The sequence below is a fragment of the Paenibacillus sp. 2TAB19 genome (assembly GCF_052115185.1).
GTDB lineage: Bacteria > Bacillota > Bacilli > Paenibacillales > Paenibacillaceae > Pristimantibacillus.
This window is the reverse complement of record NZ_JBFRGE010000027.1, coordinates 1-56,847: the sequence shown is the minus strand read 5'-3', so window position 1 is coordinate 56,847 and position 56,847 is coordinate 1. Positions and strand designations below refer to the sequence as shown.

At 51.1% G+C, this 56,847-nt stretch carries 61 protein-coding genes and 1 other RNA gene; 38 read left to right on the top strand and 24 right to left on the bottom strand.

What is annotated here, in order from left to right; translation table 11 throughout:
• Positions 1-103: 103 nt before the first annotated feature.
• Together AB4Z33_RS14480 and AB4Z33_RS14475 are read right to left on the bottom strand one after the other, a co-directional pair.
• On the bottom strand, positions 104-907 hold the full coding sequence (locus AB4Z33_RS14480) for a WYL domain-containing protein (protein WP_442050573.1): 804 nt from the start codon (positions 905-907) through the stop codon (positions 104-106).
• Positions 894-2,210 (bottom strand): helix-turn-helix transcriptional regulator, encoded by a 1,317-nt coding sequence (locus AB4Z33_RS14475; protein WP_442050572.1) that lies wholly within the window; start codon positions 2,208-2,210, stop codon positions 894-896. The genes AB4Z33_RS14480 and AB4Z33_RS14475 overlap by 14 nt, the downstream gene beginning before the upstream one ends.
• Before the next feature lie 198 nt (positions 2,211-2,408).
• Here AB4Z33_RS14475 and AB4Z33_RS14470 point away from each other — a divergent pair, with 198 nt between their 5' ends.
• From AB4Z33_RS14470 to AB4Z33_RS14455, 4 genes are all read left to right on the top strand, one after another.
• Positions 2,409-3,839 (top strand): RtcB family protein, encoded by a 1,431-nt coding sequence (locus tag AB4Z33_RS14470; protein WP_442050600.1) that lies wholly within the window; start codon positions 2,409-2,411, stop codon positions 3,837-3,839.
• 542 nt (positions 3,840-4,381) lie between these two features.
• Positions 4,382-5,494, top strand: a complete 1,113-nt coding sequence (locus AB4Z33_RS14465; RefSeq protein ID WP_442050571.1) for a slipin family protein — start codon at positions 4,382-4,384, stop codon at positions 5,492-5,494.
• A gap of 131 nt (positions 5,495-5,625) precedes the next feature.
• Positions 5,626-6,267, top strand: coding sequence for a DUF1273 domain-containing protein (locus AB4Z33_RS14460; protein ID WP_442050570.1), 642 nt, complete (start codon positions 5,626-5,628; stop codon positions 6,265-6,267).
• A 28-nt stretch (positions 6,268-6,295) separates the two neighbouring features.
• Positions 6,296-6,931, top strand: a complete 636-nt coding sequence (locus tag AB4Z33_RS14455) for a DNA alkylation repair protein (protein ID WP_442050599.1) — start codon at positions 6,296-6,298, stop codon at positions 6,929-6,931.
• 61 nt (positions 6,932-6,992) lie between these two features.
• On the opposite strand, the gene AB4Z33_RS14450 is transcribed toward AB4Z33_RS14455, so the two are convergent.
• Positions 6,993-9,731, bottom strand: coding sequence for an Ig-like domain-containing protein (locus AB4Z33_RS14450; RefSeq protein ID WP_442050569.1), 2,739 nt, complete (start codon positions 9,729-9,731; stop codon positions 6,993-6,995).
• A gap of 309 nt (positions 9,732-10,040) precedes the next feature.
• Here AB4Z33_RS14450 and AB4Z33_RS14445 point away from each other — a divergent pair, with 309 nt between their 5' ends.
• Positions 10,041-10,286 carry a hypothetical protein gene (locus tag AB4Z33_RS14445; RefSeq protein WP_442050568.1) on the top strand — a complete coding sequence of 82 codons (246 nt, stop codon included), beginning with the start codon at positions 10,041-10,043 and terminating at the stop codon, positions 10,284-10,286.
• 317 nt (positions 10,287-10,603) lie between these two features.
• Here AB4Z33_RS14445 and AB4Z33_RS14440 read toward each other — a convergent pair whose 3' ends face one another.
• The 5 genes from AB4Z33_RS14440 to AB4Z33_RS14420 all read right to left on the bottom strand — a co-directional run bounded on the left by AB4Z33_RS14440 (position 10,604) and on the right by AB4Z33_RS14420 (position 14,253).
• Positions 10,604-11,008: a DUF350 domain-containing protein gene (locus AB4Z33_RS14440; RefSeq protein WP_442050567.1), complete on the bottom strand. Its 405-nt coding sequence runs from the start codon at positions 11,006-11,008 to the stop codon at positions 10,604-10,606.
• Between the two features lie 106 nt (positions 11,009-11,114).
• On the bottom strand, positions 11,115-12,434 hold the full coding sequence (locus AB4Z33_RS14435; RefSeq protein ID WP_442050566.1) for a glutathionylspermidine synthase family protein: 1,320 nt from the start codon (positions 12,432-12,434) through the stop codon (positions 11,115-11,117).
• Positions 12,435-12,438: 4 nt separating this feature from the next.
• The gene (locus tag AB4Z33_RS14430; RefSeq protein ID WP_442050565.1) at positions 12,439-12,744 is read right to left on the bottom strand and encodes a hypothetical protein; all 306 of its coding nucleotides are present in this window, start codon (positions 12,742-12,744) and stop codon (positions 12,439-12,441) included.
• On the bottom strand, positions 12,745-13,227 hold the full coding sequence (locus tag AB4Z33_RS14425; RefSeq protein WP_442050564.1) for a hypothetical protein: 483 nt from the start codon (positions 13,225-13,227) through the stop codon (positions 12,745-12,747).
• 3 nt (positions 13,228-13,230) lie between these two features.
• Positions 13,231-14,253, bottom strand: a complete 1,023-nt coding sequence (locus tag AB4Z33_RS14420) for a potassium channel family protein (RefSeq protein WP_442050563.1) — start codon at positions 14,251-14,253, stop codon at positions 13,231-13,233.
• A gap of 154 nt (positions 14,254-14,407) precedes the next feature.
• On the opposite strand from AB4Z33_RS14420, the gene AB4Z33_RS14415 reads away from it, so the two are divergent.
• The 3 genes from AB4Z33_RS14415 to AB4Z33_RS14405 all read left to right on the top strand — a co-directional run bounded on the left by AB4Z33_RS14415 (position 14,408) and on the right by AB4Z33_RS14405 (position 15,956).
• Positions 14,408-14,800 (top strand): phage holin family protein, encoded by a 393-nt coding sequence (locus tag AB4Z33_RS14415; protein WP_442050562.1) that lies wholly within the window; start codon positions 14,408-14,410, stop codon positions 14,798-14,800.
• A gap of 229 nt (positions 14,801-15,029) precedes the next feature.
• A complete protein-coding gene (locus AB4Z33_RS14410; RefSeq protein WP_337103728.1) occupies positions 15,030-15,431 on the top strand; it encodes a hypothetical protein in 402 nt (133 codons plus the stop codon).
• A gap of 135 nt (positions 15,432-15,566) precedes the next feature.
• Positions 15,567-15,956, top strand: a complete 390-nt coding sequence (locus tag AB4Z33_RS14405) for a cytochrome C oxidase subunit II (RefSeq protein ID WP_442050561.1) — start codon at positions 15,567-15,569, stop codon at positions 15,954-15,956.
• Between the two features lie 59 nt (positions 15,957-16,015).
• Here AB4Z33_RS14405 and AB4Z33_RS14400 read toward each other — a convergent pair whose 3' ends face one another.
• Positions 16,016-16,279, bottom strand: a complete 264-nt coding sequence (locus tag AB4Z33_RS14400) for a hypothetical protein (protein WP_442050560.1) — start codon at positions 16,277-16,279, stop codon at positions 16,016-16,018.
• A gap of 152 nt (positions 16,280-16,431) precedes the next feature.
• Here AB4Z33_RS14400 and AB4Z33_RS14395 point away from each other — a divergent pair, with 152 nt between their 5' ends.
• The 6 genes from AB4Z33_RS14395 (at position 16,432) to AB4Z33_RS14370 (ending at position 19,174) form a co-directional block, all read left to right on the top strand.
• Positions 16,432-16,719, top strand: a complete 288-nt coding sequence (locus tag AB4Z33_RS14395; protein WP_337103725.1) for a Dabb family protein — start codon at positions 16,432-16,434, stop codon at positions 16,717-16,719.
• 19 nt (positions 16,720-16,738) lie between these two features.
• Positions 16,739-16,864, top strand: a complete 126-nt coding sequence (locus AB4Z33_RS14390; RefSeq protein ID WP_442050559.1) for a hypothetical protein — start codon at positions 16,739-16,741, stop codon at positions 16,862-16,864.
• A 16-nt stretch (positions 16,865-16,880) separates the two neighbouring features.
• The gene (locus AB4Z33_RS14385) at positions 16,881-17,300 is read left to right on the top strand and encodes a DUF86 domain-containing protein (RefSeq protein ID WP_442050558.1); all 420 of its coding nucleotides are present in this window, start codon (positions 16,881-16,883) and stop codon (positions 17,298-17,300) included.
• 94 nt (positions 17,301-17,394) lie between these two features.
• Complete coding sequence (locus AB4Z33_RS14380; protein ID WP_442050557.1) at positions 17,395-18,060, top strand: helix-turn-helix transcriptional regulator; 666 nt, start codon at positions 17,395-17,397, stop codon at positions 18,058-18,060.
• A gap of 167 nt (positions 18,061-18,227) precedes the next feature.
• Entirely contained in the window at positions 18,228-18,767 is a 540-nt protein-coding gene (locus AB4Z33_RS14375) for a DUF948 domain-containing protein (protein ID WP_442050556.1), read from the top strand.
• The gene (locus AB4Z33_RS14370) at positions 18,764-19,174 is read left to right on the top strand and encodes a YtxH domain-containing protein (RefSeq protein ID WP_442050555.1); all 411 of its coding nucleotides are present in this window, start codon (positions 18,764-18,766) and stop codon (positions 19,172-19,174) included. The genes AB4Z33_RS14375 and AB4Z33_RS14370 overlap by 4 nt, the downstream gene beginning before the upstream one ends.
• 72 nt (positions 19,175-19,246) lie before the next feature.
• Here AB4Z33_RS14370 and AB4Z33_RS14365 read toward each other — a convergent pair whose 3' ends face one another.
• Positions 19,247-20,893 (bottom strand): MDR family MFS transporter, encoded by a 1,647-nt coding sequence (locus AB4Z33_RS14365; RefSeq protein ID WP_442050554.1) that lies wholly within the window; start codon positions 20,891-20,893, stop codon positions 19,247-19,249.
• Positions 20,894-21,120: 227 nt separating this feature from the next.
• On the opposite strand from AB4Z33_RS14365, the gene racE reads away from it, so the two are divergent.
• The 6 genes from racE (at position 21,121) to AB4Z33_RS14335 (ending at position 25,551) form a co-directional block, all read left to right on the top strand.
• Positions 21,121-21,954, top strand: coding sequence for a glutamate racemase (racE, locus tag AB4Z33_RS14360; protein WP_442050598.1), 834 nt, complete (start codon positions 21,121-21,123; stop codon positions 21,952-21,954).
• A gap of 182 nt (positions 21,955-22,136) precedes the next feature.
• Positions 22,137-23,039: a M14 family metallopeptidase gene (locus AB4Z33_RS14355; RefSeq protein ID WP_442050553.1), complete on the top strand. Its 903-nt coding sequence runs from the start codon at positions 22,137-22,139 to the stop codon at positions 23,037-23,039.
• 62 nt (positions 23,040-23,101) lie between these two features.
• On the top strand, positions 23,102-23,335 hold the full coding sequence (locus tag AB4Z33_RS14350) for a hypothetical protein (RefSeq protein WP_442050552.1): 234 nt from the start codon (positions 23,102-23,104) through the stop codon (positions 23,333-23,335).
• Between the two features lie 44 nt (positions 23,336-23,379).
• Entirely contained in the window at positions 23,380-23,682 is a 303-nt protein-coding gene (locus tag AB4Z33_RS14345) for an iron-sulfur cluster assembly accessory protein (protein ID WP_442050551.1), read from the top strand.
• A 38-nt stretch (positions 23,683-23,720) separates the two neighbouring features.
• The gene (locus AB4Z33_RS14340) at positions 23,721-23,948 is read left to right on the top strand and encodes a DUF1450 domain-containing protein (protein ID WP_337103715.1); all 228 of its coding nucleotides are present in this window, start codon (positions 23,721-23,723) and stop codon (positions 23,946-23,948) included.
• A gap of 157 nt (positions 23,949-24,105) precedes the next feature.
• Positions 24,106-25,551, top strand: a complete 1,446-nt coding sequence (locus AB4Z33_RS14335) for a PDZ domain-containing protein (protein WP_442050550.1) — start codon at positions 24,106-24,108, stop codon at positions 25,549-25,551.
• A 613-nt stretch (positions 25,552-26,164) separates the two neighbouring features.
• Here the strand turns inward: AB4Z33_RS14335 and AB4Z33_RS14330 are convergent.
• Positions 26,165-28,183, bottom strand: coding sequence for an LTA synthase family protein (locus AB4Z33_RS14330; RefSeq protein ID WP_442050549.1), 2,019 nt, complete (start codon positions 28,181-28,183; stop codon positions 26,165-26,167).
• 60 nt (positions 28,184-28,243) lie between these two features.
• Complete coding sequence (locus AB4Z33_RS14325) at positions 28,244-29,389, bottom strand: THUMP domain-containing class I SAM-dependent RNA methyltransferase (protein ID WP_442050548.1); 1,146 nt, start codon at positions 29,387-29,389, stop codon at positions 28,244-28,246.
• Between the two features lie 245 nt (positions 29,390-29,634).
• On the opposite strand from AB4Z33_RS14325, the gene AB4Z33_RS14320 reads away from it, so the two are divergent.
• Complete coding sequence (locus tag AB4Z33_RS14320; RefSeq protein ID WP_442050547.1) at positions 29,635-30,264, top strand: O-methyltransferase; 630 nt, start codon at positions 29,635-29,637, stop codon at positions 30,262-30,264.
• Between the two features lie 496 nt (positions 30,265-30,760).
• Here AB4Z33_RS14320 and AB4Z33_RS14315 read toward each other — a convergent pair whose 3' ends face one another.
• Positions 30,761-31,444, bottom strand: coding sequence for a DNA-binding response regulator (locus tag AB4Z33_RS14315; RefSeq protein WP_442050546.1), 684 nt, complete (start codon positions 31,442-31,444; stop codon positions 30,761-30,763).
• 135 nt (positions 31,445-31,579) lie between these two features.
• Positions 31,580-32,785 (bottom strand): MFS transporter, encoded by a 1,206-nt coding sequence (locus tag AB4Z33_RS14310; RefSeq protein ID WP_442050545.1) that lies wholly within the window; start codon positions 32,783-32,785, stop codon positions 31,580-31,582.
• A 192-nt stretch (positions 32,786-32,977) separates the two neighbouring features.
• Here AB4Z33_RS14310 and hemE point away from each other — a divergent pair, with 192 nt between their 5' ends.
• From hemE to AB4Z33_RS14280, 6 genes are all read left to right on the top strand, one after another.
• Positions 32,978-34,048 carry a uroporphyrinogen decarboxylase gene (gene hemE, locus AB4Z33_RS14305; protein WP_442050544.1) on the top strand — a complete coding sequence of 357 codons (1,071 nt, stop codon included), beginning with the start codon at positions 32,978-32,980 and terminating at the stop codon, positions 34,046-34,048.
• Positions 34,041-34,988, top strand: coding sequence for a ferrochelatase (gene hemH / locus AB4Z33_RS14300; protein WP_442050543.1), 948 nt, complete (start codon positions 34,041-34,043; stop codon positions 34,986-34,988). The genes hemE and hemH overlap by 8 nt, the downstream gene beginning before the upstream one ends.
• 5 nt (positions 34,989-34,993) lie before the next feature.
• Positions 34,994-36,457, top strand: coding sequence for a protoporphyrinogen oxidase (gene hemG / locus AB4Z33_RS14295; RefSeq protein WP_442050542.1), 1,464 nt, complete (start codon positions 34,994-34,996; stop codon positions 36,455-36,457).
• A 93-nt stretch (positions 36,458-36,550) separates the two neighbouring features.
• Positions 36,551-37,819, top strand: coding sequence for a CapA family protein (locus AB4Z33_RS14290; RefSeq protein ID WP_442050541.1), 1,269 nt, complete (start codon positions 36,551-36,553; stop codon positions 37,817-37,819).
• Positions 37,820-37,848: 29 nt separating this feature from the next.
• Complete coding sequence (locus tag AB4Z33_RS14285; protein ID WP_442050540.1) at positions 37,849-38,616, top strand: glycerophosphodiester phosphodiesterase; 768 nt, start codon at positions 37,849-37,851, stop codon at positions 38,614-38,616.
• Positions 38,610-39,473, top strand: coding sequence for a DUF92 domain-containing protein (locus AB4Z33_RS14280; RefSeq protein WP_442050539.1), 864 nt, complete (start codon positions 38,610-38,612; stop codon positions 39,471-39,473). Before AB4Z33_RS14285 ends, AB4Z33_RS14280 begins: the two co-directional genes overlap by 7 nt.
• Before the next feature lie 84 nt (positions 39,474-39,557).
• On the opposite strand, the gene pepF is transcribed toward AB4Z33_RS14280, so the two are convergent.
• The 3 genes from pepF to AB4Z33_RS14265 all read right to left on the bottom strand — a co-directional run bounded on the left by pepF (position 39,558) and on the right by AB4Z33_RS14265 (position 42,125).
• Complete coding sequence (gene pepF / locus AB4Z33_RS14275) at positions 39,558-41,348, bottom strand: oligoendopeptidase F (RefSeq protein WP_442050538.1); 1,791 nt, start codon at positions 41,346-41,348, stop codon at positions 39,558-39,560.
• A gap of 206 nt (positions 41,349-41,554) precedes the next feature.
• Positions 41,555-41,737 carry a hypothetical protein gene (locus AB4Z33_RS14270; RefSeq protein WP_442050537.1) on the bottom strand — a complete coding sequence of 61 codons (183 nt, stop codon included), beginning with the start codon at positions 41,735-41,737 and terminating at the stop codon, positions 41,555-41,557.
• 154 nt (positions 41,738-41,891) lie between these two features.
• Positions 41,892-42,125, bottom strand: a complete 234-nt coding sequence (locus AB4Z33_RS14265) for a hypothetical protein (RefSeq protein ID WP_442050536.1) — start codon at positions 42,123-42,125, stop codon at positions 41,892-41,894.
• Positions 42,126-42,295: 170 nt separating this feature from the next.
• Here AB4Z33_RS14265 and AB4Z33_RS14260 point away from each other — a divergent pair, with 170 nt between their 5' ends.
• Both AB4Z33_RS14260 and AB4Z33_RS14255 read left to right on the top strand, forming a co-directional pair.
• Positions 42,296-42,997 (top strand): methyltransferase domain-containing protein, encoded by a 702-nt coding sequence (locus AB4Z33_RS14260; protein WP_442050535.1) that lies wholly within the window; start codon positions 42,296-42,298, stop codon positions 42,995-42,997.
• Positions 42,998-43,075: 78 nt separating this feature from the next.
• On the top strand, positions 43,076-43,273 hold the full coding sequence (locus AB4Z33_RS14255; RefSeq protein ID WP_307202019.1) for a cold-shock protein: 198 nt from the start codon (positions 43,076-43,078) through the stop codon (positions 43,271-43,273).
• A 121-nt stretch (positions 43,274-43,394) separates the two neighbouring features.
• On the opposite strand, the gene AB4Z33_RS14250 is transcribed toward AB4Z33_RS14255, so the two are convergent.
• Positions 43,395-44,633, bottom strand: a complete 1,239-nt coding sequence (locus AB4Z33_RS14250; RefSeq protein ID WP_442050534.1) for an MFS transporter — start codon at positions 44,631-44,633, stop codon at positions 43,395-43,397.
• A 93-nt stretch (positions 44,634-44,726) separates the two neighbouring features.
• On the opposite strand from AB4Z33_RS14250, the gene AB4Z33_RS14245 reads away from it, so the two are divergent.
• From AB4Z33_RS14245 to pfkA, 3 genes are all read left to right on the top strand, one after another.
• Positions 44,727-45,044, top strand: a complete 318-nt coding sequence (locus AB4Z33_RS14245; protein ID WP_337101513.1) for a hypothetical protein — start codon at positions 44,727-44,729, stop codon at positions 45,042-45,044.
• A gap of 79 nt (positions 45,045-45,123) precedes the next feature.
• Positions 45,124-46,152: a tetraprenyl-beta-curcumene synthase family protein gene (locus tag AB4Z33_RS14240; RefSeq protein ID WP_442050597.1), complete on the top strand. Its 1,029-nt coding sequence runs from the start codon at positions 45,124-45,126 to the stop codon at positions 46,150-46,152.
• Positions 46,153-46,197: 45 nt separating this feature from the next.
• Complete coding sequence (gene pfkA / locus AB4Z33_RS14235; protein WP_337101514.1) at positions 46,198-47,166, top strand: 6-phosphofructokinase; 969 nt, start codon at positions 46,198-46,200, stop codon at positions 47,164-47,166.
• 74 nt (positions 47,167-47,240) lie between these two features.
• Here pfkA and AB4Z33_RS14230 read toward each other — a convergent pair whose 3' ends face one another.
• From AB4Z33_RS14230 to AB4Z33_RS14220, 3 genes are all read right to left on the bottom strand, one after another.
• Positions 47,241-48,437, bottom strand: coding sequence for a putative glycoside hydrolase (locus tag AB4Z33_RS14230; RefSeq protein WP_442050533.1), 1,197 nt, complete (start codon positions 48,435-48,437; stop codon positions 47,241-47,243).
• A 145-nt stretch (positions 48,438-48,582) separates the two neighbouring features.
• Positions 48,583-48,777, bottom strand: coding sequence for a hypothetical protein (locus AB4Z33_RS14225; RefSeq protein ID WP_337101516.1), 195 nt, complete (start codon positions 48,775-48,777; stop codon positions 48,583-48,585).
• A gap of 148 nt (positions 48,778-48,925) precedes the next feature.
• Positions 48,926-49,723, bottom strand: a complete 798-nt coding sequence (locus AB4Z33_RS14220) for a YitT family protein (RefSeq protein WP_442050596.1) — start codon at positions 49,721-49,723, stop codon at positions 48,926-48,928.
• A 196-nt stretch (positions 49,724-49,919) separates the two neighbouring features.
• Between AB4Z33_RS14220 and AB4Z33_RS14215 the strand changes: the two genes are divergently transcribed.
• From AB4Z33_RS14215 to AB4Z33_RS14200, 4 genes are all read left to right on the top strand, one after another.
• Positions 49,920-51,533, top strand: a complete 1,614-nt coding sequence (locus AB4Z33_RS14215; protein ID WP_337101517.1) for a DEAD/DEAH box helicase — start codon at positions 49,920-49,922, stop codon at positions 51,531-51,533.
• Positions 51,534-51,737: 204 nt separating this feature from the next.
• The gene (locus AB4Z33_RS14210; protein WP_442050532.1) at positions 51,738-52,532 is read left to right on the top strand and encodes a YesL family protein; all 795 of its coding nucleotides are present in this window, start codon (positions 51,738-51,740) and stop codon (positions 52,530-52,532) included.
• Positions 52,533-52,579: 47 nt separating this feature from the next.
• Positions 52,580-52,763, top strand: a non-coding RNA gene (gene ssrS, locus AB4Z33_RS14205) — 6S RNA.
• Positions 52,764-53,025: 262 nt separating this feature from the next.
• Positions 53,026-53,415, top strand: a complete 390-nt coding sequence (locus tag AB4Z33_RS14200; RefSeq protein ID WP_337101519.1) for a DUF1499 domain-containing protein — start codon at positions 53,026-53,028, stop codon at positions 53,413-53,415.
• Between the two features lie 111 nt (positions 53,416-53,526).
• Here the strand turns inward: AB4Z33_RS14200 and tpx are convergent, their stop codons facing one another.
• Entirely contained in the window at positions 53,527-54,045 is a 519-nt protein-coding gene (tpx, locus tag AB4Z33_RS14195) for a thiol peroxidase (RefSeq protein WP_442050531.1), read from the bottom strand.
• Between the two features lie 101 nt (positions 54,046-54,146).
• On the opposite strand from tpx, the gene AB4Z33_RS14190 reads away from it, so the two are divergent.
• Both AB4Z33_RS14190 and AB4Z33_RS14185 read left to right on the top strand, forming a co-directional pair.
• On the top strand, positions 54,147-54,788 hold the full coding sequence (locus tag AB4Z33_RS14190; protein ID WP_442050530.1) for a rhomboid family intramembrane serine protease: 642 nt from the start codon (positions 54,147-54,149) through the stop codon (positions 54,786-54,788).
• Positions 54,789-54,857: 69 nt separating this feature from the next.
• The gene (locus tag AB4Z33_RS14185; RefSeq protein WP_442050529.1) at positions 54,858-55,760 is read left to right on the top strand and encodes a LysR family transcriptional regulator; all 903 of its coding nucleotides are present in this window, start codon (positions 54,858-54,860) and stop codon (positions 55,758-55,760) included.
• A 52-nt stretch (positions 55,761-55,812) separates the two neighbouring features.
• Here AB4Z33_RS14185 and AB4Z33_RS14180 read toward each other — a convergent pair whose 3' ends face one another.
• Entirely contained in the window at positions 55,813-56,499 is a 687-nt protein-coding gene (locus AB4Z33_RS14180; protein WP_442050528.1) for a zinc metallopeptidase, read from the bottom strand.
• A 56-nt stretch (positions 56,500-56,555) separates the two neighbouring features.
• The coding region (locus AB4Z33_RS14175) for a MerR family transcriptional regulator (RefSeq protein ID WP_442050527.1) at positions 56,556-56,847 on the bottom strand (292 nt) is incomplete at its 5' end.

The window sequence follows — 56,847 nt, the reverse complement described above, 5'->3', positions numbered from 1 at the left end:
CTCCGTCCATTTGACTGCACAAAATCCACTCATGAAGCTCAAAACAAACGCACACCCCTTCAACCGGGGGCTGCAATAAGCCGCCTCTGAGAAGGGGTGTTTTTTAATCCAACTGTCCGTAACGTTCAAGCGCCATATTGGCTGTGTTCAGCATTCGGCTCTTTAAGTAATCGCCGTCTACGAGTCTAACCCGCTTGCCTAGAAAACGAAGCTTGGAGAGCACATATTCCTGCTCTTCGCCGGGGAAGGTCAGCTGAATCGTGTACACATGGGCAACGGCATCGTATTCGACTTTCTTATCGAAGCAGGAGAAAGCGTAAAGGATACGCGACAGCTCTTCGTTGTATTGCTGTACGACCTCGATCGCCACCGTCATATTGCGTCTGTCGATCAACCGGCGAATAGAACTTTGAAGCTGCTCATACTGCGAAGGCGGCAGATCCATTTCCTGTATATCGACAATCTTGTTCAGCCTTGTCGTAAGCAGCTTGCGGCGTCTAAGGTGAAACCATAGCAGGTACCATTCCCGCTTCACCATCGAATATTCGAGCTTATAGGGAACAGCGCTCTGGCGAGCGTTAAGGCTGCCGTCCTTCGTCAGGAAGCTGAGCGTGATCCCGCTTCGATTCATAATGGCTCGCCGCAGTTGACGCAGCAGCGGATGGTACACATGGACGACTTTGCTGCGTGCCTTCTCGCTGAGTCGGTCGTCCGTTCGCAGCACGGGATCAGCCTCCAGCATTGTCAGCAGCTTGTTCAGCGTCTCCGGAGTGAATGCGTGCTGCGAGGCAGCTTCGGACAGCATCGTCTTCAGCCAGCTCCTCTCGTGAGCGGTGGCTAGGAATGTGCCGGAGTCGTCGAGCTTCGAGATGACTTGATAATTGAAAATTTTCTCAAACGGATTCATAATACGACTTCAGCTCCTTCCATTCCTCGATCATTTCCCGCCGCAGCTGGGCTGGCTCAAGCACCTCGCAGCTTGAACCGAAGCTGCGTATCCATGGCTTAATCTCCAGCGTTCCGTTCACTTCAATCTCGTATAGAAAGGAAATTCCATCCTCCTGAACAATGACTCCCCATTGCCCTTGATGAAGCACGCGGTCCTTCACGAAATTACGCGAGCCGTCGCCGGGATTGAAGAACCGCAGCCGAACCGTAACCCGCTTTCCCGTATCGATGAGCCAGGAATAAGCGATTTTCTCCTCCAGCTCGGCAAGCCTCTGCCCGAACAGCTCGGCGGGAGCAGATACGCCGTCATCCGCAATTTGGGTGACGCCTTCCAACCGGTATTTGCGAATGTTATGCCGCGCATGGTAGGCGAGCAAGTACCAACGGCCGTATTGATGATCGTATACGACCTTCAGCGGCAACGCCCGCTCCAATACGCCCTCGGAATCTCGTTCGAATAGCGGGTTCGTGTTCTGCGAAGCATAGCTCTTCTTTTTTTTCGGCGAGAAGTAGAGAAACGTAACGTATTTGCGCTGCTCAATGGCGGCTAGCAGGCTGAACAGATGAGCCTCATCCAGCAGGCGGGAGTAGTAATGATATTTATATAAAAAAGCGCCTAGCGCCTGTTGCTCCACGTTGCTGCGCAGCAGCTGCTTCTTCAAGCTGTCGCGCAGCAGATAGCCTTGGAGCGAAGGGACTTGCGTATTCGCCATAACGTCTACAAAATCGTACAGATCAAGCCATTCATCCTCTGTCAGCTCTGTCAGCCAATCGTTATGAAGGCGGTAGCGGGATGGGCGCGGTCCGGGAGCTTTGCGAATGACGCCGACCTGCTCTAAGTATTTAAGGTCGGATCGAATCGTCTTCTCATCGGGCAGAGCCTGCTCCTCCGGTAGACTTGCGTAACAAATATCGAGCAGCTCCATCGCCGTCCGCGCTTGGTCGCTCATCGCCGCGAGCAGCAGAGATATGCGTTCGCTCTCCGACTCCTTGAGCGACTTGGCGCGGAATAGGAAGAGCAGCATCGGATCGGCCCTGTCGAAGTAATTGAACCGGATCGTTTCCGCCAGCTCCTTGCTCTGCTCCGCGGGAAGCTGCTGGTGAACCGTGCTTACGATTTCTTTAAGCCGCTTTAGCGTTTTATCGAAGGTATGTACCGAAATGCCGAGCCTGTCGGCGAACTGCTGACGGCTGTAAGCGCCGCTCGTTAGCGCCAGCATCCGCAAAAACTGAATTTCCTTATCGAAGCTTTCTCTTGCCATGTTCGTTTTGCTCCTCTCCAGAGGCGTCCTCATTTATCCATTGTATCATCGAATTTCTGATTTGATTATGCTTTGTAATACTTTCGCCATGTTCGCAGCTAACGAAATGAGTCATGATAGAACTCGTAAGACGCCTTAACCTACAACATTCGAATCAAACATTAACGATATACGGACATAGAGTCAGGAGGAGTTATGATGAAACTTCAATTGAACCATCCTTACAAAAACCACGGCGGCAATCACTACGAGCTAGAGCTTGCGAGCGGCAAGCTTCATCTGTTCGCCAACGAGGAAGTGCTCGCTTCTTTCGAACCGAAGGTGTTCGAGATGGCGAACAACAATCTGCAAATTCCGCGCAACGTCTATATGAGCTATACGCCGGACGCGCATGTCGGAGTAGGAACATGCATAGGCACGACGGCGGTATGGAGCATGAAGAACGGCTGCGTATCGCCATCGATCGTAGGCTCGGATATCGGCTGCGGCATGCGCGTTCATACAACGCCGCTGCATAAGCGCGATATACAAAATAAAGAGATTCGCCGAAGCCTCATTGCGGCAATCGAAAAATATGTCCCGACGAACGAGCGTACGAATACGAATTACAATGACATCGATATTATGAGCGTCGTAAGAAACGGCCTCAAGGGCTTGCCGGATAAATATATTCCGAATAAGCAATGGCTTACCCATGTGGAGCAATCCACTTTCCCATATGATCACGCTTATCTCGAGCAACTGCCTCCCAAGATTCGTAAGCATGCGCATGGCCAATTAGGGTCGCTGGGCAGCGGCAACCATTTTATCGAGATTCAGTACTTGGAAATTAACGAGGAGTACGAGGCGGTAGCGGCAAAATGGGGCTTATTCGACGGGCAAGTCGTCGTCATGATCCACTCCGGTTCCCGTTCTTGGGGAGCAATGGTAGGGCGCGAGCATAACAACGTCATTAAGGAAGCGATGAGTCAATGGGGCGTCAGCAATCCCGACCCGCAGCTGATCTACGCGCCAATCGCGAGCCGCGAAGGGCAGACGTACCTGAATCTGATGTACTCCGCGCTTAACTTTGCGGTAAGCAACCGCCATATGATTGCTTACGGCGTACGCGAAGCGTTCAAGGAAGTGTTCGGCGAGGGGATGGAGCTGCCGGTGCTGTATGACTTGATGCATAATTACGCGCTCAAGGAATTCCACCGCAATCAACCGATGCTCGTTCATCGCAAGGGCGCGACGCGCGCGTTGCCGCCAGGCCATTTCTTGAACACGGCGGCATACAAGGAGACGGGGCATCCGGCGTTGATCCCCGGTTCGATGGGAACGTCCTCCTACATTATGGTTGGCCGCGAGGAAGGAATGAAAAACTTTTATTCCATCTGCCATGGAGCGGGGCGGGCGAGATCGCGCAAAGCGACGAAGCTGCTCGTCACGGTCGACCAATTCGAGCAATCGATGAAGGTCGGCACGGACGATGAGGTGCTCGTGAATCACCGCTCGCTGCAGAGCATTCTGGATGAATGCCCGCAAGCCTACAAGGACGTCGATCAAATTATCGACAGCGTTGTCGGCGCGTCGTTAGCCGGCGTCGTCGCCAAATGCAAGCCGATGGCTGCGATCAAGGGCATCTAGTTTTTTTACGCTTACCAATGCGCTATTAAAGATAACATCAATAATAGATGAGGTTAGCGGCAGGGGTGGCATACCTTGGCTGGGATTTCATAGAGTCCCGCAGTGCTTGCGCATGTTATGCGCTTGTATGCTGTATCGCGCATCGCCTCGCTAATCTCCCACATGTAGTATGAAGCAGGGGTTCGATTCCCCACGTGCCTTTCACGCACGCTCATGGTAGAGCACTCGACTTTTAATCGAGAGAACCTAATCCTATTAACGACCAGCCTCGGCAATTTTCACGGAGGGCTTACATAGACTCCGACTGAAGATGGACTAAGCAGCCGTGCGGATACCGCTTAAGGAACGCATGCTCCATCGCTCACGCCTGACATACCGCGGTGCAAGCGGCAAGCGAGCTTGTCGCCGCTTATGGATGGCTGCGCGCATGAGGCACGCCGCCCTTCCTCTTAAGCCCGGTTCCGTCTCATCGACAGGAAAATTGCCGTCCAGGTCAGGTCACCCATCAACCGAAATGAAACGACATGTAAAGAGGTGTTGATATGTTTACTAAAGTAACGATCAAAGACGACGAGCGCGGCTTGCTGTTCAAGAAAGGCAGCTATGTGAAGCATTTGCCGCCAGGCGTCTATCGCTATACGATGTTTTCCGAGGAGTCGATCGTCGTGCTGAATGCAGCGAAACGATTCGATGTGCCGAATAAAGATTTGAATCTTTTTTTGAAGGATGCGGAGTTGCTTTCGGAACTGACCGTCATTGACGTGCAAGACTATGAATACGCGCTCCATTACCGGGACGGCAAGTTCGTCTCGCTGCTAACGGCCGGCACATACGCATACTGGAATGTTCTGCATAAGCATACGTTCGTGACCGTTGACTTCCGAAATCCGGAGATAAGCTCCGATGTTAGCCTGATCGCCTTGAACAAGCTGCAGGGCTATTATCAAATGTCGGAGGTCGCAAACCATGAGACGGGCTTGTTGTTCTATAACAATGTGCTTAAGCGGGAGCTCCGTCCGGGCAAATATTATTTTTGGAAAAGCCCAACGTCCGTGCTGGTGAAAACATTCGACCTGCGTCAGCAGCAGCTCGACATGACGGGCCAAGAGATAATGACGGAGGATAAGGTAACGCTTAGGCTTAACTTCGTCTGCCAATATAAGATTGTCGATCCGCTCAAGGCGTTCGCGATCAAGTCGTTCGAGGATCAAGTGTATATCCTGCTCCAGCTCATATTGCGAGAGTATGTCGGCACGATGAAGCTTGACGATCTGCTGCGCATGAAGCAGGAAATCGCGGCGTTCGTCCTATCGCGCCTGAACGAGAAGAGCGACAGCTATGGCGTGGAATTCGTATCGGCAGGTCTTAAGGATATTATCTTGCCAGGCGAGATTAAGGACATTCTTAACACGGTGCTGCTCGCGGAGAAGAAGGCGCAAGCCAACATCATTACCCGCCGCGAAGAAACGGCCTCGACTCGGAGCCTGCTGAACACGGCGAAGCTGATGGACGAGAACGTTACGCTGTACCGGCTCAAGGAGCTTGAGTTTCTGGAGAAAATATGCGAGAAGATCGGCACGATCTCGCTTACCGGCGGCGGCAACGTGTTGGAGCAGCTAGGCTCGCTGCTTAGCGTGAAGGGCGCGGACAAATGATGAAGCCCAGACGAAGAGGCTGTCTATCGGTGCTGTTGAACCGTTGTGACAGCCTCTTCGCATCGTTCCGCCTCATTATGATATAGTAGGGTAATAGAGAAACAGGCGACATACGAAGAAGGCGTGAATGTATGAAAAACTTGCTAGTAACGGGATACCGGGCGCATGAGCTGCAAATTTTCAACCAGAAGCATAAAGGGATCGGTTATATTCAGAAGGCGCTGACGAACAAGCTCATTCCTATTATCGAGGATGGACTGGAATGGGTCATTACGCCGGGTCAATACGGCGTTGATCTATGGGCGTGCGAAGCTGTCATTGCGCTCAAGGAGACGTATCCGCATCTGAAGCTGTCTATTATTGCGGCGTACAGCAATCCCGAGGAGAACTGGAAGGACGATAAGAAGGAGTACTTTCAGCAGTTGCTGAAGGGCGTCGACTACTATTCCTCCGTCAGCAATCAGCCTTATAGCGGCGTATGGCAACTGACGGCGAGAGATGATCTGCTATTCCGCAAAACCGACGGCATCCTGCTCKTCTATGACGACGATGCGGCCGAGGGAAGTCCGCGCTATATGAAGCAGAAGGCGCTCAAGAAACACGACGCTGACGGATACGGTTATTACACGTTAACCTCCGAGGAAATTCAGGATGCGGCGAATGAAGAGAGCTATTCGTTTATGGATGATGATCGAACCGCTACAATGGATGAAGATACCGGCGATCCGTATGGACCAAACGATAATGGACGAGGAGAGTTGCCGGAATGGTGAACAAATGCGCCGCGGCGTTTGAGGCTGGCTGAGAGAGCATGCCGATCCGGAGCAGGCTGCGCCGATGGAGGCGTATATGCGCAATCAGTTTCTGTTTCTAGGCATTCGCAATCCAGAGCGGCAGGCGCTCACGCGCGAGTTCTGGAAAGCGAATCCGTTGCCGAAAGGGGACGAGCTGCGCGAGACGGCCCTTCAGCTGTGGAGCTTGCCGGAGCGCGAGTTTCATTATACGGCGATGAGTCTGCTGGAGAAATACGGGAAGCATGCAAGCGAGCGGCATATCGATGTGCTGGAAACGCTTGTGACGCAGCATTCCTGGTGGGATACGGTTGATTTCATCGCGTCCCATCTCATCGGCAGGCAGCTGTCGGCGTATCCGCAGCTAGTGACGGACTATCCCGATCGCTGGATAAAGGGCGACAATATGTGGCTGCGACGGTCGGCGATATTGTACCAGCTGAAATATAAGCATAGCACCGACTTCGACCGTTTGACGGACTATATCGAGCGCTGCAAGGACGACAGCGAGTTCTTCATCCGCAAGGCGATCGGCTGGGCGCTTCGCGAATATGCGAAGACGGATGCGGGAGCGGTGAGCCGCTACGTTGCGACAGCCGGTTTATCGCCGCTGAGCGAGAAGGAAGCGATGAAGCATTTGCGGTAGAAAATAGCAGGCAGCCCCGAAGGTCGGTGAAGACCTTCGGGGCTGCCTGCTTTTTGTTAGATTAGCGCACGGTGTAGAAGATCGTCTCTACGACGGGCTGCTGGCCGTTCAGATCAAGCAGCGACTCTGCGCCTTGGGAGGAGAACTTAACGTTGACGACCGTACCGACAGAGGTCGTCGGCAGCTTAAGCGTGACGACGTTGCCTTGCAGCGTCGTTGTGGTCGGGCTCAGCTTCTTGCCGCTTGCCGTTACGATCTCGAAGGCGCCGGCAGGATTGCCTTTGACCGTTTCGCTCAGCGTAATATACAATCCCGTCGACCAACCGTCGACGGCTGTAATATACGGCCTGGCATTATCGCGATCGGAGCCGCTGAAATGAACGGCGGCATCTTGCTCGATGAGCTTGCCTTGGAGATCGGCGATATCCTCGTCGTCCGCCTCATAGGACAGCTTGTAGCTTCTATCTTGGCGAAGCGGGCCTGCATTCTCGGCATTCAGATGAACAGTCACTTTCTGCCGGTCAGCTGACAGCTCGTAGAGCGCATAACCGTCGTCCGTAATGCGGACGTTTGTTTTATCCGATTCGTTGTAGAGCGAATAGACGTCGTTGTCCGCTCCTGTAACGGGCTCGCTGAATATAATTTCGAAATTGTATCGATCCTTCACGGTAACCCCTTGAATCGTGGGCGCTCCGTTCTGCTGGTCGATGCCTTGGAAGGAGACGACATACGGCGAGTCGCCTTGCTTCGTAACGAGGCCGTTCCAGCCGGCCGCATCCGTGACGCCGGAGACGAAGTTCATGCGGTAGGTTTTGCCGTTAGCTAATCGATCGCCTAGGTTCAGCGTTACTTCGGTAACGATTCGATTGCGGTCGTTCAACTGGTCTCCGTTAATGCGCACCGAATCGTCTCTGTCGTTCGTCAGACGGAAGCTGTCGGCACTTACGTTTTTGACCGGCTCGCTGAAGTAGACGGTAACGGCAGTTGCGTTGACCGGTACGATTTTTGTCACATAAGGCGCGCCATTAGCCTCATCGACACCTGCGAAGCGCGCGCTGTTCGCGTTGTTTGCCGTCTCGAGACCCGGCATTCCAGTCACCTTCGCCACGTAGACGTGGCCTTGCTTGAACAAGGAAGGATTGCCGTTATCTCTCGTTGCGAATTGGACGCGGATGATCGTGTCGTCACCTGGCTTTAGCGACGTATAGACGCGCCAGCCGGACATCGATACGGTATTACCGTTATCCGTCACGATGTCGATGTCGATGGAGCTTAACGAAATGCCGGCAAGCGAGCGGGTGAAATCGACTTCAACGGTGTTCTCGTTCAAGGCGATGATCGATTGCAGGCTGACCGCAGGCGATTCGTAGCTGCCTTCTCCAGCGAAGACGAGCTTCGTGTTCGCGGCGATGGCATTGCCTGCCTTATCTTTGACGCCATTGATCGTAAGCGTATATTTTTTGCCTCTCGTCTGATTCGTCGTCGTGAGCGTTACCGTCTTGTCATCTTCGTTGTAGGTTGCCCTTGTCGGATTGTCTAGTCCGCCGTCAATATCATAGTTGTCTTCGTCATTCGCCGTTCCGCTATCGAGCGCTTCGCTGAACGTAATAACGATCTTATTGCCCTGCTGCGTGAACTTGGTTACGGCCGGGGCAGTTCTGTCGACTACGGCGCCGAAGTACAGATCGCTGCGGGAATCCATCGTATTTCCGGCAAGGTCTTTAATATTTTTGACCGTCAGCGTATAGACTGTTCCGGACTCCTGCTTCTCGGTCGTGATCGTAACCTTCTTGCGGTCTGAAGACAGGTCGATGCCCGTAATATCGAGATTGTTGCTAAAACGGTAGTTGGACCAGTTCTCGGCGGAGCTTTCCGTAACCTGCTCGCTGAATACGAGCTCAATCTTCGCCTCGCTCGTGATTTTGCTGGATGTGATGCGCGGTTTAGTCGTATCTCTCGGCGGTTCTGGATCGCTCTCGTACACTTTGTAGCTCCAAGTATCGCCGTCGACGGTAAGCCGGTACGTCTTGCCGCTTGTTTGCTTGTCGGTCGTCAAGGTGACGAGCGTTCCGAAATCGCTTAGCGAAGCGCGTTGAATGCGGACATCTCTGCCGTAATCGTCTCTCAGCTTGAACTGGTCAAGCGATATTTCCTTGACGGACTTGCGAAGATCGACGAGCAGCACGTTGTTCGATATGGAGACGATTGAGTTCACCTCGAGCTTCTCGCGCTCCGGATCTTTGTCTGGATTCATATCGATATAGACGGAGTAAGCCGCCTGTACAAGCTGCGATCGCAGCGCGTTCGTGCGGTAGTCGGATTGCGGCGTGATCCAGCCTTTGTTCAGCGCTACGCCGACATCGCGTTTCGCCCATGCGGAGACGCTGCCGTATACGGTGTTGGAAGCTTCGCCGGATGCACCGTAGCCGCGTACGAGAACAGCTGCCAGTTGTTCAATGGTTACGTTCGACGTTGGCGAGAACTTTCCTTTGCCCACGCCTTGCATAAGGCCTGCTCTGGATACGGCTTGTATTTCGCCATAAGACCATCTTGTCTTAAGTACGTCGGTATAAATCGCTTTGGATGAGTCCTCGGTCAGATCYCACAGTCTTAACAGCACAGTCGCGAATTGCTCACGCGTCATGGTCGTATAGAGCTGCGAGCTTCCGTCTGCAAAGCCGGTGAATATGCCTTCATTGACTAAGAAGCGGTACTTCTCCTCCGTGCTTAAATCATCGGCTGCCGTAGCGGCAGCAGGCATGACTGCAAACAACAAAATGGCGGACAGTAGAACTAACAATAATTTTCGGATAGCTCATTCCTCCTTTAAAATAGCTGCAGCGTACGTTTCCACCTATTGGCTTCAATTCCTTGATTAGTCTCTAAAACGAAGGAATGATACAAAATGTTTCAAGCAATAGATGGCAACGCAAACTTTTTTTTGCATGCCGGCGGACGCCCTCTGCTCCTTGCGCTTGAAACTATATGTATTCATCCTGGAGTCGATTCATTACGGCATCGTTCGCGCTCTTCGCGCCTCTTTCGCAAAATGCGCCGGCAGCATATAATGATAGAGAGCACGTATATTTAAGCCTAGGAGGCAATGACAATGGCTATAAGCAAAGCAAGGAAAGCTAGAGAGAAGATGGCTAAGCAAGGACGTATCGCGCCTGATCTGCTCAGAGGAAGCTGGCAGGGGGTTAACCCGTTGACCAAACGAAGCGAGACATTGAAGGAGAAACAGCATAAGCTGCAAAGCAAACATAAGAGGAATCTCGCCGGGTACAGCGATGATTCCTTTTATTTTTGGCGGGCTATATGTCATGAACGGGTAGGGAGCAAGCAGTCAGGATGAGAAATGCATCTTATATCCGATAAAAGTGGCATTGGCGGATGATAGGCCGAGAAACCAGGCTTATTATTGAAGGAAGGAGGCGGGAATGTCTATCCGAGTCAAAGGTTGGGCGAAATAGGATGTATTGTTCGGCTTATGAGGAGCCATTGTTGGTGTTTGGCTGACAATAGGCTGGGAAATTCGGCTTATGCTGGAGGAAGCAGGCGGGTGGAGAAGCTGCAATTGGGCAAGAGGGGCGCGGGGGAGAGATAGCTGGAGAAAACACCGGCCCTCTCGCATGTAGAGGTGTTGGTGATTCTCCAGCTGCTTTAAGCCGGTTACATCAGGAACGTGCCGATGACGATCGATACGCCGATGATGATCGAGCGCAGCAGCTGCGCGACGGCCATATTGCCCTGAGCAATCTGATCGCATACTTTGAAGCGCGGCGTCAGGAAGTCGAAGATGATATAAACGAGGCAAAGAATGACGATGCCGATACCCGACCAAATGAGCATCGATACCCAGGAGTCCGAGCTGAAAGACACCATGCCGACGATAATGCAGAGGCCGAGAAGCTTACTGCCCATGTACAGGCCGGCCGCTTCGTTGCCCTTCTCAATTTCCTTGGCATCGTCGTAGCGCGTCAGCTTGCTGAATACGAATGCGCCAACGACGAGAATAACAAAAATAATAACGAGTCCGATACCGACGTTACCCGCATTTTCCAAAAAATCATTCATCGTTAAAACCTCCTTAAAGTTTTGCGAAGCAAAACTGCTTCGTAAGCATCATCTTAGATATGTAAAACAAATCTGCTTCTAACCGTAACTCCGCTCCGATATCGACCTACTCGTCCTGCTGCACGACGGCGGGGCAGAAGTAAGCCATATCGCCGGTAATGATGCCGCCGATACGCGGCAACAGGCCCGCGAAGCGTCCGCCTATGACATATGCGCCTGTAAGCAGATAGCCTTCGTATATTCCGGTCTCTGTCTGTACGGAGGTATTCTCCATCGGGACACGCTGCTGATATACCTTCGGCTGCCCGCTGTAATATTGCTTTGTTTCGTCGGCTTCCTCTGCATCCTCCTGATTGCCCCACTCATCTTGTTCCATCAATCCGTCCGCGCCGTACAGCGCCGTTCCTTTGCCTTCGCGCCCCCAGTAGCCTTTGGCCACGAAGGGAATATGCTCCTGCAAGAAGACGGTGTTCTCAAAATAGGTAGGAAGCAGGTAGGCGCGAATCGCCTCAAGCTCACCGGCGTCAAACAGCGGATGTCCCAGAACGTCGCACGACAGCTCGTTCCTTTCATACAAAGCCCAGATCAGCGCCATAAAACCTTTGCTTTGCGTAATCGCGCTTTGCGGCGGATTGATTAGACCGAGCTTCCCTTCCGCAACGAGCTCAATCAAGGCTTCGCCGACCTTGAATCCGCTGTCTGCGTCGGTATCATGGATCAAATATTCAAGCGGATACAGCCGGTACAAAATACCGATACGTTTGCCGTCGGCGTACAGGCCGTCTCCAGGAATAATCTCAAGCTGATCGAGCGGTACATAGATCGCTTCATTACCAAGCTCGCGGATGACGTCCACCACATATTCGGTATTGCATTTGTCCTCCAGATGCCAATCATAGCTGCTGCAGGCGATGATGCCGTCCAGTCCCGCTTCGCGATAATGGCGGATCAACCCGCCGAAGGCTTCCAGCATGCAATCGCGCATTCCCGTCGCGGCCGAGCGGTAAGGCGTATAGCGACCGGCAACGATGTTGCCAAGATAAGCAGCTTCCGGTACGCCCGACGGCGTATCGGTATTGTTCTCGATACATTTCATACCGTCAGCGCTTAGGATCCAATCTTGTCTGGAGAGTCCATGTGCAGGCGTCTCAATTCGCGCTGTATCGACCAAAGAAGGGTGAATGCCCAGTTGCACCGATAAAAACTGGTCCGGCAGGCAGCGCTGGGCGAACCGAAGCGCTTTCCAATAAATGCGGTCCACAAGCTCGGAAGCGTTTCGAAGCTCCTCGTATTCATCGCGCGCATACAAGGTTACGGAAGGGAGGCAATATTGCTTGCCGTACATCCGGTGATAAGGAAGGCGCTCTGCAAGCTCGCCTTGGAACAGCTCTTCCGCCGTAAGGCCCAGCGGGATAACTCGCTGCATGGCGTTATCCTCCGCTGCTGAAGCCGGAGCTGCCGAACCCTTTGGAGGAGCTGGTGCTGGACTTGATGCTGGACGATTTTTTTATTTTTTTGCCGCTGCCTATAACCGTAGTGCCGTCATCGTCGCAATAATTGTTGTTGTTGAAATCATCGCAATCGTAGCTGCTTGCGGTATTGCAGCCGCTTAACGCGACCGGAACGGTAAGCATGAGGGCGAAGGCGAGCGCCTTCTGGCTGTTCGATCGCCATTTCGCAGGACGGGAAGGCTCGCTGCTCTGCGAGGCCATCTTCATTATGTGCTCGTCTTTCATTTACAGATTGACTCCTTTCAAAAATACGACGATTTTGCTGCGGTCCATATCATAAATGGTATACACCGTTTCGTAGGTGCTCCGCTCTGAGACAATGTAATGGTCCAGTAGCAGCTGTGCGAAGTCTAGCTGACCGGCCAGCGGCCTCATTGCGAGCACGCATGGGTTGAACCGATAGCCGTTCCATAGCAGAAACTCAGCTTCCAGATAAGGAGAAACGCTGCAATTTTCGTAGAGAGCGGTTCGTATCGCCGTTCCATAGATGGAATCGTCGAATTCGCTGTACGGCTTCATATAAATAAGATGCTGCTGCCCGTCCTCGGATTCATTAGCCGTGTGCTCATACAGACCGTTGCGCACGGCGGTTGCGTTGACGAGCTTGCGGACGAATAGCTCCCCTTGCGATACGGTTGCTTCGGCAATCGTGCGCAGGACGCGTTGCTCGTATTCGGACCACTCCACATAGGATAGAGGGCAGGACATAAGTTAGGACCGCCTTTCGGATCGGATCTTCTGAATCGTATCTTCGTTGGAAATGACGAACAAGCGAGCGTCTGCCGGAATTGTCGTATCCAGCTTGCGGTTGATGCTCATATCCGTTCGGTCTGCGATAAGCGTCGCTCCTTGGCGAAGAAGCGCGGCGAAAGCGTCGCCATAAGTTTGCCAGGCAGGGTCAGGATTGATGTCGAATACGTCCTCGCCGTATTGCTTGCTCAGCAGCTGTGTGAACAGATCGACGCTGCCTTCCTTCAGGGCGGAGCGTACGGCGAGCCTCGATACGGCATCATGAGATAAAATAAAATCATTTACTTGTACGTGGCGGAAATTGAGAATATGCTTCTCAATCACGATTTCTACCGTCGTATGAACGGCCGGCGCCGCTTGCTCGATACTGGAGACGATCAAGAGCGACTTGCCGTCGATCAGCGATGCGTCGTCGATGCGCGGATCGGCGAAAATAATAGCGGAGCKGGCCGCATGAATATTCGCCATCGCCAGCACTTCGATCGAGGTTGGATCGCCGCTGACGAATTGCACGTTCGGCCGATCATAAGGATGTTTCTCGGCGTTATCGATAATGACAATATGTATGCCGGGTTCGGAGCTGAGCAGTTCTTCGATGGCTAGCTGAGCTTTTTTGCTCCAATTAATGACGATAATATGATTGCTTTCCTGCACCTTCAATGTGCCGCTCTCCCTTCTCCTATGGAAACTGGCGACCCCGTCGATGATTTTGCCGATCAACAAGCTCAGCAGCCCGATGCCGAATACGTATAGAAACATTGCGAGCACTTTGCCTGGCACCGTCTTCGGAAAATAATCGCCGTAGCCGACGGTCGCGACCGTCGTCATTACCCACCATACCGCATTAAACCACGTCCCGAACGTCTCGGGCTCGATCACATAAGCGAGAGCAGAACTGATTGCCACGAGCGCCAGCGTAAGCGCGGCAATCAAATAATGGTTCAAACGCACGAGCTTGAAAGCAAGTTTCATTATGAGCTGCATCGTAGCCCCTCTTTCCTATTTCCTTCTCTATTAACGCAAAATAGGTTATGCCCGTTTCATAGATAGTAAGGGAATATTTGAGACTTGTCACGGACAACCTCGATGCCCGAAGCATAGTATATAGCAAATTTAATTGAATATGGGGTGACAAAATATGCCGTTAGTCTTACTATGCTCAATTTGCGGAATACTAGGATCGATCGTTACCTTTGCTTTTGGCTCATGGATTGAATCCCTTACTCTATTAGTAGTGGCGATGGGAGTTGATTATGTTACCGGCGTAACGGCATCGATCAAGGAAGGAAGAGGGCTTAACAGCGCATTCGGCGCTTGGGGGCTTGCACGCAAAGGGTTAATGCTGCTCGTTATTTTGCTTGCGCACCGCATCGATATTTTATTGGATTTGCATGATGTGACGATGGGTGCGGCAATCTACTTTTATATCGCGAACGAGCTCATATCCATAACGGAAAATTACGGCCGAATGGGGCTGCCGATGCCTGATCGCCTGCGCGAGCTTATCGAGGTGCTTAAGCGTAAGAAATAAGCGCCTTGGCGGACAGGGCTAAGGCTGCGATTGGCAGCAGGAAGTTTTTTCTCTATTGCATGAACAAGCTGTCATTGGATATAATGAGAACAGATGTTCTTATTTAAATATAGGAGTATAAGTTTCACACTTATCCTTACGCCTATATTTCACCGCGAAACGTAAGCTTTTGCCGCCAAAGGACGGCGTCAGCCGTTTACGCTAGGCGGCTGTGCAAGGAGGGAAAGCTATGGCCGTAAGCAAGGAAGAAGGACGCAGCGAGGCGAAGGCGGCTTCGCATCCACCCGTTCAGACCGACGAGGAGCTGGAGCTGGTGAAGCGGTATGAGCTGCTTGGCATCGTCATGCGGATATTGGATCATGACATTCGGGTGATAGGGACGGCTTCGATCAAGCTGCCAAGGCTTTATGAGTCGATGCTGCGCGGGGTGCAGGATCGGGTGTTGCTCGATTTGTCCGCCATTAGGCGGCAATTCCGCGAAACCGGCATTAAAGTATATGAAGAGAAGCAGGAGGCGGACGGATTAAGCGCGCATTACATGTGCCGGGGCTACCATCACCGCTTCTTCATGCTGTGGGGCTTCGTGAAGGCCGAGTCCGAAAGGGTACTCAAGCAGTATTTGTCACGTTAATTCACGAATTGTTCATGGTTTTGTCAAAAAAACAAAAAAACTTTTCCTCTTTGCTCAGTTTAAGGTTGAGAACTTCGGACGATCTTATGTAATATAAGAGGTAGACATTATGATCGCAAAGGGGAGCACGTAGCAATGCACAAATGGATTATGTTCGTACTTTTTACAGCGGCGTCGTTGCTGGGCGTTTATATGCTCACATTCGGCTTGCCGGCTAAGCCTGTTGACGAGGCTGCCTCGTTGCCAGAAGGCGTATCGCTTCTGAAGCTTGTGGCATCGAATGACTTCACGTTCGACCAAGAAACGTACACGGTGAAGGTTGGCGACAAAGTTAAGATGAAGCTTGAGAATAAGAGCGGCATTCACGGCGTTCACATTAAAGATCTGCAAGTTGAGCTTGACAACGACCACCCGGAAACAGATCTAGAGTTCGATAAGCCGGGCGAATATTTGATCGAATGCTCGATCCCTTGCGGACAAGGTCATACGACAATGCATGCGAAGCTGGTAGTAGAAGCTGCATAAGCAGCTAATGCGATAATGAACAATGGAAAAGGAGCCGAAAGGCTCCTTTTTCAAAGTTATTAGCTTGCACTGCGGCGACGGCGGCTTTCCCCGCCCGAGAAGATGATCTTGTCGGCGATAAAGCCGAGCAAAGCCCAAGTCAGCACCGTCAAGACGTACATAAGCAGGACGCTCACCTCGTGAATATCGACGAATAAATCGACGACCCATGCCGGTGGGCTGAACATAAAGAAGATCATGTTGTGCGGGTCGTAGCCCGTGTAATTGAACAGGCAGATCGCAAGTCCGATCAGCGTTGCCGCTAAAGTAACGGGATAGCGCATTACAGTATCAAGCTCCTTCGCCGTAAAGTTGCAGAGATTGCCCTTATACGGATGCATAGGGTATGATGTGTCTTAGGTTATTATGCGACAAATGATTCGATGTCATGCGAATGCGAACCCATTCAGAGCAGCAATTAGAGGAGGAACAGCCGATGCTTACACACATCGTTTTTTTCAAACTAAAGGACGGAAGCGCTGAGAACGTAGCTAACACTGCACAGGTGCTAAGAGATATGGAAGGAAAGATCGAGGTGCTTAAGTCGATTGAGGTTGGTATTGACGTCCTTCATTCGGAGAGATCGTACCACATTGCCTTAATTACGAAATTCGACTCCTTGGAGGCGCTTGACGAATACCAAGTGCATCCTGTCCATAAAAAAGTAATCGAGCATATGACGCAAGTGCGCGAAGCTTCCGTCAGCATCGACTTCATAAGCTGAAAGGCGGGCTGTACGCAACATGGAAGAACAAATCAGCATGCGCGATGTGTACGAAATTATGACTTATTTGCTCGTTATTATATTGAGCAGCATTATTATGGTGGCATGGCTTAAACGGAAAGCAAAGAAAAAAAAGCAAGGCTGAAGGCAGGCGACGACAATTGTATTATGTAAATCGCGAGCAAATTGAGGTCAGGCTGCAAGCAGTGCCCGAGATCGCAGCGGCATTGCATGACGTTGCATCGAACTGGCAAGCGACATTATTGCAGGGACTTGCGCAGGAGCGCGCGCTGCATCTGGCAATCGAGACGGTAACGGATGTCGGAAGCTATCTGATTGACGGTTTTATTATGCGCGACGCGAGCAGCTATGAGGATATTATAGAGATTACAGGCGAGGAAGGCGTTTTTCCGGCGGACATGCTGGGGACGTTAATTGAATTGGTCAGGCTTCGTCGGCCGCTCGTCCAAGAGTATTTCGTATGGCCGCGCAGCGAGCTGCATCCGTTGTCGGAGCGCATCGCGAAGCTGCTGCCGGAATATAAGTTAGCGGTGGAGCAATATTTGGATCGAGAGCTATAGCGTGTAATTGTTGGCCGTTTGCATTTGTTAACACTTGCAAAACGGCCAATTTGCGTTACAATGACGCTAATAGATGTGCAAGGGCGGTGAAGGTTTGAAGCGCAACGATACGAATCGCGCAGCAAGACGGACAGTAGACAAAAGCAGCGACACTTCAACGCGAGAGCGTCTATTGCTGCTGCTTCGGACGAAGGGAAGGATGAGTGCTGGCGAGCTCTCGGAGGAGCTTGGGCTGACGGAAATGGCGATACGCCGCCATATGTACGCCCTGGAGACGGAAGGCAGCATTCATATTGTCTCCGTACGTCAAGCGATGGGCAGGCCGCTGCACGCATATGAGCTGACGAGGCAAGCCGATGAGCTGTTTCCGAAAAATTATCACCTGCTCGCTCTCGACTTGCTCGACGAGTTGGCTGATAACCCGGATACGGCTGGGCTCATTGATGTGATGTTCGAAGGCAGGAAGCAGAAGCTGCTTGAGAGGTATGAGCCGAAGATGGCGGGAAAGAGTCTCGAGCATCGGGTTATCGAGCTAGCGGCCATTCAAAGCGCCGGAGGGTATATGGCGGAGCTGGAGCCGCAGGGTAACGGAGCGTATATGCTTAATGAATATAATTGCCCGATTGCGAAGGTGGCAGGCAAGTATCAGCAAGCGTGCAGCTGCGAGCTTGCGTTGTTCCAAGCGCTGCTGGATGCGCCTGTCGAGCGAACGGAATGTTTGGCTAAGGGCGGCGGCAAGTGCAGTTATAAGATTGGCTAAAGTTAAGTGTAGAATAAGAGGTCGTTCTTTGGAATCGTGTGCGGATTCCGGGGAGCGGCCTTTTTTGCATGYGCCTGTGTCATGACAAGCCCATTCTGCTTATACTGTCATTACGCAAGTGGGCATTCGTCTATATGGCATACGCACGGTGAGGAGGAGAGAGGAGCATGATCGTAACATGGAGCGCAGCGGTTGCCGCAGGCGCATTCGTCATTCTAGTGGCGGGCTTACTTGTCGGCATGCGAATATTGCTTGGCAGGCTTGCACAGGTACAGCAATCTGCTGAAGCGATGCAGCGTGAAGTAGCCCGTCTAGGGGAAGAGCTGCGCGGTCTCGTACCGCCGGCCGAGGAGACGATTCGTACCGCGAATCGGCAGCTAACCAACGTGAATCGATTATTCGAAGCGGCTGGCGAGGTCGGAGGCGCGATTAAGCATACGACATCGGCCGTACAGAGCGTAACGGCTGTACTTGCGGATTCGGCGGCAAGGCATGCCGAACGAGCTGCAACGAAGCGCCAGGTCGGCGAAGCGTTCGAATGGGCGGAGCTGGGCATTGCAGCCTGGCAGCTATGGCAATCGAAGCGCAGCACAGCGGCGTCGGCGTCGGCTGACGAAGCCGGGCATCATGCACATGTTACCGCTGCTTTCTCCGAATCGACAGGCAGAGACGAAGGGCACGCTAAGAACGAAAGGAGCGAATCATGATGACAACTCGTAAAGGGACTAAAGGATTTTTGCTGGGGGCATTAGCTGGAGGTGTCGTTGGTTCTGTGACAGCATTGTTGCTGGCGCCAAAAGCCGGCAAGGAGCTGCGCCAGGATATTTCGACAGGTGCTCAGAAGGTTGGCCAAACGACGGTTAAGATTGCCGGTCAAGTTGGCGAATCAACAGGACGTTTTGCTAAGCAAATCGGCGATCAAGCGGTGCAGCTTGCTGACCGTACGAAGCAGGCAGCTGGCAATTTCGTAAGCACGGTCAAAGGCAAAAACTTGATCGACGCTGACGAAGCAGCAGCTGCACTGAACGCTGGTGACGGCGAGCAGCAAGTCGCTATCGCGCTTGAATCGGTGGAAGCAGGCGAGTCCGAAGCCGCAGTAACGAAAGAACTGTAATGCCGCATAAGAAGGCGCCGGTCATGGATTCGATTATGAATCATGAGCCGGCGCCTTCTGCTATGGATGAGGTTATATATGATTAAGCTGCGGCTCGCTTGCCGCTGCTACAGCTTCCTTGTCTTCCTTCGCTGGCTGAATGAGCTTCATGTTGCGAACGAACAGCGCTAGCACAGTGCCAATAGCAATGAAGAGCAGGCCGACCCAAAAGACGGCGTGCAGCGAACCGATTAACGTTGACTTCACAACGGGCACCAGCTTGTCGGTAAGCTCCTTCGGCAGCTGAGACAACACTGACGGATCAAGCAAGCTGGAATATACAGCCTGCGGATTCGATTCAATCGTGCTTGCCGTTTGGTCGGCCAGCTGCTTCGCTTCCTCAGGAAGCTGCCCAAGCATAGGTGTCAGCTTCTCCTTGAGCGCGCTGCTTGATTGCAGGTTCATGACCGCTCCCAGCAGCGTCATCCCGAACGTAGCTCCGATCTGACGGAAGAATGTACTGGACGAGGTGACGACGCCAAGCTGCGATTTCGGATATGAATCCTGCAGTACGAGCGTGAGCAGCGGCATGACGAGGCCGATGCCTGTTCCAAGCACGACCATGTAGCTCGATGCCACGAGCCTTGTCGTAGATCCGTCCAGCAGCGTAAGGAGGAAGAAAGCGGCGGCAATAATGAGCATGCCGATCATTAATTGCGCCCGAACGCCAAGCTTATAGACAATCTGTCCGCCAATTATGCTGAACAGCATCATCGATACCATCATCGGAATCATAATTGAGCCGGAAGCCGTAGCGGAGATGCCTACGATCCATTGCATGAAGAGCGGCACGAACATCGTTGCACCGAACATGCCAAGGCTCATGAAGAAGCCAACGCTGTTAATCAAAGTAAAGGTTTTGTCCTTGAACAGCTTGACGGGAAGAACGGGCTCCTCGGCTTTAGCTTCCACGAATACGAATACGGTCAAGGCCGCGATGGCCAATACAAGCATTCCGATGATCTGCCAGGACAGCCATTCGAATTCATTGCCGCCCAGCGACATCGCAAGCAACAAGCTGACGACGCCGACGACCATAGTGAAGATGCCGGCCCAGTCGAATTTCACTTTGCCTTCGGACTTCTTGCCGCTTAACGATACGGCGATGAAGATCGTTGCGATTACGCCGACAGGCAAGTTAATATAGAACACCCAGCGCCAGTCCCAAGCGTCGACGATCCAGCCGCCGATTTGCGGACCTAGGACGGAGGAAAGGCCGAACACGGCGGCGAATATCCCCTGCCACTTCGCGCGCTGCTTGCCTGTGAAAAGGTCGCCGACAATGATCATGGCCATCGGCATCATGATCCCGCCGCCAAGGCCTTGAATCGCGCGGTAAATGATAAGCTGCTCGATGTTGCCTGCAACACCGCAGAGCGCCGAGCCGATTATAAAAATAAGGAGACCCGATACATATACGATCTTGCGTCCGAATAAGTCGGAAAGCTTGCCGGCGATAGGAACAATTGTTGTAGAGGTCAGCATATAGGCGGTTGTCACCCAAGCCATCAGCTCCAAGCCGCCCATCTCAAGAATGATGGTCGGCATCGCCGTACCGACGATCGTGCCGTCAAGCGCCGCGAACAGCATGGCGATGAGCAAGCCGATAATAAGCAAGCCGCGTTTGTTGCCGGAATTAACGTCGTTCTCTTGCGCTGCGGAATTCGTTTGTTCCGTCATAGTAGGCTAACTCCTGTCTATAGATGTATATAACCTAGCCGGGGTTTAGGACAGAATAGTTAAATCAATTAAATATTAAGCGATACATATTTTTACTGTCAATATAAGGTTAGAAGGTCGATTTTCATTGGTTTTCATTTGTTGAAGCTTGTCTGCTTTTGCGATAAGTTGTAGGTACGTTTTTTTGCCAGTATTCATATGCTATTGTGTCATTCTATTTGACGATCATGTTCAAGGAAAGCGGTGTGTTCGTGCAGCAACCGATTGCGATACTTGATTCAGGCGTAGGCGGTCTTACCGTTGCCAAAGAAGTGATGCGCCAACTGCCGCGAGAAAAAATCGTTTATTTCGGAGATACGGCCAGGACGCCTTACGGTCCTCGCTCCTCAGAGGAAATCATTCGCTTCACGAGAGAAATTGTGGATTACTTAATTCAATTCAGTCCCAAAATGATTGTTATAGCATGCAACACCGCAACGGCAGCGGCGCTTGGCGATATTCGCGCAAGAGTTGCTGTGCCAGTAGTCGGCGTGATCAACCCCGGTGCAAGAGCTGCTATCGGCCGCTCTGCAACCGGTTGTATTGGTGTTATCGGTACGGAAGGGACGATCAAGAGCCGTGCATACGACAGCGCTTTGCGTGAACTTTCGCCGCATGTGGAGGTCATAAGCGAAGCTTGCCCGTTATTCGTACCGCTCGTCGAGAAAGGCAATTTTCGATCGCGGGAAACGTATGAGGCTGTACGCAAGTCAATCGGACATTTGCGAATGTATCCGATCGATTGTCTCATTCTTGGCTGCACGCATTATCCGTTTCTGACCGACACGATTGCAGAGGTCATGGGTCAAGGCGTGGCGCTCATTAATTCGGCCGATGAGACGGCGAGAGAGGTAAGCATTATTTTGCAGGTACAAAGAAGACTTGCTCATAAAGACGACGTGCCGGTGCACCAGTTTTTTTGCAGCGGAGATCCGCTTCTGTTCAAGTCCATTGCGCAGCAATGGCTGGGCGAGCAGATTGAATTGACGCCAGTCGTTTGGCAGGTTCCGAAAATCGTTTGAACCTTGCCCGAAAAAGGGCGCAACGAAGAAGCCGAAGAGCTCATCTGCTTGCAGACGGGTATCGGCTTCTTTGTTTTGTAAGCGGGCTGCGGTTAGCTTGATAACATAGGGCAAGCTTGAGCGGCATAGCATGGTCATGGTAGGAATGATAAGGGCTGACGCTCGCTGGAGGCGATATTGCGATGAACGAGAAGGACACATACCGTTATCATGATATGCTGGAGGGCTGCAGACAGCTTGCCAGCCGCTATTCCTTCGTTACCGTCTATGAGATTGGGCGCAGCGTTCTCGGCAGGCCGGTTATCGCGCTGCGCTGCGGACGAGGTTCAAGAAAGATTCATATTAACGCTTCATTCCATGCTAATGAGTGGATTACATCGGCACTGTTAATGCGTTTTGTTGGCGACTTGTCCGCCTCGTACGCAAATGATGAGCTGCTAAGAGGACAGGAGGTAGCGGAGCTATGCAGAGAGGTGACGCTCTGGGCTGTCCCGATGGTTAATCCGGACGGCGTCGAGCTAGCCCAATGCGGGGTAACTAAGTCCAATCCCTTATACGAACAGTTGATTGCCTGGAACGGCGGCTCGAACAACTTCAGCGGCTGGAAGGCGAATGCGAGAGGCGTTGATCTTAACGATCAGTTCCCGGCGCATTGGGAAGACGAGTGCAAGCGCCGCGGAGTGGATGGACCAGGTCCGCGCGATTACCCCGGGCCGCAGCCGCTGAGCGAGCCCGAAGCGCTTGCAATGGCAAGCCTTACGGAAAACATCGGGTTCGATGCGGTTATTGCCCTTCATACGCAAGGGCGGGAGATTTATTGGAACTATCGCGATTACGAGCCTATCGAGGCTGAGATGATTGCAAAGCGGCTTGGCCAAGCAAGCGGCTACAAGCCGGTGAAGCTGTCAGGCAGCGATGCGGGGTATAAGGACTGGTTCATTCAGTACTATCGCAAGCCGGGCTTCACGGTAGAGGCCGGGTACGGCGAGAATCCGCTCCCGTTCCAAAATTTCGATCACATCTATATGGAATTGCAGCCCCTATTGGTGGAGGCGCTGCAAATCGGCAGACATCGTCCTTCGTAGATGATGTCTGCTTTGTTATTTATGATATACTAGTCGTAAATGCAATCAAGGTGGGACATCCTATGCGTAAATTGTTTTCGCTTCGCCATTGGAAAGGGACGTTCGGTCTTATTTTCAAGCTCCTGAAGTCACGGGACGTAGAGGTAAAGGACAAGCTGATATTCGGCGTGCCCGTATTGCTTTATTGGGTTTTGCCCGATGTGCTGCCGATGATGCCGATCGACGATATTGCGGTAACGATGATTGTTTCAGAATGGTTTGCCCGCAGAATGCAGACGAAGTATAATATAAAATAGTAAAACCTGCCGAAGGGCATAACGATAAGAGGAGCTGGATAACGATGAACTGCAAAATTTCCAAAAACGCTGCGAAAATGTTGAAGGTAGAGCTGGACAAGCCAGTGAATGAAGGCAAGAAGCTTCGCGTATACGTAACACACGCGCACGGCGATCATGCGCATTACGGCATGGCGATTGACGAGCCTACCGATAAGGACGTCGTTGTATCGACGGACAAAGATATTGATGTTATTTTGGAAGATGGCAACGAGTTTCTAGATGGCGTTCGCATTGATTACTTCTACGTGCCGGAGGAAGGCTTTGCCGTTACGAATCCAACTAAAGGCAACCACGGCGACCACTAAGCTTCGCAGGCTGCCGGAGCAAGATAGGAAGATGTTGAATGGCTAACGATATACGCATATGCGACAAATGCAAGCATATGAAGATGAAGACGTCCATTGCCAAGCTGCAGAAGCTGGCCCCTAATGACGAGATCGGCGTAGTAAGCTGCAAGTCTTACTGCGGGCCTTGTGCTAGGTATGCGTTCGTCTTCATTAATGGACGGTATGTGAAGGGCGCTTCCGAGGACGATGCGATCGAGAAGGCTAGCCAATATATTAAGAAATAAATGCCGCCTTCAAACGCTCGATTGAAATTGAACTTCATAGAATACGTACACATCAGGACCCAACGGCAAAGCTTCCGTTGGGTTCTCGCTCGTTGTGGATACATGCGCATAATAAAAAACAAAGAAACAGGAATCTAACGGCGAAGAGGTCTGCTGGATGACAATAAAATCGAGGCTTAGAAATAGAAATCATCGGAACTATTATGTTGTCGGATTTGTCGTTGCATTAAGTTATTTGATATTTGCCGAATTGATATGGCTTCCTGCTCCGCTTAAGACAGCCGGTGGCATGCAATGGATCGAGATGATCGATTGGCTGCTTATGCTGCTTGCGCTGCCTCCGCTGCTATGGGCGGCGGGAGCTTTGCATGGTAGCATTAAGCTCCGTAGAGTATATCTAAGCGCTGGCACAGACGTGCGCTTCAGCAAGCTTTCGTATGTTGTGGTGCATGTACTGAAGTTGGCAGTCGTAGTCGTCAGCCTATATGCTGCTGCCGTTGCTCTAATCACTCCAACTAAGCTGATGCTTATACTCCTGCTTATCGGCGCATCAGCACTGCTTGTTGGCATTGATATGCTCCTTAGCGAGCTAATGGGTTGGGAGGCGGAAAACGGCAAGCTGCGATTCCCGAAACGCACACTGCTGTTATGGATGGGAATTGCGATTGTAATGGCACTGCTTGTTACTCCGACAGGCTATAATGTCACTTATCCGGGAATGACGCTAAATATGAACCGTTATGCGCATGTGGAGAGCGGAGCGGCGGGAGGATCCATTAACGGCGTACTCGTATTCGAACGGCCGGCTGTGMCGATGGATTGGGTATACGGAAAGCTGTTCCCGGAATACCGCTTCGACCCCATTCCTGAGGACGAGCCTCCGCTTACGGAGTCATACTCCCAGGTTGTCATGATGAAGACGAATGCCAATCAAGTAGCAGAGGCCGTTGCAATGGAGAAAGCCGGGATCGGCAAGGGCGTCACTGCGGATGGGGTGTTCGTCGTGGCGATTGTAACGGGTAGCCCGGTTGAAGGGCAACTTCAGGCTGGCGACATTATTCGTGGCTTGAACGATCGAGCGGTACAGTCGTTGGAAGATATGACTGGTTATATGGGTGAGGCAATCAAGCCAGGCGACACTGTGTCGCTAACGATTGACAGGGGTAAGGAGTCATTGCGGATCAATGCGCCCACACGCGCTGCGGATGACGATAAGAACCGAGCGGTGTTCGGCATTTCTGTGCGGACGAATCCGAAGCTCGATACTCCGCGAGCGGTGGACTACAAACCGTATATCGCGCATATAGGAGGTCCGTCTCATGGAGCTATGTTGACGCTGGCGATCATCGATCAGCTGACGCCAGGCGGTGTAACAGGGGGCTTGCAGGTTGCGGGTACAGGGACTATCGAGGTCGACGGCAGTGTCGGACTTGTCGGAGGCATTCCTCAGAAGGCTTATGCGGTAAGTCGCACCGATGCGGATGTCTTCTTCGTACCGGCCGCATCCGTAGAAGATGCGAGATCGGCCGCGCCTTCGCTTAATATTGTGCCAGTCCACACGATTGACGATGTGCTCGGCTGGTTGAAGGAACATGGTCATTAGTGTTAGTTATATCATTCGAGCTAAGAATAGGGCAGGTGGTTCAGATTAATGCTGAAATTCTGCTATATTGTAAATATAGGGAGGATAAGTTTCACTCTTATCCTTACGCCTATATTTCACTGCGAAACGAAGGCTGTAAGCTGCGTATCTTTTTCTAATGGACACTACGAACGCTTAGCGATCAATTATCGCTCTGTTCATTTTCTAATGGACATCACAGATCGTTACAGGCACTTAATTAACAAAACCAGTATTTATATACCATCTTAGCGTCACATTTGTCCATTAGCACCCCAAAATCAGTCGAAAGTTAGTTTAAGTGGCTATTTTGTCCGTTATCTGTTATCGGTTATTGATTAAATGAAAGGTCAGCTAGCCCATAGATGCGGTATTGTTGTTTATCTCCAATGCTCAGTCCCCGTCATCTGAAAATAGAAAAGTCTCCAGCGCATTTTTATTCAGCGAGCCGTACAACAGGCGATTGATTATATGGAGACGCTGAGGCGAGTATATGTGCTGTTGGGAAACCGCGTTCCGATGGATAGTGATAAAAAGGGGGGTGTCCCAAAAGCCATAGGCCTTTGGGACACCCCCCTTCACAGATATAATTCGTTTACTTAGCAGAAGCAAGGGCGTCGGCGTCTTCTTCCGTGCTGCCCGCTCGTGCTTCGGTAGCGTCTTGCTCCTTGTAATCGGCGATGAGATCGTTCTCGATGATCTGATCGGACATCGCCAGCTCCGTGCTCGCTTCCTCAATGCCTGACAAACAGCCATTGATATCGCCGACTGCATTATCGGCTATATTCCAGCACTTGCCGTTCTCCGGAATACCGTCAGCGGAAGGCATGAAGAAGACGGTTCCGTCTGTCCAGTACCCGTTGCGAAGAACAACCTTGTGACCTGTAACCGGCTGTTCGGTAATRAGCGGCATGCCAATCATATACTTGTCTGCCGTCGAGATACCTAGCAGGTGCATGACCGTTGGCGTAATGTCAATCTGACCTCCAACGTTCGTATACTCACCGGCATGCTCGCCGCGAGGCAAATGGACGATGAGCGGTACCTGCTTCATAATCATCATTTGCTCGACCTCGGACAATGACTTGCCAAGGAACGTTTCAAACAGCTTCATATCCTTGATCGAGTTATCATGATCACCGTACATCAGAAGGATCGTATTGTCCCATAGGCCCTCGGCTTTCATACGTTCAACCAATTCGCCGATTGCGGCATCTACGTAATGGGTTGCTTGCAAATAATCGCCCATAATCGTACCGTCGAGTTCTCCGACATTCAGCGTTTGTACGTCTTCCTTCAACGTATAAGGATGATGGCTGGACAATGTAATCAGGAACGAATAGAAAGGTTGTTTTTGATCCGAAATGACATCGAGCGATTGTCGGAAGAACGACTTGTCGCCTAGCGACCAACCGACTTTTTCGTCCAATGTGAAATGCTTTCGGCTGTAAAATTTATCGTATTCCATATTGTTGTACATCGTATTCCGATTCCAGAAACCGCCCTCATACGCATGGAAGACGTTGGCCGTGTAGCCTTCTTGCTTCAGCGTCTGAGGCATGCATTCGAATTCGTGGTTTGCGAATTGGATAAATACAGAGCCGTTGCCGACAGGCTGCATCGAGCAGTTCGCCGCGAAATCGGCGTCAGACGTACGGCCTTGCGCAGTCTGGTGGTAGAAATCGCTGAAATAGGCGCTTTCTTTGATGAGCTTGTTCATATTCGGCGTTATTTCCTCGCCGCCGATCGATTGGCCGATCATGAAGTTTTGGAAAGCTTCCATCTGGATCATCAGCACGTTGCTGCCTTTGTAGGCGCCGAACAGCGCATCGCTTTCCAATTCCTTGCGATCTTCACCGCGCTCGGCAATCCAAGCTTTCGATTCGGAAGCTTGCTCCGCCGAAACGTTGGACGTGTCGAACCAGTTCTGCTTCGCATAACGGTATATATCGAACCCGTGGAAGCCGATTTCACCGGTTACGTTGTAGATGGACAGATTCCACCATGCCCCGACGAAAATACCTTGCGCCCACGTCCGCTTCGCCTCTTCCACGTTCGTAAAGACGAGGTTCGAGCCCAGCATGAACACGGCGACGCTAATGATGATGCGGGCAACAGTTTTGCGCCACAACGGTGCGGACTTGATGCCGGCTTGTTCGTTCGCTCTGCGAAGATCGCCGCGGCCTTTCCAAATGACATACACGAGGAATGGAACGATAACAATCCAATCTACGAAGAAAACAATGTCATTCCAAGACAAAAGCGTATTAATACTTTCGCCGAGCGAGTCAACTTGGTTCATCTGCATAAGCACGGGAACCGTAATTAAATCTTGAAAATAACGATAGTAAATAAGATCGGCATACATGACGAAAGATAAAATGAGATTAATAACGATGAGTGCAATAATACGGCCGCGCGGAGGCAGCCATATGGTCCAAAAGACGGTAAGCAAAAGCGCTCCCAGCTCGATGAAAAAATCCTCGCCGTTCATTCTCATTTTGGACATGCCGATAACGTCGGAAAAAATATATAGCTTAGCCATCAAGACGACCGTAAACAGTAAAAAATCTACAGTCTTGAGACGAGTCAGCCATACGAGCACACTGCTCATGCATCGTCGTACAATATTGTAATTATTCGAATACATAATGAGCTTGTCCTTCCTTTCTTTCTAGTTCCGGCCGCCGCGCGGAGGCAATGGTCCGAAAAATTGGTAATAGTTGCATTCGATTCGGCCATTGAACAGCTTGCGTTTTTTGTCTGCCGGGCGGCCGAAATAGGTCTCAATCGTAGTTGACGGACTTATTGCGAAATAGGACCATGTCGGGTAATGAAGCGCTGTAAGTCCGAATTGGCGCAATGCCATTTCGGCTTCGCGATCATCGCCAAGCCGCTCGCCGTAAGGAGGGTTCGTAATGATTACGCCGTATTCTCCCTCAGGCTTCGCCTTAGCGACCGGAAGGACGTTAAGCTTGATTTCTTTGCCGAAGCCGGCTTTCTTGACGGCCGCCTCCGCAATCTCGATCGCGTTCGGATCGATGTCCGAGCCGGCGATTTGAAGCGGAATGTCGTCCTTGACGGCATCGTACGCTTCTTCGCGGGCTGCATCCCACAACTCATCGGGCAGGAGCGGCCAGCCTTCACTGTTGAACGATCTGCGAAGTCCTGGCGCGATATTCCAGCCAATCATCGCTGCTTCTATTAAAATAGTGCCTGAACCGCAGAACGGGTCATAGAGCGGGCGATCCGGCTGCCAGCGGCTAAGCTGGATGAGCGCTGCTGCCATCGTTTCGCGAATCGGTGCTTCCGTCGATACTTTGCGATAGCCGCGTTTGTGCAGGCCGGCGCCTGTCGTATCGAGCGTCAGCATCGCTTTGTCGTTAAGCAGCGTCACCTCAATGACGTAGCGGCCGCCATCCTCCGGAAACCATTCCGTGTGATAACGTTCCTTCATTTTCTCGACAACCGCTTTTTTCACGATGCCTTGGCAGGCAGGAACGCTCGTTAATTGCGATTTTTGGGAGCGACCGTCAACTGGGAATTCTCCATCCTCAGGAATCCAAGTTGGCCAGTCAAGCGCTTTCGTACCTTCGAACAGCTCATCGAACGTCGTCGCGCGGAACTCTCCCATTTTGATCAAAATTCGGCCTGCGGAACGAAGCCATAGATTCGTCCGGCATATGTCGGCGGGACCGCCCGTAAAGTTGACTCTGCCGTTCTCGACCTGCAAGTCCGTGTAACCGAGGTCTTTAAGCTCTCGGGCAACAACCGCCTCAAGCCCCATCGGCGAGGTTGCGATTAATTGTAGCTTTTCCATCTAACACTCTCTTTTCATTAGTTCTGCGAGTCCTGTCGACTGATGTCCGGAGCTGCGCTTGTATCCCTGCAAGAAGAAACGCCAGATGGCGTCCTTGGCAGCATAAGCTTTCGTTTCGCGGTGAAATATAGGCGTAAGGATAAAAGCAAAACTTATCCTTTCCTATATTTGAACAAAAACATACAATCAAGTATAGGACAAACTAGGTTGTTTTTACAAATTGTAAAAATGGAGAGAGATGAATAATGTTTCTGAATGAGCAATATGTGGATGATTTATATGCAAAAGATGCCGATCTTGAACATGTGAAAGCGGTGCTTGCAGAACGCGGAATGCCTGATATTTCGGTAGCTGACGGGTATGGAAGGCTATTGACGATGCTCGTGAGGCTGAAGGGAGCAAGCAGCGTTCTGGAGATAGGAGCGCTTGGCGGTTATAGCGGCATCTGTCTCGCCCGGGGCATGGGAGAAGCGGGGAAGCTAGTATCGCTGGAGCTGCTGCAGCATTATGCGGACGTCGCTAAGGCTAATATGGAAGCTGCGGGACTTGGCGATAAAGTGGAGTATGTTGTCGGAGATGCTAAGGCGAGCTTGGCGCAGCTAGCATCCGAAGGAAGAAAGTTCGACTTCTTCTTTATTGATGCGGACAAGGAAGGATATCCGATCTACTTGGACTTTGCGCTAGAGATGTCCAATCCAGGAGCGCTGATCGTTGGCGACAATATCTTCTTGCGCGGGCGGACGGTCGATGGAACGAAGCAAGGTCCGGCTGTGCGCGCCGTGCGTTCTTTTAATGAACGCATCGCGACCGACGAGCGGCTCATGAGCACCGTCATACCGGGTTATGACGGCCTTGCGATTGCTATTGTGAAGTAAGTAGTTTACATGAACTTGTATAGGTATGGAGGACGAATCTCTACAAACTGTGTGTGGGATTGCGCAATAGTGTCATTCTCTGCAACTAAATAGTCTTGTGCATGGCGCTCTGCCTGTTTAGTTCGATTTGAGGCAACTAAACGGGCGGGTTTGGTGTTTTGGGCGTGAATCGGAGAATTAGTTTGATGAAATGCAACTAATGAGCATGTAACCGCGTGGCAGATGAAATTAGTTCGACGAAACGCAACTAATGAGCAATATACCCGTTGGTGATTACCTCCACGGCATGTTGCAGAACTCTCCAAAGCTAGCTAATACCGCAATAGTGTCATTCTGGGAAACTAATTAGTTTTGTACGAGGAACCCCGCCTGTTTAGTTCGATATTGGGCAACTAAACGGGCGGATTTGGTGTTTTGGCGCGTGAATCGGACGCAACTAATGAGCAATATACCCGTTGGTGTCAGGCTGTTAGCATCAAAGCCATACGTGCTTTAACTACAGCACGTATGGCTTTGATGCTGAAGAGGGGGCCAAACGCCAGGAGTGGATACGTTTGGTTCCGCGGCCTGCGGTTTGCAACCAGCCCTTCTGCTCCAACTCAAGCAGCAGATTGCGTGCTGTTCTGTAACCGCATCCAAGTAAATTCCGCACATCGATCAATTGCACGGGGCGATCAAGATGGCGTACGAGCCGGATAATGTCCCGTTCTTCTGCGATCAGCTCTGTTCTCCATTCAGATTCCCCGAACAATCTCCCCATCATTTGCTGCAAAAGCTGCTGCCACAGTCTGGGGCGCTGTTCAATATCGTCATATGAAATACGGACAATGATCCAGCCGTCGTTCGTCAGATGCATCTGGCGCACMCATTGATCGCTGAACTGCCTCCTCGAGATATTTCGCACATGAGGGCCGTAACCATCCACCTCGATTGCAATTCGAACATGATTTTTCACGAATGCAAAGTCTAAGTAGCGAAATCCTTCGCTAAAGTCTTTCACCTCAAACTCGGGATGCAAGTTGGTAAAATGGCCAAAAGCAGGCCACCACACATTACGAACAAACATTTGCTCGGCATGGGCATGTCCTTCTTTAAGTCTGCGCAAACGCTCACCTTTCCTCTGCTTAAGATGCTGCTCAAGCCAATGCATATGTGCTTCCTCGAATAAAGTCATATTCATCTGCAAGATCCTCTCCTTAATTAAAATGAAAAACGCCGTTTAATCCGGTTCATCCCGGATCAAACGGCGCATGCTTTGCGACGCATTAAGTGAAGTTATGCATCCATATTAGCATGGATGAAGCCATTCAGCCAATCATTTGATAGCCGATCGTCCACGAAGCAAAGAATGCCAAACCCATGCCGCATTAAGCATCATCATGACGGCAGACAGTACGAATAAACCTTTAATGCCGATGTAGCCGGACAATGCGCCGCCTGTAATTGGACCGATCATGTTGCCGATGGCAAGCGAGCTTGTATTGAAGCTGTATGAGCGGCTTTCCATTCCGTCAGGTGTGTACTTGCGAATCAGCGTATTCACCGCGGGTATAAGGCCGCCGAGGAAAATACCGAGCATGAATCTTGCGAGCAGCAGTTGCCATACCGTTCCCGCGAGAGCTTGCGGGATGAAGGAGATCGCCGCGCCGATTAGAGCGACGCCGAGTATTTTCTCTCCTCCGATCCGATCGGCGAGCTTGCCGAGCAGCGGCGAGGCGACAAGATTAGAGAGTCCCGTCACAGAGCCGACGAACCCCGCCCAGAATGCCAAGTTAGCCGCTGTTCCATGCAATTCCTGCACATAAAGCGGGATCAGCGTCATCGGGCTCATCATCGCGAACTGGATGAGGAAGGTGACCGCGAACAGCGAAGTCAGCTGCGGAATGCGGGCAAGCTTCTTCAGCCCCTCGACGACGGAAGCCTGCACGCGCGCCGCTGCTTTCGCGCGGTCGAACGGTTCCTTAACGACAATGAGGGCAAGCAGCGATGCGCCGAATAATAATGCGCCGGTCAGATAGAAGATCGGTCGGTAGCCAACCGTATCGGCAAGCAGACCGCCGAACAGCGGCCCGAGAATCGTGCCGGCAATGCCGCCCGATTGAATGGTACCCATAGCGAAGCCCATACGTTCCTTAGGCGTTGTAGCTGAGATTAGCGCTATAGAGGCCGGATTGAAGCCGGATATTGTTCCGTTCAGCATTCGTAAGAAAAGCAGATGCCATGGGTTCGTAGCGAAGCCCATCAGCACCATGACGACGGCCATGCCGAAGCCTGAGCGCAGCAGCATGATTTTGCGGCCATAGCGGTCAGCGAACTTCCCCCATATCGGCTGGAAGATGAAGGAGGTGACGAAGTTGCYTGCGAATATAACGCCCGCCCAAACGCCGATCTCATGTGTATCGCTAAGGCCTAGATCGAATTGCAAATAAAGCGACAAAAAAGGGATGATCATCGTCATCCCCGCCATCACAAGAAACTGACCAAACCACAGGACGATTAGATTTTTTTTCCACTGTTCCATAGCTATAAGTATAACATAAGAGGGCGGCATGCGATAAATGGGAGGTAAGGGCGAACTTTCATACCTTCTTCATGCAAAGTGACATCGATTGTCATACTATTGTCATAGGAACGCATTTGAGAGCGGTTGTTAGGGTAGAGGAAAAAGGGCATAATGGATACAGATGACACTACATAGAAATGGGGAACGGGAATGTCTTATAACGACCGTTTCATTCGGGCGTGCATGAAGCAAGAAGTAGACCGCGTGCCGGTATGGTACATGAGGCAGGCAGRTCGCTACGATCCGGATTATCGCAAAATAAAAGAGAAATATTCACTGCTTGAAATATGCAAGCAGCCGGAGCTAGCTGCGGAAGTGACGATGATGCCGGTGAAAAAGCTCGGCGTCGACGCAGCGATTCTGTACTCGGACATTATGAATCCTGTCGCTTCGATAGGGATTGACTTTGATATTGTCGGCGGCATCGGGCCGGTCATTGCGAACCCGATCAAGACGGCGGCGGACGTAGAACGGCTGAAACCGATTGACGTGGAAGGCGATCTCGGCCATGTGCTGGAGACGATTCGGATATTGAACCGCGAGCTGGATGTGCCGCTTATTACGTTTGCCGGCGCGCCGTTCACGATTGCTAGTTACTTAATAGAAGGAAGACCTTCGAAAAACTATTTGCGCACGAAAGAAATGATGTACAGCCAGCCGAAAGTGTGGCATGAGCTAATGCGAAAGCTTGGCGATATGGTTATCGCTTATTTGCGCGCCCATATGGCGGCCGGCGGCAAGGCGTTCCAGCTGTTCGACAGCTGGGTTGGAGCGCTTGCTCCAGCGGACTTCCGCACGTATGTGCTGCCGACGATTGAACGTATATTCGACGAGCTTAGCGATTTGCCGCAGCCGAAAATTTATTTTCCTGGCGTCAGCTCAGGTGAACTATTGCCAGAGCTTGGCGGCGTGAAAGCAGATGTGTTCGGACTGGATTGGCGCGTGTCGATCCCAGAAGGACGCCGTCGCTTGAATAACGGCGCAGCGGTGCAAGGCAATCTTGATCCGACGGTGCTAACAGCGCCAATCGGCGTCATTGAATCGTATGCGAAGGAAATTATCGATCAAGGGATCGAGCAGGACGGATTCATTTTCAACCTTGGACACGGCTTGTTCCCGGAAGCGTCGCTGGAGAAGCTGGCTGAATTGACGGCGTTCGTGCATGCCTATTCGACCAAAGCGATTCGTGAACGCAAGGGGAAGGAGACTAGCCATGTCTGATCATAATCAAAAGATCGGCGTACTTGTCATGTCTTACGGAACGCCGGAATCATTAGATGACGTCGAAACGTACTATACGCATATTCGCCGCGGACATGCTCCGACACCGGAGCTGCTTGCCGAGCTGAAGGGTCGTTACGAAGCGATCGTAGGCGGGGTATTCCCGCTTCGCGAGAATACGAATGGGCAAGTGGCAGGCTTGCAGGATAAGCTGGAGCAGCTTGCTCCAGGCAAGTACGCTTGCTACCAGGGTCTCAAGCATGCGAAGCCATATATAGAGGATGGAGTAGAGCAGATGGCTGCAGACGGCATCAAGCAGGCAGTCGGCATCGTGCTCGCGCCGCATTTCTCGACGATGAGCGTAGGCAGCTATATGAAGCGCGCTCAAGAAAAGGCGGATGAGCTGGGCATTAAGCTGGCAGTTGTGGAGCAATACCATATGCATCCTAAGCTGTTGCAGGCCCTTACGGAACGCGTGCAGGACGGCTTGCGACGCCTAGCGGAGCAGACGGACGGCGAACCTGTAAAAGTATTGTTCAGCGCGCATAGCTTGCCGGAGAAGATTCGCGAGCTTGGCGATCCCTACGAGCAGCAGCTGCTGGAGACTTCAGCGGCGGTTGCCGAAGCGGCCGGCGTTACGGATTGGCAGTTCACTTGGCAAAGCGCTGGTCGGACGAGAGATCCTTGGCTTGGTCCGGACATTCTCGAGACGCTACCTGTGCTCAGGGAAGAAGGCGTTAAGGCGGTGCTAGTCGCACCTGTGGGCTTCGTGTCCGACCATCTAGAGGTGCTTTATGACCTCGATATCGAGGCGAAGGCAGCGGCCAAAGAGCTGGATATGGCACTTGATCGRATTGCGATGCTGAATCGCGATCCGTTATATATGGAGACATTGGCAGAATCGGTCATACAAGCACTGGCAAGCGAGAGAGAGGAATGAATGAGATGCGGAGAATCGGAGAACCTGATCGAATTGTCGTCATTGGCGGAGGGATCAGCGGACTGAGCTCCGCTTTTTATTTGCAGCGGGAAGCGGAGCGGCTAGGCAAGGAAATCCATCTGACGATTGTTGATGGAGCTCCTGTGCTCGGCGGTAAAATCAATACGCTGCAGCGTGACGGCTTCGTCATAGAGAAAGGGCCGGATTCGTTCCTTGCGCGCAAGCTGGCCATTATCGATTTGGCAACGGAGCTTGGATTGACGGATGAATTAACGACGACGAACCCAGGGGCGAAGAAAACTTATATTTTGCATCAGAAAAAGCTGCATCCCATGCCGGCCGGACTCGTGCTTGGCGTGCCGACGGAAATTAAGCCGTTTCTTAAGACGGGGCTTGTATCTTGGGGTGGGAAGCTTCGCGCTTTAATGGATTTTGCGCTGCCTGCGCGCAAGGTGAAGGGTGACGAGTCGCTTGGCGGATTCCTGGAGCGCCGTGTCGGTCCGCAAATCATGACGCAGATCGCCGAGCCGCTGCTGGCCGGCATCTATGCGGGAGATCTTAGAAAGCTTAGCATTCAAGCGACTTTCCCGCAGTTCGCGGCATCGGAGCAGAAGCACGGCAGCCTGATCCGCGGCATGCAGCATAACCGCAAAGCGGGATCGGCTGCTCTTCCCGCGGTGGCGAAGGGCGGAACCTTCCTAACGTTCAAGGGCGGATTGACGACTGTCGTAAATGCGCTGGATAAGGCGTTAAGCAGCGCGGAGCGCAGGCTTGGCGTGAAGGTGGCAGAAATTCGCGACGAACAGCGGGCAGCTGCGAAAGAAACAGAGCGAGAACGGGAGATCGGACAAGCCCGCTATACCGTTTTATTGGAAAATGGCGAGCAACTGCCTGCAGACCGCATCGTGATGACCGCGCCTGCTTACAACGCGGCCGATCTGCTCGAGCCGCTAACCAACGTGAGCGAGCTGCGAGCGATTCATTACGTATCGGTAGCGAATGTGGTGATGGCTTTCGATAAGGCGACATTCGGACTCGAATTCGATGGCTCCGGCTTCTTAGTTCCGCGTTCGGAAGGACTTAGCATTACGGCATGCACATGGACATCGAGCAAGTGGCTTCATACGAGTCCGGACGATAAGGTGCTGCTTCGCTGCTATGTAGGACGAGCAGGCGACGAGGAAAAGGCGAAGCTGCCGGACGCCGAGCTGATTGCTGCAGTTCGCAGCGACATCAAGACGACGATGGGCATAACGGCAGAGCCTCTTTTTACAGAGATTACAAGATTGTATCGCTCTATGCCACAGTATCCGGTCGGACATCTCGACAATGTGAAGAGGCTGCGCGCAAGGCTGGCGGAAGAGCTTCCAGGTGTATGGATTACAGGCGCGGCCTTCGACGGCGTCGGTCTTCCCGACTGCATACGGCAAGGGAAGGAAGCGGCGAAAGCCATTCTAGCAGAGTCGTAATATTTGTTGACCATGAAGCTCCTATCATTGATATAATGGAAAAGTCTTGATAGACAAACTTCCAATTATATCAACGAAGGAGCTTATTTTCATATGAACGTATCCCGGTCTGAGACGCGTCAGCATGAGAAGAGAATGCGCAAGAGAAGAATGAGGCGGCTTATGATCCTTAATGTGACATTGCTGACCATTATTGCTGCAGTGATTGCCGTCTGGTTAATTGGTTTGAATATGAATGCGGATAAGGAAGCGGGCAGTTCCAATAGGAGCGAGGACAGCGGGGACAATCAGCCGATCGAACAGAAGCAGCCCGATGAATCTAATGGAGCTGAGACTTCTACCGAGGAAGAAACAGCCCCAAAAAACAACGAGGGCAATACGGAGGCCGTAGATTCGGGCAGCGCGGATGGCGAAGAAGGAGAAAAGATCAGTCTTTCTTTTGTAGGCGATGTGTTGTTAGCCCCTTATGTGGAAGGCGTCATGAAGAAGAACGGGTACGATTTTCCGTATCGGGAATCGTTGTTGTACCTTAGCGAGCCGGATGTAACGGCGGCAAATTTCGAATATCCAGTCACGTTACGCGAAGCTCCTGCAGAAAATAAACAGTATGTGTATAAAGGACCGCCTGATTCGCTGCCTGCATTCCGGGACGCGGGGTTCGATGTCGTCAACCTGGCGAACAACCACACGATGGATCACGGCGTAGAAGGTTTGCTCGATACGATGGACTATTTGGACAAAGCGGGCATTGCGCATATGGGGGCGGGCAACAACGATACGGAGGCTTTTGCCCCAAGCATTCATGAGGTGCGCGGTGTAAAGGTTGCATATGTCGGACTTAGCCGCGTCGTCCCTGAAGTGTCGTGGAAGGCGGACAAAAATACGCCCGGTGTGGCGGAAACGTATGATACGAGACGGGCGGTAGAAGCGATTACCAAAGCGAAGGATATGGCTGACATTGTAGTCGTCATGGTACACTGGGGAACAGAGCGGACGACGGTTCTGGAAGATTATCAGAAGCAGTTCGCAAGGCAATATATCGATGCAGGCGCGGATCTGGTCATTGGAAGCCATCCGCATGTGCTGCAAGGATTCGAAATGTATAACGGCAAATGGATTGCATACAGTTTAGGGAACTTTATTTTTGGCTTGAACCCGAAGGGCGAGGAGAAGGATACCGGCGTGCTTGACGCGGTATGCTCGAAGAACGGCGATTGTGATCTGACTTTCCATCCGATGGTTTCGGTGAATTCGCAGCCGATTCTGTTAGAAGGCGACGAAGCGAAGACGCTGCTCGATCGAATAACGTCGATTTCACTCGGAGTCGCCCTGCGGGAAGACGGAAGACTGGAAGCGCAATAGGGCTGGCAGTCCGAAAGGATGAGTGCATAATGAGAAATCCGTGCGTAGCGCATCGAGGCTGGTCGGGCCGCGCGCCGGAAAATACGATGGCTGCGATTCGTTTGGCAATCGCCGAGCCGGACATTGAATGGATTGAAATCGATGTACAGCTTTCGAAGGATTATGTGCCGGTCGTTATCCACGATTATAAGCTAAGACGTACGACGAACGGCAAAGGCGATGTGAAGGATTGGACGGCAGCGGAGCTGGCGCAGCTGGATGCCGGACATTGGTTCTCGCAAAAATATCAAGGAGAACCGATTCCGACGCTCGATGACGTGCTTCGTGAATCAATCGGACATTGCAAGCTCAATATCGAGCTTAAGACGGACGGTATTCGGTATCCGATGCTGGAGGAGAAAGTGCTGGAGCGTATCTATGCTTTCGACGCGGTAAAAGAGGTTGTATTGACTTCGTTCCATGAAGGTACGTTGTACAATGCGCGTAAGCTTAGCGGCGAGGTTAGGACTGGACTTATTCTAGACGCATGGCGGAATTCGCTTCCGAAAGAGCTGGAGGAGCTTGGCGCTGATTTCTTATCCATCGGCTACTCGCGGCTTAATAAGGAGCGCATGGCGCTATTGAATGAATCAGGTATTCAGACGATGGCTTGGACGGCCAATGATGAGCGGACGATCCGCAAGCTGACCGAGCTTGATCCGAATCTGATGATATGCACGAATTATCCGGAAAGGTGGCGCGAGGCGTTGCATCGCAAGACGAGATTGTCCAGCGTTTCGCAGTGGCTGCAATGGTAGGTCTGGTGGATGAATGGTGGTTAAGGCTGCTCGTTGGTTTCCTATGCAGCAGCCTTGCTGCTGCCGCGGCATATAAGGCGCGATCATTATCCCTCTCAGGGGCATGGTCGGCGCTCGTGATGGGGACAGGCTTCGTGACGTTTGGCGAGCCCATATGGTTCGGCGTACTGATTGCTTTCTTCATATCGTCTTCGGCGCTGTCGAAGTATAAGCGCAAGCATCGGGCGAAAGCGGAGGCGGAAGCGAAGTACGAGAAGACCGGCAGGCGCGACGCCGGACAAGTGTGGGCGAACGGCGGAGCGGGGCTGTTGCTGTGCGCGGCCCATTACATATGGCCGCATGAGGGCTGGCTGTTCGCGTACGTCGGCGTCATGGCCGCCGTGAACGCGGATACGTGGGCGACGGAAATCGGCGCCCTCAGCCGCAGCGCGCCGCGCATGATCGTGAGCGGCAAGCGCGTAGCGGCTGGCACGAGCGGCGGAGTCACGCCGCTCGGCAGCGCAGCAGCGCTCGCAGGCGCCGTGTTCATCGGCGCCGTTGCCGCGCTGCTGCTGGCGGCCACGCAGCAGCCTGCGCATGCTGCTGCGGGCTCGCCCTTCGGCGCCGCCGCGGCATACATCGCCGCCGCGGCCGCCGCAGGCCTGGCAGGGGCCTTCGCCGACTCGCTGCTCGGCGCCACCGGCCAGGCCATGTACCGCTGCCGGACCTGCGGCAGCGTCACCGAGCGCGCCGCCCATTGCGGCGGCGCGGCCGAGCTCGTGCGCGGCTTCGCCTGGCTGAACAACGACAGGGTGAACCTCCTGTCGTCCTTGTTCGCCGGCTTGCTCGGCTTCATGCTAGGCGCGGCGCTTCTCTAGCCGCCGCGCCCGCAACAAAACAAAGGGACTATCCGGTAGACGCTTTGCGGCTCTCGGATAGTCCCTTTTTATGCCCAATCAATGTTACTTCGTCAACTGCTCCATCTGTCCGATCAGCTCTTCGAACACGCTCATCGCTTGCTCGATCGGCTCTGGCGAAGACATGTCTACGCCGGCTTTCTTCAAGATGTTGATCGAGAAGTCGCTGCCCCCGCTCTTCAGGAAGCCGAGGTAACGATCGACGGCAGGTAACCCTTCTTCAAGAATTTGCTTCGAGAAGCTCGTCGCCGCGGAGAAGCCCGTCGCGTATTTGTACACATAGAAGCTGTTGTAGAAATGCGGAATTCGCGCCCATTCCATCTCGATATCTTTGTCAATGACCATTCCCGGTCCGTAATAGTGGACGTTCAGGTCGTAATAGATTTTGTTCAGCTCCTGCGGGGTCAGCGACTCGCCTTGCTCGACGCGCTCGTGAACGATTTTCTCGAACTCGGCGAACATCGTCTGGCGGAACACCGTCGTACGGAATTGATCCGCATAATACGTAAGCAGGTACATTTTTTCCTTCGGATCGGTCGATTTCTTCAACATATAGTCCATCAGCAGCGCTTCGTTCAGCGTGGATGCCACTTCTGCTAGAAAGATCGTATATTGCGCATCCCGATAGTTCTGATTGTTGTCAGAGTAATAGGAATGAAGCGCATGGCCCATCTCATGGGTGAGCGTGAACATGCTGTTCAAGTTGTCGTTATGGTTCAACAATACGTAAGGATGCGTGCCGAAAGCTCCCCAGCTGTAAGCGCCGCTGCGCTTGCCTTCGTTCTCATACACGTCGATCCAGCCGTTATCGAAGCCGTCTTGCAGCACGTTCAGGTAATCCTCGCCCAGAGGTTTCAAGCTTTCTTTGATCGTTTTCTTCGCTTCGTCATACGTAATGTCCATCTTGAACTCCTCAACGAGCGGAGCAAACAGATCGTACATATGAAGCTCTTCAAGGCCTAACAGCTTCTTGCGAAGGTCCATATAGCGGTGCATCAGCGGGAGATGCTTATGGATCGTATCAATGAGATTCGTATAGACGGACTGCGGGATGTTGTCGCCATAGAGAGACATATCGAGTGCAGAATCGTATTTACGCGCTTTGGCATAAAAAATATTTTTGGTTACGTTAGCGCCCAAAGTAGAAGCGAGCGTGTTTCTCAGCTTGCCGTACGTATCGTACATTGCTTTGAACGCATCACGTCTAACGTCTTGATTTTTGCTTTCGAGAAACTGTATGTAACGGCCATGCGTCAGCTCGACTTCTTCGCCGTCCTCGTTTTTCACTTTAGGGAATTTWAAGTCCGCATTGTTCAGCATGCCGAAGATCGTGCCGGGAGCGGAGCTGACGTTGCCCACTTGAGCAAGCAGCGCTTCCTCGTTCTTCGATAGCACATGCGCTTTCTGACGGCGCATTTCTTCCAGCGTATGACGGAACTTCGCAAGCGACTCGTTGCCAATCATCGCTTCAAGATCATTATCGGATAACCCAAGCACCTCAGGTGTAATGTAGGACAGCGCTTCGCCGGTTTCGACGCTAAGCTTCTTCGATTTGTCGGAGAGAGCTTGGTACACAGGCTCTGCCGTATCCTCGTGATGCTTCATATTCGCGTATACGTACAGGCGTTCAACATGCAGCGACAATTCATCCTCTAGCTCGAAGCAAGCTTTGAGCTGAGCAGGGTCGGCAAGCTTGCCTTCGAAAGCGGCTGCTTTCTTAATCAAACTCTTCGCTTCCGCGAACTCGCTATCCCATGCTGCTTGATTCGCGAAGAGATCCTCCAGCTTCCATGTTGTTTCTGGCGCGGATTCGGAACGTTTCGGAACGTGATTCATCGAACTCCTCCTTGGTATCGAAAAAGTAGATTGCGGCTTGGCTTCGGAGTTTGGCTTCGTGCTCGCATATGCGTGAGCTGCTCCGTTGCCGGGTATTAAGCTTAAAGCTACAAGCAATGGGAGCCATTTCACCCGTTAATCACCTCAGGCACAGTTTTCCATTAACATGCCCGGGCGCCCCCGTGAATATGTAACAACCGCTTAGATTAAGCGGAGCCCATTGTAAAGAACGCATACACAATAAGGAAAAAAGCGAATGCGATGAAAATAATCGAGAAGATGGCCATGCCGCGGCGCAAACCAGGCGACAATGTATCCTTCTTCAAGACAACAAGGCCCCCAAGGACAAAGGAAGCAATGATGAAAATAATAGTAGCTGTTGGATCCATCCCGAAGCTGCTCCTCCTCTATTCAAGCGACAAGCATCATGATGCGGTGCGCAAATCGAAGCTTGCTTGTGCTTTATCGTTACCTATGCGGACGCTTGTAACGTTATGTTCGCCGCATAGGACATTTTTTCCTGCTGCTGATTAATCCTTTAACTTACACTTCTTTGAATGCAGCCATAATAGCGGCAAGCWCGTCTTCCTTGCCGACGAAGTCGGAAGGACGGAAGCGGTTCTCGGCCCAATGCAGCATTTCCGGGCGGCTGACGAATGTATGGCAGTCCTCACCCCATTGGTCGGAAATTTCTCTGACGATCAATGTTTTGCCTTGAACCTCGACAGTCAGCATATTGTATTTGTCTGTTTTGTAAATTTCGTGCTTTTTGAACATAAATTTTCCACCTTCGAATAGTTAATTATGGTATAGTTAACATCATGCCAAATCACAAGCTATAAAGCAACATCGTTAAGCAATAATACGGTGTCAGCGATTAGACGACTGGCATGAGATGAGTTCAGATGAGAAGAGATTAGATGAGACGAGACGAGGAGAGTGTCAAGATGAGTCAAGTAAAGTATGAGCAGATTGGGGTCGCTATGACCTGCAGAGGATATGAGGAATATATCCGAATGTTCGATCTGAATGAGAGTGACCTTGCATGCGGTCCTGTACTGGATGTTGCGGCAGGGGGTTCCTCTTTCACGGCAGAGGCTAAAGCAAGAGGTTATGAGGCATGCGCGGTTGATCCGCGATATGGGAACGACGTGACGAGATGGGTCGAAGAGGCCAGAGAAGAGATTGGCACTTCTACTGCAAAGCTTGCCAAACTCGCTGATATATTCGATTGGAGCTATTACGGCTCGATCGATCAGCATCGTGCCGGACGAGAGGCATCGTTATTGAAGTTCGAAACGGATGTGAATGACCCGAGTGGACAATCCTCCTATGTGTCAGGCAAACTTCCGAATCTGCCTTTCGCGGATGGAACATTTTCGCTTGTGCTGTGCAGCCATTTCTTATTTTTATATGCGGAGCAATTCGGCCTTGAGTTCCATAAGCAGGCGATTGCCGAGTTAATGCGTGTTACGAAGAAAGGCGGCCAGATTCGCATCTATCCGTTGCAAGCGCTGAACTGGGAGCCATTCGCCCAATTAGATGAGCTATTGACCTTTACCCGGGCGAACGGAGGCAACGTACAATTATTGCCCTCCAAGCTTCCTTTTATACCTAAAAAAAGCGATTTTATACGGATTTCACATTAATTGCAATCGCCTAAAGTTATCGCTATAATGATTCTACTCGCCGTTAATAACGGCGGTCATCTTTAGGAGGTTGTTCAATTGAAAGGTACAGTTAAATGGTTTAATGCAGAGAAGGGTTACGGCTTTATCCAAGTCGACAATGGAGAAGATGTATTCGTACATTACTCCGCCATTCAAAGCGAAGGGTTCAAGGCGCTTGAAGAAGGTCAAGCGGTCGAGTTTGACATTACTGAGGGTAACCGCGGGGCTCAAGCGGCCAACGTCATTAAATTATAAGATCGACGCTTCTTATAATAGGGTATGACCGTGTTACATCTGTAAGGTATAACAAAGAAGCGGCTGAACRTGGGGACTTATCCCTCGCTCAGCCGCTTTTTCTTATTATGGCAGTAACCCGCTACCGCTCATCACTATAATAATATTTCGCAAAGAACCCTACCGCCGCGACCATCGCAATGATGGAGCCCATTCGGAAGAAGCTTTCCCTGCCGAACTGCTCGTAGATGAATCCTCCGAAGAAGCCGCTAATTGCGCCGGCAAGTCCTGTCCATACGACGGCATATACCGCTTGACCAGATGCGCGGAATTCGTCGGGGATAATTCTAGAAATGTAACGAAGCGCCGTCGAGAAATAAATGCCGAACGTGATGCTGTGCATCGCTTGAGCTGCAAGCGCCCATCTCGGATCTTGAATATCGCTTACGAACCATAAGCGGACCGCATACATAATCGAAGCAATCATAAGGAGCGGAAGTTCCTTGAACTTATGACCATATTTGCCGAGCAGGAACAGAACCGGAATCTCGCTTAGCGAGGACATAAGCCATGACAGGCCAACTAAGGAGTCGCTTGCCCCTAAGTGCCTCATCGTTACAGCCAAGAAGCCCTCATTCATTCGGTGAGGAATCGAGATCGCCAAGACGAGCAGAAAGAAGATAACGATATTACGCTGCCGCAGCAGCTTGAAGAAACCGGAAAAATCCATTTTGCGTGAAGTCGCCTGGTAGTCCTTCAGTCCAAAAACAAGACAAAGCGTAATCGCAATCGTCAACAATGCGAGGGGCATCGTCCAGTTTGACCCAATTTGCTTCAATATGAGTCCAAGTGAATAGGCAGTTGCTGCAAAACCAAGTGAACCGAATATACGAATAAGAGCATAAGGTTTGCCGGTATATTGACTGGATAACAGGATAAGGCTGTCTGTCAGCRGGTTAATTGGCGTCTGAAAAAAATAAAAACCCATCATAACGAGGCAGACGACCGCAAAATGTTCAACTGGAAGCAGGATCGATATCATGACGAGCTGGCCGAACAGGAGCAGTATGAGCAGCTTCTTAATCGTTCTCAGCTTGTCGCTCGCCATGCCGAATAAAATGTTGGCGAAGATCGACATAAGCGGGCCGATCGCATAAATAATGCCGATCTGCTGCTCCGAGTAACCGCGCTCTAAAAAATACAGCGGTATGAAGGACACGATCATCGCGGCTGTCGAATAGGAGAAAAACGTATACGTTCGCAGTGCAAAAATTTCTTTGCGGGCTGTGGCTGAGGTTGCCGGTCTATCAGCCTCGGAAGTTCCGGAAGTTTCCATTGGTGTAAGTCTCACTCCATCTCTATACGATTGCTTAATCGTCATTAATTATAGCATGGCTCTGGAAACCGACCAATTTGATTTTTGAAGCTGGATTATTGTGTATCGAAATGGTACATTTAGATGTGGAGGTTTACAATGGGGGAGTATCGATTTGATTGGAACGAACGGCTTCGCATTAGCCTTCCCATCCTTGAGAGGGATTGGGAGCAATACGAAGTATCCGAGCAAATGAAAATCATTGAGCAATGGGAGTCGATAAGGGGAACGATTCCGGATCGCGTCATCGAATTCGAACGATTGATTAACGGGAAGCAGGCAGAGCTGTTCGAGGAGCATGATTTTGATAAATGCTGCGAATTGAACTATGAAATTGCCGAATATGCAAGCCGGATTAACGAATTGCATATATGGTACCGAATTAATCAAGAGATGGAATCTCGTTGGCATTCATGAAATGGAGTTCGAGGAGGATCCCATCTTGCGTGTAACGACTCTTTCAAGCGRACGCGTGCCCCAGAGCCCGATAAAGCTCATGCATCGCGTATACAAATATGTGCTGCCAGGTGTTGAGAAGGAGCTGAAGCTGCTTCGCGCTCGCGCAGAGGCTATCCCCGACGAGGAGCTTAGGAGTCAGGCTCTAAGCAGTATGGAAAGCAAAAAGTTTCATTGCCAAGGCGGCGCCGTATATGCAATCGCAAGTCTGGAGCATCGACATATTTTGATTCCGCTAATTGTATCACTCCAGACGATTAGCGATTATTTGGACAATCTATGCGACCGAAGCACATCGCTTGATCCTGATGACTTCCGTCAGCTTCATCAATCGATGCTGGATGCGGTTAATCCCGCAGCTCCGCTTCAAGATTATTACAAGTATCGTAAAGAAAACAACGACGGCGGTTATCTGCATCATTTGGTGCTAACCTGCCAACGAATGGCGTCTAGCTTGCCTTCCTATTCGAGCGTCGAGCCTTATGTTACCGAGCTTGTTGCGCTTTATAGCGACTTGCAAGTCTATAAGCATATTCGTAAGGATGAACGTGAGCCGATGCTGCTGAGTTGGTGGGAGAAGCAGATGAGCAGTTGCCCGGACCTGAAGTGGAATGAGTTTGCCGCTGCTACAGGCTCCACGCTTGGGATGTTCATGCTGTTCCTGGCGGCGACAGAGGACAAGTTGTCCTCTGTCGATGCTGCCGCGATTAAGAGCGGTTATTTCCCGCACGTTTGTGCTCTGCATATTTTGCTTGATTACCTGATTGATCAGGAAGAAGATCAAGAGGGCGGCGATCTAAACTTTTGCAACTATTATGATAATGATAGTCTGCTCGTTGATCGGTTAAGCATGATTGTTGCTAGAGCGCGTGAGGATGTGAAGGGGCTGCCCGCTTCGCGCTTTCATCGCCTGATTATTGAAGGGCTGCTTGCGCTGTACTTATCGGATCCGAAGGTGCGGCATCAGCCGCCGGTGAGAGACATCTCGCGCAGGCTAATGAAGAACAGTCCGCTTACACGCCTGTTTTTCCTTGTCAACAGCATTTGGATTAGGAAAAAACAAGCTTGATATTATAACCAATACAATTACACAGTGAAAGTGGAGGAATGAAACATGTCTGCAGTCAAATCAATCGCTGTACTGACAAGTGGAGGAGATTCTCAAGGAATGAACGCGGCTGTCCGTGCTGTCGTGCGGAGCGCGCTGTTCCATGGGCTAGACGTATACGGTGTACAACGGGGTTACCAAGGGTTGCTTAACGACGATTTGCGCCAAATGGATTTACGCAGCGTAGGCGATATTATTCAACGCGGCGGCACGATTCTGCAAACGGCTCGCTGCAAGGAGTTTATGACGGCGGAAGGTCAGCAACGCGGCGCGGAAGTGCTTCGGGCAAGAGGAATTGACGGTCTTGTCGTTATCGGCGGAGACGGCTCATACCAAGGCGCGAACAAGCTGAGCAAGCTCGGCATTAAGACGATGGGTTTGCCGGGAACGATCGATAATGACATTCCGTTCACGGATATGACGATTGGTTTCGATACGGCTGTAAGCATCGTTGTCGATGCTATTAACAAAATCCGCGATACGATGTCTTCGCACGAGCGTTCATCGATTGTCGAGGTTATGGGACGCCATTGCGGCGATATTGCTTTGCACGCTGGTCTTGCTAGCGGTGCGGAGACGATTCTTGTTCCTGAAGTTCCGTTCGATCTGAACGAGGTTGCAGATCGTATGAAAACAAACTTTGCCAAAGGCAAACGCCACAGTATTATCGTTGTTGCGGAAGGCGCTGGCAAAGGGGAGGACGTGTCGCAGAAAATTACCGATTGTTGCGGCATCGAGCCCCGTGTTACGGTACTTGGACATATTCAGCGCGGCGGCACGCCAACCGCTGTTGATCGTATTCTTGCAAGCCGCTTAGGCGACTTTGCCGTTAGCCAGCTGATGGCTGGCATATCTGGCAAAGCATGCGGCGTCGTTCGCGGCGAGCTTGTGACGACAGACATCGATACTGTCGTCAATTCCAAGAAGCCTTTCAACATGGACATGTACGAGCTGGCGCTTCGTCTATCGCAATAAGAGCTTTGTTCACACAGCATAAAAGGCTGCACTCAACATCCGGAGGATGAAGAGTGCAGCCTTTTTGGTTTGGTTCATTTGTAATCGACGTTCGGCGAATACTTATTGCCTGCATTCCACAGCAGGTACTCGTTAACGTTCGAGTCGTGCAATGCCTTGATTTGCGCTTCGACCTCCGCTTTGCCATATTTCATGAATTGGCCTTTGCCGAGCCAGCTAGCAGTGAAGTCTTGAATCCATGGCCGAATGATCGGTTTCAGCTCCGCCGTGCCTTCAAGCTTCTTATGCGTATCCTCCATAGCGCCCTTGATAACGGCGTAGGGGCTTAGATCGGGATACTTCTGCTTGAACCAGCCTGTACTGTAATGGCTCGGGTAGATCATCGGCGAGATGACATGCACGTCATTCGATATTTTCACGAAGTCTTGTCCGATTCCTTCCGCTGCCGATACGGAGGCCGCATACCCGAAGATATCGACCGATACGCGAACGCCGAGCGGCTCGAGCTGTTCTCTTGCGTATTTGACGAAGCCGGCGACTGCGTCAACGCGGCTAAGTTCCGACTTCGTAAAGGTGAGTGAATCCGCCTTCTTATCGAAGCCTTCAGGGAAACGCACATAATCGAACTGTATTTCCTTGAAGCCGAGTCGGGCCGCTTCCTTGGCGACCGTAACGTTGTAGTCCCACACTTCCTTGCGGTAAGGATTCACGAAGCTCTCGCCTTTATTATTTTTCCATATTGTTCCGTCCTGGTGGAGGAATGACAGCTCTGGCTTCTTGCGGGCGAGCACCGTATCCTTGAACACAACGATCCGGGCAATCGGATAAATTTCATGTTTCTTCAGGCTTGCCATTAAATTTCCGATATTGCCGATGAACCGCTGAGGGGTTCCAACCTCGAGCAGCTCGGGGGTTGTTGTCGGATAGGTAATATAGCCGTTATCGTCCTTAATGTCGATGACCATGCTGTTAAGCTCGGTGCTGTCGACAAGCTTAATCAGCGACTCCATTCGTGCTCCGCCTGCGCTGTGCGCGGTTACGTAAATGCCCTTAATGGCCGGCGCCTCAGGCTGCGGATCTTGTTTCACGGCTGCGATGCCGCCTGTTCCGCCGGGAAGCCCGCTTAGGCCGGGAGAGTCGGGTTGTATAATCGTCTGACCTGCGGCAGCGTTTATGTATGCGGCGGCGAGCTGCTTAGCCGCCATGCTTTCTTCGCCGGAGCCGGTTAGCAAATTGTACAGCAGCAGTAAAGTTGATAGAATGATATCCACTATGTTCTCTCCCCGTTAGCTCTTCTGTACCCAAATTATAAAGCAGATTCCGCGGCTGGGTCATCATTTATTTTCCTAATAAGACAAAAAAACCTGCCGAGAGCGTTCTCGACAGGCGCATGGGTAATCTGTATATCCCGTATTGTCATTGCAGGAAAGCTTCTCTTTGATGCTCGCAAATACTGTGTTGCACGATTTCCATCGCGTCTGACGGCTCAAGTACAGCAAGTCCGTCCCGCAGCACAATGCTGATGTCCATCTCGCGTTCCGTGAGAAAAGGACTAAGCTCAGGTGCAAGCTTCTCCACAATTTGAGACAGTTTTACCGTTTCCAAATCCACCTTAGCATCACCCTTTCGTCGATCGATTGTTCAAAGATAGGGGAAATCCTATGGGAAAAGAAACCTAAACTACGGGTTACACACATTATAGCAGGATCATTTTCAAAAACATAGGGATACTCCATAAAATCCATATTCGCGTATATACTTAATCCTTCGGCTTGGAGAAGTCGCCGATTACGCCTACGGTTTCCACTATGTTAATGAAAGCATGCGGGTCGATGGAACGTATGGTTTTGCTTAGATCAGACAATTCGTACCTTGTTCTGACGGTCATCAGCATATCGCGCTCAGCCGCAGAGTAAGCTCCTTTCGTCTTAATAATGGTAATTCCGCGAGGATGGGTCAGCAGTCTCGCCAGAAGCTCCTCGGTTTTCGTCGTAATAATAAAGGCGGTAACTTTAATGTGACGAACGTGGATGATGTCGACAATCTTGCCTGCCGTATAGATGGATACGAGCGAGTATAGAGCTAAATCCCAATTTTTTGTGAAAAAAACCAGGATGGCGATGACGAGGCTATTGAGTACGAATATGATCATGCCAACCGGAAAGTCCCGTCTCCGCGTTACGATCGAAGCGATAATGTCGAACCCGCCGGACGATCCGCCGTAACGAAGCGAAAGTCCGCTCCCGAATCCGACGATAATGCCTCCGAAGACGGAGCCAAGCACGATATCTTCGGCGATTTTGACTACAGGCAAGATTTGGAGGAACAAGGTAGACGCAATGACCATATAAATGCTCCAAATGATAAATCGGTGGCCGACAGCGAACCAACCCCAAAGCAGTACGGGCAGATTGAGCAAGAAGTATAACAAGCCGATATTGCCTCCGGTAAGGTAGCCGATCATCATGGATATGCCAGATAAACCGCCGCTTAGCAGTTGATGCGGAATAAGGAATAAGTTGAAGCCTGCTGCAACGAGCAGCGCTCCGATCGTCATGACTGGAACGTTGTATAGATGCTGCAAAATTTGACGATTCAAGTCAGGACGCCTCCCTTGAAACAGACTAGACAAGCCGTTTTTTGTCGTATGTAGTATGGCTTTAATTGGTTTACTGGTATTCACAATTGTTTCTGTGCTATAATGATTTGGATATTCTTAAGTAGGCTGTAGATAGAAGGAGTTTGAGAAAAGTTTGAAAACATTTGCTGAATTTGGCTTGGAACCTAAGGTGTTGCAAGCAATTACTGAACTTGGATTTGAGGAATCAACCCCGATTCAAGACAAAGCGATCCCTATCGCACTGGCAGGAACCGATCTTATCGGCCAAGCACAAACAGGAACAGGGAAGACAGCGGCATTCGGAATACCGCTCATTAACAAAATTCCGACAAGCGAGGAACGCATTGTCGCATTAATAATGACGCCAACCCGTGAACTCGCTATTCAGGTGGCTGACGAGATCGGGAAGTTGACTCGATACAAAGGTCTTCGCTCATTGCCGATTTACGGCGGTCAAGAAATCGGTCGCCAAATCCGTGCATTGAAGAAGAAGCCACAAATCATTATCGGTACGCCGGGACGTTTGCTCGACCATATCAACCGCAAGACGATTCGTCTCGAAGACGTTCAAACGGTTATTTTGGACGAAGCGGACGAAATGCTGGACATGGGCTTCATGGAAGACATTCAGTCGATCCTGAAGCAAGTACCGGAAGAGCGTCATACGATGTTGTTCTCGGCAACAATGCCGGCTAACATCCAGAAGCTTGCACAACAATTTCTGAAGAATCCGGAGCATGTCTCGGTAATCCCGAAACAAATTACGGCTCCATCGATCGAGCAAGCTTACATTGAAGTGCACGAGCGTCAAAAGTTCGAAGCGCTTAGCCGCCTGCTCGATATGGAATCGCCTGAGCTTGCCATCATCTTCGGCCGTACGAAACGCCGGGTAGATGAGCTGAGCGAAGCGCTTCAGAAGCGTGGCTATTCCGCTGACGGCTTGCATGGCGACTTGTCGCAGAACCAACGTGACAGCGTTATGCGTAAGTTCCGTGACGGAAGCATTGACGTACTTGTTGCAACAGACGTTGCGGCACGCGGTCTCGACGTATCCGGCGTAACGCATGTAATCAACTTTGACCTTCCGCAAGATCCGGAGAGCTATGTTCACCGTATCGGCCGTACTGGCCGCGCAGGCAAAGAAGGAACAGCATGGTCGTTCGTAACGCCGCGCGAGACGGATCACCTTCACTTCATCGAGAAAATCACTCGTCAGAAGATGAACCGCAAGCCGCTTCCTAGCATTGCAGAAGCAATCGAAGGCAAGCAACGCGTAACAGCGGAGCGTTTGCTCGATATCATCAACAACGATGATTTCAATGAGTACAAAGCCATCTCGATCCAACTTCTTGAGCAATACGATTCGGTTCACCTGCTTGCAGCTGCAATTAAATTGCTGACTGGCGAGAAGAAGAACGTCGATATCGAATTGACGCCGGAAGAACCGCTTCGCGCTAAGAAGCGTAGACCGGATGTTCGTTCCAACGGCCGTCCATTCAATCGCAGCGGCTCCTCCTCCTCTTATGGCGGCAACCGTAGCGGCGGTACAGGCGGAAGCAGCGGCGGCGGTTATCGCGGACGCGATGACAGACGCAGCAGCGCTGGAAGCAGCAGCGGTAGCAGCAGCTCGCGCGGCGGTTATGAGAGCCGTGGCGGAAGCGGCGGTTATGGCGGCAAGCGCAGCAGTGAAGGCCGCAGCGACAGCCGTCGTCCGAAGAGCAGCAGCGAAGGTTTCGTCAACAATTAATTGTGTCTAAGCTATGAGCTGCGCTAAGACAAAGGCAGCCAGCGCTTCGCGGTCAATGAAACCGGGGAAGTCCGTTATGCCCGGCGGGCATTCGGGTTTCCCTGGTTTTTTATTTCGCGAAACGTTGCTTTACGTCGCTTTATAGGACGAGTTAGCCGTTTCACCTTGCATTCTTAAGAATGGACTTATCTGGAGGCAGATCAAATGGAACCAAGAGGACTAATGGGGGGATTTTACCGAATCTCCGAATGGATTATGCGTTTAGCGGTAATTAATGTATTATGGTTGGTCTGCTCAATACCATTTGTGTTTTTTGCCTGGACACTCCTTATTGCTGGAACGGGTACGGAAGCCGAAATGCTTAGCCAAGTGTATATGACACTTATATTCATGGCTGTCGTTGCGCCGTTCACGTTGTTCCCTGCTACTGCAGCGATGTTCGCCGTCGCGCGTAAGTGGGTTACGGGTGAAGTGGATGTTGCGTTGTTCAAAACCTATTTCCGCAGCTATAAGGAAAATTACAAGCAGAGTATGTTGGGCGGTATTATCTATACGCTGCTGCTCACTATTATGATTGTCGATTTTATCGTGTACCGCGAACAATTAAATCTATTGTCGTACATTTTCGTCGCATTTCTTATTTTGCTCGTCRTATCGCTGTTCAACTTCTTCTCGATGCTCGTCCATTATCATATGAAAACGTTTCAATTGCTGAAGAACGCCGTATTGATCACGATCGGAAGACCATTCCGTTCCTTGTCCACGGCGATTATGGCCGGAGCTGTCCTGTACTTCAGCACGAGATTTACGTTTCTTATTCCGTTCTTCATGGGGAGCATCATCGCGTACTTATCGTATTGGAACTTCAACTTGATTTACCAGAAGCTCCAAGACCAAGCCGAGAAAGCAAGGCTTGCTGAGGAAGAAGCGGCAGAGGAAGCGGCAGAACTTGATCGAGTCGATCTGATTAAGCATGATTCGGACAACTCCAACAAATAACAACCTGTCAGCGTTTACTTTTGCATCGCATACGTCTATAATAACAATACATCCTGCGATGTTCGTTTCGGCTTTTCGTTGTTTTGAACCAATGGCTGTTTCACGGGAGACCTAGATTGGAACGCGGCTGACAAGCCCTCGAAAGGGGATCTCAAAAGCGTTTCTGCGGACACCCACCTGCGAGAGCAGGGTTCAGAAACATGTAAGTCGGACGGCATAGGCGGGTTTCTTATTCAACCAAAGGGAGCTTTTGCCGGAGAGATCCGGTGAATGCTCTTTTTTCATACGAAACATGAGTAAATGCCAGCGAGCATAGCGTATATCGTTTACGCTTAAATTCTAAGTTAATAACGGATGCCTCGTTATTATTGGCTTAGAATTCTCAGCGAAACGTAAGCTAACGCCGCAATGACGGCGTCTGCCGTTTACGCTCGGGACAAATCATGGTATCATAGAGAGTAATGTACATAGATTTCGGAGGGGGAGATCGTTGTTGTTGAAGCGGACCTTTATCGGGCTGCTGCGCAGTCATGAACAGACAGGCGACAGAGCCAAGGATCCAATGCTGAAATCTCATTTCTACAAGCTCTCGAAGGAGAAGGCTTGGGAGGAAGTTATATCGACTCTTAAGAAGATGCAGGGCTACAAGGTATTACATGAGGTGCAATCTGTAGGAGAGATCGTACTGGAGAAGCGTACAGCATTCGGCAGAACGATGGACATTACCGTTTCCGTCATCAGCGTTAATCCGCTTACCTCGGCTGTCGACATCTATTCGGCATCGCGCGGCTCGCTGGGCGACCTCGGATCGAATTATAGGGTTATTATAGACCTCTATCGGACGCTGGACAAAAAACTTTCGGCGTTCAAAGTATCAAGCTAACGAACATACATGTTTTAATTAAAAAATCAAAAACAAAGCGAGGAAGGATGTCCTTCACTCGCTTTGTTTGCGGTCATGCGCCTATTGCGTTATGGATGAATATCGCTTGTCTTATAGAAGGGCTTTGACAGCGCTAATCGCTTGCTCGTAGTTCGGGTGCTCTGTCATTTCTGGCAAGTACTCAACATATTGGATCGTATCGTTCGCATCGATTACGAAGATCGAACGCATATCGAGACCCAATTCTTTAATGTATACGCCGTAAGCTTCGCCGAAGCTGTGCGCTTTGTAGTCCGAGAGCAGAACGACTTTGTCAACGCCGGACGCGCCGCACCAGCGCGACTGAGCGAATGGCAAGTCTACGCTTACCGTTAGAATAGCGACGTTCTCGCCCAAGGAAGCTGCTTCAACATTGAAGCGGCGCGTCTGTGCATCGCATACGCCTGTGTCGATCGAAGGAACAACGCTGATTAGCTTTACTTTGCCTGCGTAGTCAGCAAGCGATGCATTTTCAACCAAGTTTTTGTTAATGGAGAAGTCTGGAGCTTTGTCTCCAACTTTAAGTTCCGGGCCGATAAGTGTAATTGGGTTGCCCTTGAATGTTGCAACGCCTGTACGTTCCTGTGACATGTGTAATGTCCTCCTCGATTTGAATGGTCAATACCAAATTCATTATAATCGTAATGAAACAACATTGTCCAATTCATGGATGGAAAAAAGGGGCTGAAATAATGATTTTTTTGCGGTATGAGAGTTTTCGCGAGTACTTGAAGCAATTTCCGGTTACGGCAACGATTATTGCGCTTAATATCTTGTATTTTATTGTCATCGCAATCAATGGCAATCCGAACAATGCAAGCCATGCCTATGATTATGGAGCGTTTGTAACCATACCTGGGGTTGATCCGTATGGTATGCAAGAGCCTTGGCGATATTTGACCTCCATGTTCATGCATTCAGGTGTAGAGCATTTGCTCTACAATATGTTTTCGCTGCTCATCTTCGCTCCGCCGCTTGAAAGACTGCTTCGATCGTCGAGGTACATCTTTTTCTATCTTCTATGCGGTATTGGAGGCGACGTCATGAGTGCTTGGGTGCACGCGTTGCAGAATRATGGCGCACATATTGCGGTAGGGGCATCAGGTGCGATTTATGGCGTGTTCGGTGCGTTTCTATATTTATCGTTATTCCGAAGAGCAAGGATGGATGAAAGCTCAAGGAAGACGGTCTACATGATACTTATATTTGGGGTCATCTATTCGTTCCTCATCCCAAGGGTTGATCTTTGGGGGCATGTTGGCGGAGGAGTAACGGGGTTTCTTCTCTACAATTTGTTCGACCGCAGCATGCTGCGCAAGAAGCGCGTTGGGTGATAGGTAAGAGGAGTGTAGGAAGGACAACAATCAAATTAAAGGTCCTTGACAGGAGAGAGAAAAACCTAGATGGAACTTCGTCAGCTTTATTATTTTGTAAAAGTAGCAAAAAAAGAACATGTAACGCAAGCGGCGGAAGAACTGCACGTTGCGCAATCGGCTGTTAGCCGTCAAATCCACCAGCTGGAAGAGGAGCTTGGGGTCAAGCTGTTCGTTCAGAAAGGCAGAAATCTGCAGTTGACCCAGGTCGGCCAGTTATTTCTAAAGCGTGCTGAAGCGATACTCGTCGATTTGGAACGGGCGGTTGTGGAAATTCATGAGTTTCTGGATCCGGAGAAAGGTGAGATCAGGCTTGGTTTTCCGCATAGCTTGGGCATTTCTTTGATTCCACAGGTCGTTGCGGCATTCCGCAAGCTGTATCCGAACGTGAAGTTTCGCTTCAAGCAAGGAATGTATCCGTCACTCATTCGCGATATGATCAAGGGAGAGATTGATTTGGCCTTTATATCGCCATTTCCTGACGATCATGAATTCGTATGCGGCGAGGTGTTGCTGACAGAGGAACTGTACGCTATTCTGCCTCCGGGTCACCCGCTGTCGGATGAACCGGCAATCGAGCTTAAACAGCTGGAGCATGAGACATTCGTGCTGTTCAGTGAAGGTTATTCCCTTCGGCCGATTGTATGGGAAGCGTGCCAGCAGGCTGGATTCACGCCGAATATCGGGTTCGAAGGCGAAGAGACGGATACGATTCGCGGGCTCGTCGCCGCCGGTATGGGAGTAAGCTTGCTGCCTGAATTGGCGCTCCATTATACAGGACCGCTTCAACCGGCTAAGGTGCGGATCAGCCACCCGCAGGTGACGAGGACAATTGGACTTATTCGCCGTTCGAATGAGAAGCTTCCGCTTGTTGCCAAAGTATTTCATGGCTTTCTTATTCGGTATTTTAATGATCGCAAGAACAATTCCTAATCATATAGGAAAGGCTTCCTGGGTTGCTTGTTGCCCTAGGAAGCCTTTTTTGTTATTCATCGCGCCTAGATGTGAAGATCATAATATATTTGAGCAGCTCCAGTAAGGAGATAAGCGCTGCCGCTACATAAGTAAGCGCCGCCGCGTTCAGCACCTTAGCTGTACCGCGTTCCTCTTCGTTCGTAATGATGCCCTCTGCAATCATTAGATCGCGCGCTCGGCTGCTGGCATTGAACTCGACTGGCAGCGTAATGAGCTGGAAAGCAACGGCAACCGAGAAGAAAGCAATACCGATACCAATAAGAGTAGGGGCGGTGAACAATAGTCCTGCCAGAAACAGGAACGGAGCTGTGCCGGATGCGAAGTTAACGACTGGGAAGATGCGATGACGGATAACAAGCATGGGGTAATGAACGGAATGTTGAATGGCATGTCCGATTTCATGACAAGCGACGGAAACGGCGGATATGGATCTTTCGTAATAGACGGGCTCCGATAAACGTACAATACGATGTACCGGATCGTAATGGTCGGTCAGGGAGCCCCTGACAGGCTCTATAGGAACACTCGACAGTCCGTTACTGTCGAGCAGCAGTCTAGCCGCCTCGTAGCCGGTGAGGCCTCTCGCGGCAGGTATGCGCGACCATTTGTTGAACGTGGCCTTAACACGGAATTGAGCCCAGATGCTGACYGCTAAAGCGATTAGGATGACTGAATCCATCGGGTGAAATAGCAGCATAGATGCATTCCTCCATAGGTGACTGACATCGGCGCAAGCAAGCTTGGATTTCGGAATTACATGAAAGGTCCTTTATTAATGAGCAGCATAAGCGCCTCGATGCACGCGGCGGTCTGAGGGACGAGACGAGTATAGAGCTGATTGGCTTGCTTAGGCTTAAGCTTCTTAATATCGGGCTCCAATTCCTTCACTTGACGCTCCAGTTGGCTTAATTGATGCTGCAAGTCGGTGAGCCGCTGCGATACATGCTCTTCAGGCGTTACTTTGCTCCAGGTCTTTAGATTTACTTTAATCTMGTCTAATGTATATTTATCTTTTTTCAATTGTTCAATACGCTCCAAGCGGAGC

What these genes read in the sequence shown, in the direction of transcription:
- AB4Z33_RS14465 (WP_442050571.1), top strand. Translation starts at nt 4,382, where the DNA reads ATGTTTACTAAAGTAACGATCAAAGACGACGAGCGCGGCTTGCTGTTC.
- AB4Z33_RS14350 (WP_442050552.1), top strand. Translation starts at nt 23,102, where the DNA reads ATGCGTAAATTGTTTTCGCTTCGCCATTGGAAAGGGACGTTCGGTCTT.
- AB4Z33_RS14320 (WP_442050547.1), top strand. Translation starts at nt 29,635, where the DNA reads ATGTTTCTGAATGAGCAATATGTGGATGATTTATATGCAAAAGATGCC.
- AB4Z33_RS14185 (WP_442050529.1), top strand. Translation starts at nt 54,858, where the DNA reads ATGGAACTTCGTCAGCTTTATTATTTTGTAAAAGTAGCAAAAAAAGAA.
- AB4Z33_RS14395 (WP_337103725.1), top strand. Translation starts at nt 16,432, where the DNA reads ATGCTTACACACATCGTTTTTTTCAAACTAAAGGACGGAAGCGCTGAG.
- AB4Z33_RS14340 (WP_337103715.1), top strand. Translation starts at nt 23,721, where the DNA reads ATGGCTAACGATATACGCATATGCGACAAATGCAAGCATATGAAGATG.
- AB4Z33_RS14375 (WP_442050556.1), top strand. Translation starts at nt 18,228, where the DNA reads ATGATCGTAACATGGAGCGCAGCGGTTGCCGCAGGCGCATTCGTCATT.
- AB4Z33_RS14425 (WP_442050564.1), bottom strand. Translation starts at nt 13,227, where the DNA reads ATGTCCTGCCCTCTATCCTATGTGGAGTGGTCCGAATACGAGCAACGC.
- tpx (WP_442050531.1), bottom strand. Translation starts at nt 54,045, where the DNA reads ATGTCACAGGAACGTACAGGCGTTGCAACATTCAAGGGCAACCCAATT.
- AB4Z33_RS14290 (WP_442050541.1), top strand. Translation starts at nt 36,551, where the DNA reads ATGAACGTATCCCGGTCTGAGACGCGTCAGCATGAGAAGAGAATGCGC.
- pfkA (WP_337101514.1), top strand. Translation starts at nt 46,198, where the DNA reads ATGTCTGCAGTCAAATCAATCGCTGTACTGACAAGTGGAGGAGATTCT.
- racE (WP_442050598.1), top strand. Translation starts at nt 21,121, where the DNA reads ATGTTCAAGGAAAGCGGTGTGTTCGTGCAGCAACCGATTGCGATACTT.
- AB4Z33_RS14400 (WP_442050560.1), bottom strand. Translation starts at nt 16,279, where the DNA reads ATGCGCTATCCCGTTACTTTAGCGGCAACGCTGATCGGACTTGCGATC.
- AB4Z33_RS14430 (WP_442050565.1), bottom strand. Translation starts at nt 12,744, where the DNA reads ATGAAAGACGAGCACATAATGAAGATGGCCTCGCAGAGCAGCGAGCCT.
- hemG (WP_442050542.1), top strand. Translation starts at nt 34,994, where the DNA reads ATGCGGAGAATCGGAGAACCTGATCGAATTGTCGTCATTGGCGGAGGG.
- AB4Z33_RS14445 (WP_442050568.1), top strand. Translation starts at nt 10,041, where the DNA reads ATGGCTATAAGCAAAGCAAGGAAAGCTAGAGAGAAGATGGCTAAGCAA.
- AB4Z33_RS14405 (WP_442050561.1), top strand. Translation starts at nt 15,567, where the DNA reads ATGCACAAATGGATTATGTTCGTACTTTTTACAGCGGCGTCGTTGCTG.
- AB4Z33_RS14480 (WP_442050573.1), bottom strand. Translation starts at nt 907, where the DNA reads ATGAATCCGTTTGAGAAAATTTTCAATTATCAAGTCATCTCGAAGCTC.
- AB4Z33_RS14435 (WP_442050566.1), bottom strand. Translation starts at nt 12,434, where the DNA reads ATGCAGCGAGTTATCCCGCTGGGCCTTACGGCGGAAGAGCTGTTCCAA.
- AB4Z33_RS14470 (WP_442050600.1), top strand. Translation starts at nt 2,409, where the DNA reads ATGAAACTTCAATTGAACCATCCTTACAAAAACCACGGCGGCAATCAC.
- AB4Z33_RS14440 (WP_442050567.1), bottom strand. Translation starts at nt 11,008, where the DNA reads ATGAATGATTTTTTGGAAAATGCGGGTAACGTCGGTATCGGACTCGTT.
- AB4Z33_RS14390 (WP_442050559.1), top strand. Translation starts at nt 16,739, where the DNA reads ATGGAAGAACAAATCAGCATGCGCGATGTGTACGAAATTATGACTTAT.
- AB4Z33_RS14245 (WP_337101513.1), top strand. Translation starts at nt 44,727, where the DNA reads ATGGGGGAGTATCGATTTGATTGGAACGAACGGCTTCGCATTAGCCTT.
- AB4Z33_RS14345 (WP_442050551.1), top strand. Translation starts at nt 23,380, where the DNA reads ATGAACTGCAAAATTTCCAAAAACGCTGCGAAAATGTTGAAGGTAGAG.
- AB4Z33_RS14365 (WP_442050554.1), bottom strand. Translation starts at nt 20,893, where the DNA reads ATGACGGAACAAACGAATTCCGCAGCGCAAGAGAACGACGTTAATTCC.
- AB4Z33_RS14415 (WP_442050562.1), top strand. Translation starts at nt 14,408, where the DNA reads ATGCCGTTAGTCTTACTATGCTCAATTTGCGGAATACTAGGATCGATC.
- AB4Z33_RS14475 (WP_442050572.1), bottom strand. Translation starts at nt 2,210, where the DNA reads ATGGCAAGAGAAAGCTTCGATAAGGAAATTCAGTTTTTGCGGATGCTG.
- AB4Z33_RS14240 (WP_442050597.1), top strand. Translation starts at nt 45,124, where the DNA reads ATGCATCGCGTATACAAATATGTGCTGCCAGGTGTTGAGAAGGAGCTG.
- AB4Z33_RS14355 (WP_442050553.1), top strand. Translation starts at nt 22,137, where the DNA reads ATGAACGAGAAGGACACATACCGTTATCATGATATGCTGGAGGGCTGC.
- AB4Z33_RS14270 (WP_442050537.1), bottom strand. Translation starts at nt 41,737, where the DNA reads ATGGATCCAACAGCTACTATTATTTTCATCATTGCTTCCTTTGTCCTT.
- AB4Z33_RS14325 (WP_442050548.1), bottom strand. Translation starts at nt 29,389, where the DNA reads ATGGAAAAGCTACAATTAATCGCAACCTCGCCGATGGGGCTTGAGGCG.
- AB4Z33_RS14260 (WP_442050535.1), top strand. Translation starts at nt 42,296, where the DNA reads ATGAGTCAAGTAAAGTATGAGCAGATTGGGGTCGCTATGACCTGCAGA.
- AB4Z33_RS14370 (WP_442050555.1), top strand. Translation starts at nt 18,764, where the DNA reads ATGATGACAACTCGTAAAGGGACTAAAGGATTTTTGCTGGGGGCATTA.
- AB4Z33_RS14410 (WP_337103728.1), top strand. Translation starts at nt 15,030, where the DNA reads ATGGCCGTAAGCAAGGAAGAAGGACGCAGCGAGGCGAAGGCGGCTTCG.
- AB4Z33_RS14280 (WP_442050539.1), top strand. Translation starts at nt 38,610, where the DNA reads ATGGTAGGTCTGGTGGATGAATGGTGGTTAAGGCTGCTCGTTGGTTTC.
- AB4Z33_RS14220 (WP_442050596.1), bottom strand. Translation starts at nt 49,723, where the DNA reads ATGACGATCGGAGCGCTGCTCGTTGCAGCAGGCTTCAACTTATTCCTT.
- AB4Z33_RS14285 (WP_442050540.1), top strand. Translation starts at nt 37,849, where the DNA reads ATGAGAAATCCGTGCGTAGCGCATCGAGGCTGGTCGGGCCGCGCGCCG.